The organism is Kitasatospora sp. NPDC086009, from assembly GCF_044540385.1.
In the GTDB taxonomy this organism is placed as follows: Bacteria; Actinomycetota; Actinomycetes; order Streptomycetales; family Streptomycetaceae; genus Kitasatospora.
In genome coordinates this window covers 1-43,598 of the sequence record NZ_JBITSA010000035.1, presented here as the reverse complement: position 1 = coordinate 43,598, position 43,598 = coordinate 1, and the positions used below count along the sequence as shown (strand labels likewise).

Here is a 43,598-nt window from a genome sequence, read left to right as displayed (position 1 = left end):
TGCCTCGAGAACGGCCTCACCGTCGAAGGCATCAACTCCTTCTGGCAGAACGTCGCCCAAGGAGCCCTCCTCGTCGCCGCCGTCGTCATCCAGCAGCGCCGCAACGGCGAACGCGCCATCGGCCTCCCCGCCTGAGGCCTGCCACCCTCCAACCCCCTGATCCTCCGTCCCCTCGCGGAGCCGGACAGCGGCCGCCCCATGGCTGTGGCGTCCGCGGCTTCCCGGGAGGGCGGACCGGCGGCGCGCCGCTGAGGGTCGGCCGCGCCGCCACCGGCTGCCGGTTCCCCCGCCTCCTTACGGGCGGGCGGGGCCGGCAGCCTCCTTTTCTCAGCGCATTCCCAGGACCTGGGCCGGTGGCCCCGGGCGGCGCACCGTCTACGATGTTCACGCAGACACGAGAGAACGGACCGGTATGGACCACAGCGTGACGCCCGGCAGCACCACCCGCGGCAAGCCGCGCCCGCCGTCCCAGGCGGACGTCGCCGCGCTCGCGGGCGTCTCCTCCCAAACGGTCTCCCGCGTGGCCAACCACCGCCCCAACGTGGAGCCCGAGACGCGTGACCGGGTCCTGTCCGCCATGCGGATGCTGGGTTACCAGCGCAACAGTGCCGCCCGGGCCCTCACCCTCGGGCGCTTCCACGCCCTCGGTGTGGTCACCTTCGACATCGCCGCCCAGGGCAACGCCCGCACCCTGGCCGCCATCTCCCGCGCCGCCCAGGCGGCCGGGTACTCGGTGAACGTGGTCTGCGCCGAGGCCCAGACCGAGGACGCCGTGCAGCAGGCCGTCCGCCAGCTCACCGACCAGGCCGTGGACGGCCTGATCGTCATCGAGGCGCAGATCCTCGACCGGCGTGGCTTCGACATCTCCTCCGGCGTCCCGGTGGTCGTCGCCGACGGCGACCCCGAACGCCGCTTCCCCTCGGTGGACACCGACCAGGCCGCCGGCGCGATCGCGGCCACCCGCCACCTCCTCGACCTCGGCCACCGCACCGTCTGGCACATCGGCGGCCCGCAGGACTCCTACGCGGCGCGCCGGCGCGCCGCCGCCTGGCACAGCACGCTCAAGGAGGCCGGCGCCCCCGTCCCGCCCCTCGCCCTGGGCGACTGGACCGCCGCCTCCGGGTACGAGCTCGGCCGGGAGCTGGCCGCCCGCCCCGAGGTCACCGCCGTCTTCGCCGCCAACGACCACATGGCCCTGGGCCTGTCGCTGGCCCTGCGCGAGGCGGGCCGCCGGGTCCCGGAGGACGTCAGCGTGGTGGGATTCGACGACGTCCCGGAATCGGCGTACTTCGCGCCCCCGCTGACCACCGTCCGCCAGGACTTCGAGGAGGTCGGCCGCCAGTGCGTCGCCCTCCTCCTTGACCGGATCGACCCGCCGGGCGGACAGCGCGCCGGGACGGAGCCCGTCTCCGTCACACCTCACCTGCTCGTCCGGTCCAGCTCGACCCGCCCCCCGGCCACCGGCCGGGCCTGAGCACCGCAGGCCTCCCGGGCGCACCACGGGTGCCGGGCCGCGGACGGTGATCACCGTCCGCGGCCCGGCACCCGGCCGTCAGCTCAGCTTGATCTGCTGACTGCGGCCGCCGCCGCAGGTGTTCTGCACCAGCGGGGCGCCGTCGGCGGTCGAGGCCCCCGAGATGTCCAGGCACTTCCCGCTGTGCCGCGCCAGCAGGGTGAGGTAGCCGCTGCCCGTGCTGCGCACCGACCACTCCTGGTTGGCGCCGCCGTTGCAGGTGTACCGCACCAGCGGGGCGCCGTCGGCGGTCGAGGCCTCGGTGACGTCCAGGCACTGCCCGCTGCCCCGCGCGACCACGTTCACGTAGCCGGGGCTGCTCGCCCGCAGCGACCACTGCTGGCCGGAGGCGCCGTTGCAGGTGGACTGCACGGCGGGCGCGCCGGCCGTACCGGGGGCGCCGGGGACGTCGGCGCACTTGCCGCTGCTCCGCAGCTGGAGCGCCTTCCAGCTGTCGGGGGCCGCGCTGCGCAGGTTCCAGGACTGGTTGCTCCCGGTCGTGGGCCGGTAGACCCCCACCGGAGCCCCGTCACCCGTGGACGCGCCCGTGACGTCGAGCAGGTCGCCCGTCGCCTTGTTGACCAGGGTGCCGTGGCCGTCGCCGTTGGTGGAGAGCATCCACAGCTGCTGCGCGGACGAGTTGGCCGCCGCGAAGCCGAGCGTGCCCGGGGTGGCCGTGGCGGTCAGGGCCTTGCCGTTCGCCGTGTTGGTCAGGCGGTAGGCGGCCGTGTTGTCGGAGCCGCCGGAGACCTTGGTGAACTTCCACTGCTGCGCCGGGTCGGCCGGGTCGGCGGGGTGCTGGACGGGGCCGCCCTGTGCGCTCGCGGCCGCCGACAGCGCCAGGCCGCTGTTGTCGTTGACGAGCTGCCGCACCTGCCCGGTGGGGGCGGCGGCGGTCACCGCGGCGTCGGTGCCGGTGGCGCCGGGGATGACGAAGGTGGTCACCGAGCCCGGGCCCACCGTGGTGGTGAGCGTCTTGGCGGCGGTGGCCCGCAGGTCGCCGTCGCGCTCCAGATTCTTTCCGGCGTCGGTGGTGTAGCGCTCGACGGGGGTGGTGGTGCTGACGCTCTGGAAGGCCGCCAGGTCGAGGGTGACGCTCTGCGGCGCGCCGGTGGGGTTGGTGTAGACCGCCACCGTGCCCGTGCCGCCGGGGCGCAGGGCGGCGAGGGCGTTCGCGGAGTCGGTGGTGATCACCCGGGCCCCGGGCCGGATGAAGCGGCTGTAGTTGGCCATGGCCCAGTACTTCTTGTTCTTGCGGATCGGCTCGGCGCCCGGGTTCGTGGAGGTGAAGTCCACCTGGACGAGGCCCCAGTTGGCGTTCTCGTGGGCGGGCGTCATATTGGCGTAGTCCTCGACGGCCTGCCACATCACCCAGGCGCTCGGCTCCAGCTCCCGGATGTCGTCGGTGACGTGCTGGGCGAAGTCGAGGGCGGGCGACATGTCGGTGAAGCTCTGCGGGACGGTGCCCCCGAGGTCGACCTCGGACATCCAGAGCGGCTTGCCGGCGCCCTTGGCGATGTCGCGCGCCCCGGTGCGGCCGCCGGTCTCGTACGTGTGGGTGTTGAGCTTGCCCACGGTCGAGCGCACCGCCGGTGCGTAGGAGTCCCAGTCGGAGCGGAACAGGTCGGGCCTGGTCTCGTCCATCGCCGAGACCGGGGTGCTCACGCCGGCCGCGTCCAGTGCGCCGCGCAGCGCGGTGACCATGTGGGCCTGCGAGGCGACGTCCCAGTGGGAGCCCTCCTGCCTGCCGCCGGCGCCCCAGTAGGAGGTGCTCGGCTCGTTCATCGGGGAGAGGGCGCCGAAGGTCACGCCGGTGGCGGTCTGGGCCCGCTGCAGGGACCCGGCCAGGTAGGCGGCGAAGCGGTCGTACTGGTCGGGGCGGAGGTTGTCCTCCCAGCTGTTGGCCGCGCCGGAGACCAGCCCGCTCCTGGTCATGAAGTAGGGCGCGGAGTTGGAGAAGGCCTCGAAGGTGTCCGCGCCGCGGGTCTTCGCGGCCTTGAGCCACCACTGCTGGTTGGCGTCGGCGGCGGCGTTCCAGTGGGTGGGGTCGGCGGGGTTCCACCAGTCGGCGGGCTCGGTCCAGCCGGCGGTGCCGGAGGCCGGCGGGCCGAACGCCGCGGGGCGGTTCCAGTACCCCGGCACGGCGGCGCCCGGGCGCAGGTAGGGCGTCGTCTCGGGGCTGTCGCCGCCGCCGATGTTGTAGCGGGCGACGGTGAAGCCGAGGCCGTACGGGCCGAAGAGGTCGTCGGCGAGCTGGGAGCGTTCGGCCTCCGGCCACCCGCCGGTGACGTTGGCGAACCAGGCGAGGGAGGTTCCCCAGCCCTGGAACGGCTGCTGCTGGTAGCCGGGGTCGAGCCGGACGGTGACGTGCGCGGCGGCGGCGTCGGCGAAGGCCGGCGGGGCGCTCAGCGTGCCGGCGGCCAGGGCCGCGGCGGCGGTGACGACGGCGCCGAGGCCGGTGCGTGACCGGCGGGTGCGGGCTCTGCCGGCGCGGTCGGTGGGTTGCTTGCGCAGGGACACGGGTCCTCCTGGGCTGATGGTGGTCGGGCAGGGCGAAGCCCCTCCGCCGGACACGGTTGTGGTGGAGGGGCTTCGTCGGGGGGCTCCGGTCAGACGGTGGTGCGCTTCCACTGCTGGTTGGTACCGGTACCGCAGGTCCACTGCTCCAGCGCGGTGCCGTCGGCGGTGGACTGGTTGGTCACGTCCAGGCACTTGCCGCTGTGCCGGGCGATCAGGCGGACGTAGCCCGTGGCACCGGTGACCTTCTGGACCTGCCACTGCTGGGACGGCCGGCCGTCGCAGGGGTTCTGGACGGCGAGCGCGCCGTCGGCGGTCGACGCGTCGGCGATGTCGAGGCACTGTCCGCTGTGTCGGGCCATGATCTGGGCGTAGCCGGTGCCGAGGTTCTTGATCCAGAAGTTCTGGTTGGCGCCGTTGCCGCAACCCCACTGGATGAGCTGGCCCGCCCGGGCGAAGGAGTAGTCCCGCACGTCGACGCACTTGCCGCTCTGGCGGCCCGTCAGGCTCTCCCAGGTGGCCTTCATGCCGGCGACGACGCCGGTGGCGGCGTTCACGGTGATCTGCGGGGAGTAGCCCATGGTCATGGTGGTGGCGGTCGGGAACGTCAGCGGCAGCCAGACGTACTGGGAGTCGTTGACCGTCCCGCCGCTGGCGTTGCCCCAGCGGTCGCCCATGTACAGGTAGCCGGTGCCGCCGCTGCCCTGGACGGGCAGCACGAAGGCGGTCTGGCTGGAGTAGGTGACGGAGTCGCCGATGTCCTGGAGGTCGCTCCAGGAGCCGGTGACGCTGGTGGCGGTGCCGTACTTCTGCTGGTTGGGCGCCCAGCCGGTGGCGTGGGAGGAGAGCAGGAAGTAGACGCCGTCGCGCTTGAACATCGCCGGCGCCTCGCGGGACTGGCCGTTCCACAGGCTCTGCACCTGGGCGTCGATGCCGGTGTAGTCGGCGGTGAGCCGGTAGACGTGCAGGTCCCGGTTCTCGTTGGCGGCGGAGATCATGTACCCCGTGCCGTCGTCGTCCACGAAGGTGGTGATGTCACGGGACATCTCACCCAGCGGCCGGAAGCTGCCGCGCCAGGTGTAGCTGCCGTCGACCGTGGAGGAGACGGCCACCGCGGCCCGGGCCTCGCCGTAGTCCGCGCCGTTCTCCTTGTGCATCCACATGACGAACTGGCCGGTGGCGGCGTTGTACATCACCTTGGGCCGCTCGATCACGGCGTACTGCAGCTCCGGGTCGGTGGCCTGGCTCAGCACGTGGCCGCGGAACTCCCAGGTCCGGAGGTCGCTGGAGCGGTAGCTGGAGACATAGCGGAAGGTGTTGTCGGTGTTGCGGTCCTCGCCGAACCAGTAGTAGTACGTGCCGACCTTGATGACGCCGCCGCCGTGGGCGTGCACCGGGTTCCCGGCGGTGTCGGCGAACTGGGTGCCGTTGGTGATCGTCACCGTGGCCGCCTGGGCGGTGCCGACGCCCTGGAAGAGGGGGAGGAGCAGCGCCAGCAGGGCGCCGAACAGGATTGTTCTCAATCGCGGCATGACTTCATACCTCTGGGTCTCGCAGATGCGCGCGTGACGGCCGCGTCCGGTCCTGGTGGCGCGGAACTGCCAGGGTCGACGTGCTGTCAGGCACCCTGTTCCAGGGCATGCCTGACGTCGAGTTCCCGCGCACGGCGAATGCGGTGGGGGCGGGACTGTCGTGCGGGCATCTTGGGTGGGGGTGGAATTTCGTCGTGCGGGGTCGAGGACGGCGGGCCGGTGGAGCGGCGCGGCGCAGGGGCACTCATTCCCGGTGAAGGAGCTTGCGCGCCGGATCGACAGGCCGGGGGCGGCCTTGTGGGCAGTCCCGTCGTCCCGTCCGCGGCGTCCGGAGGATGACCGGGGAGTAACCGTCTGTCGGCGCCCCCAGCGCGTCCGTCGCGGGGATGTTGGCGCAAACAAGCGGTCGACGGAGAGTCTCGGAGTGCTGTCCGGCGGTGTCAAGGGTTTCGTCCAAGTTACGCCCGGACGGCACCAATCGGCCCGTCCGGTAAACTCCGCGTCACTGGTCCATCACTTCTCCGTGACGGAATCGGCAGTGCCGCCCGCGGAAGCGACAGGGTCCCCCGGGTGCGCCGGGGGATCCTGGTGTGCGTTGTGGTCCGAACGTGTGGGTTTCCGGGGGATCCCTTCGGGGGCCGGCGGTCCGCGGCCCGCCGGCGGGCTCAGCGGCCGTCGAACAGGTGGGCCAGCCGGGTGGGCGTCAGGCGGATGTCGTCGAAGTCGACGCGGCAGCCCTCGCCGACCGGCGACTGGACTTCGATGCCGACCCGGGCGGGAGCCGGCCCGTCCAGGGCGAACTGCCTGATCAGGCGCCAGGTACGGCCGTCGGAGGAGACGTGGAAGGCGAACGCCGGCGCGATCCGGCTGATCCGCAGCCACAGTGCGTCGCCCTCGACCGGTCCCGCGACCGCGTCGTCCGAGCGCCCGCGGGTGACCACCGAGTAGACGCTCGGCGCTCCGTCCGGTGACTGCTCGAAGTTGAGCTTCGCCCAGTGGTCGGCGTCCGACCGGACGATGAGGGCGCCCGCGTCCCACGGGGCCCGGAATCCGACCCGGAGCCGGGCCGAGAACTGCCAGTCCCCGTCCGGCGGGTCGACCAGCGCCGTCGCGGCGTTGCGCCTGGCCTCGCCGGTGAGCGGGTCGGTGAAGACGTCGGTGCGGGGGGCGGCGGTGACGGACAGGACGTGGCCGGCCAGGGAGCAGGCGGCCGGGGCGGGCGCCCAGCGGAGGGGGGAGGCGAATGCGTCGTCGAGGCTCATGGCGTCATTGTTGACACTGGGCGAGGGAGATCCACCAAAGTGCCACGGAATCAGCCAGATCCGATCGTTCAGCCGTGATCCGACGAGTCGCCCGATGAAAGGTTGTTGCATTGTGGTGACTTCGGTTTAATGCTGTGCGTTAATGGAGAGGAGATTCCTGTGGGAGGCGCATCATGAGCAAGTGCACCGGCGACGCCGGCCGCCCGGGCGGCGCGGTCGGGGCCCACCTGCCGTCGGCCGCCCACCGTCCCACCGCGCCGCGCGTCCCGACAGAACCGTCCGCGAGGGGTGCCGGCGTGCACGGGACGGTCACCAAGCTCGCGGACCGCCGCGAGCTCATCCACTACGACGTCGAGGCCGGGACCGGCCGCGACACCGCCGACAGCCGCCCGCTCGAACCCACCCCGGGCCACTCCGAAACCAGACTCGACCCGGTGGCCGGCGGCTGGGTCACCATCGCCGCACAGCGCCAGGGCCGCACCCACCACCCACCCGACCACGACACCTCCTTCGCCGAGCTCCCCGAGGAGCGGGCCCGCCTCGTCCTGGACGCCTGGAGCGACCGAACCGCCGCACTGTCCGCCCTGCCGGACGCCGTCGAAGGCGTCGACACCCGCCGCCTGGTCGTCAACGGCGAACTCGGGAGCGCCTTCGTCCCGTTCGCCGCCCGCCGGCCCTACGAAGTCCATCTCCACCCCAAGCGCCGGGTGCCCGGCCTCACCTGCCTCGACGCGCACGAACGGGCCGAACTCCCCACCTTCTAGCTGGACTTGCTGCGCCGCTCCGCCCGCCTCTGCCACGGCGGAGCGGGCCGGCCGGCCCCACTCCCCACGTCGCCGCCTGGCACCAGGCCCCCAAGCGGGGCGGGGCGGAGCCGGCCCCGCCCCTCGAACTGTTCACCGTCCGCCGGACGGCGGACCGGCTCACGTACCCGGCCGGCGTGGAGCCCGGGGCCGACGCCTTCGTCAACGACGTGTGCCCCGAGGACGCCGCCCGCCGGCTTCGCGAACTCCCGCGTAGACGCAGGTGGCGGCCGGGTCGGGGGTCTGGCGGCCGGCCCGGCGGCCCGCCGCCGCAGGGCGCCCCGAGCCCTCCCGAGCCCCCTGCCCCCGGCCCCGGGAGGCCGGGGGCGGCCCCCGGGGGCCCGGCTGTCGGTTTCTGATCGTTCCGGCGGTAGCCTGCCCTCTGGACGTAGCGGGACATCGATGCCCGCCCAGGTCGTCAGGGGAGCTCGTGACCGATCAAGGGATGCTGGCACCACAGCGTCAGGCACTGATCCTGGAGGCCGTGCGCCGTCGTGGCGCGATGCGGGTCGCCGAGCTGGTCGAACAGCTCGGGGTGTCGGACATGACCATCCGCCGCGACCTGGACACCCTGGCCCGCCGGGGAACGGTGCAGAAGGTGCACGGCGGCGCCGTGGCGATCGGCGCCTCCAGCACCGACGAGCCGGGCTTCGAGGCGAAGTCCTCGCTGGAGGAGGCCGCCAAGGCCGCCATCGCGGACGCCGCCGCCGCACGGGTGGAGCCCGGCAACGTCGTCGCGCTCTCCGCCGGCACCACGACCTTCGCGGTGGCGTCCAGGCTGCTCAAGGTGCCGCAGCTGACCATCGTCACCAACTCGCTCGCGATCGCCGACCTGGTGTGGGCAGCCGGCCGCGACGCCGGGGCGAGCACCCCCTCGCTGCTGCTGACCGGTGGATCGCCCACCCGCTCGGCCGCCCTGGTCGGCGCCCTGGCCGAGCAGACGATCCGCTCCCTCCACGTGGACCTGCTGATCCTGGGCGCGCACGGCGTCTCGGAACGGGCGGGCCTGACGACGCCCAACCTGGCCGAGGCGCAGGCCAACCGCGCCATGATCGGCTCCGCCCGCCGGACCGTGGTGGTCGCGGACCACACCAAGTGGGGGGTGATCGGTCTGAGCAGCTTCGCGGAACTCGCCGAGATCGACTGCTTCATCACCGACGACCCGCTGCCGGCGCAGGCCCGCGGCACGCTCGAAGAGGCGGTCGGCGAGCTCGTGGTGGTCTCCACCGCCACCGGCTGACCGCGCGGGCGGGCGCGGGCGGGTGCGAGCGGGCGCGGGCGGGTGCCGAATGCCCCCGCCCGCGCGGCCGGTCTCAGGCCGCCCGCGCCCCAGACCCCCACCCCGACCGGGGGCGGGGTATCGACACGAAGCGGTCCGGCAGTTTGACCGTGCGACAGTTCGCACCCGCGAACGCGGACGTGATCAGCCGCGCCAGTCGCTCGTCGGTGGAGAACACCCACGTGCCCGGCACGAGCACGATCCGGTGCTGCCCGTCGAGGACGGACCTGGTCAGCAGCTCCAACTGCGGGCGCACGCCCGCGGACAGGGCGCCGTTGTCGAAGTAGAGGATGGGGGCGAGCAGGCCGAGGCGGTTGGCGAAGCGCCGCAGGGCCTCGCGGTGGGCGGCCATGCCCCGGGGGTCGAAGGGGAAGCAGCGCAGATAGGCCGCGGGGGCCAGACGGGCGGTCGGAGCGGTCACGGAAAGCCTCCTCTTCGCAAGCCCCCCAGAATCTCGCCGGAACACCGGCGCCCCACCCTCCGTACGGACGGCCGGGGTGGCGCCGGGCGGACTCTCCCACCCGCCGGTAGCGCCCGGACCGCGTCCTCGGGTTGCATCATCGGCTCCGCCGCCTGCCGAGTCAATGCCCAACCGCATCCCGGGAGGCTCGGGCGTGCGGTCGGCGGCAGCGCGCTCCGCGCGCCGACGCGGCCGCGGCCGTGGGGCAGGGGAGCTGGTGCCGGCCCGGTCGCGGACGGGCGTCGGCGGTGTGATCCACCCCGGGACGGAGCGGTCCTCCGGACGGATAGCCTGAGGGCGTCGCTCGCGTCCGGAGCGTCACGATGTGAGGAGTCCCGACATGGCCGACGCCAAGAACGCTGTGATCCACACCAGCCACGGTGCCATCACCGTGGAGCTGTTCCCGAACCAGGCGCCGAAGACGGTGCGCAACTTCGTGGAACTCGCCGAAGGCACCCGGGAGGGGGCGACCGACCCGCGTACCGACGAGCCGATCAGCGGCCCGTACTACGACGGCACCCCCGTCCACCGGATCATCGACGGGTTCATGATCCAGGCGGGCGACCCGACCGGAACGGGTCGCGGCGGCCCCGGGTACACCTTCGGCGACGAGCGCTACCCGGACCTCGTCTTCGACAAGCCCTACCTGCTCGCCATGGCCAACTCCGGCCCCGGCACCAACGGCTCCCAGTTCTTCATCACCCTGGGACCGGCCGCCTGGCTGAACTTCAAGCACACGATCTTCGGCAAGGTCGCGGACGCCGCCTCCGAGAAGGTCGTGGCCGAACTCGGCTCGGTGGCCACCGACGCGAACGACCGGCCGCTTGAGGCGGTCACCATCGACCGGATCGAGATCAAGCGCTGAGACCCCTCGGTGAGCACGAACCGGCCGCCGCCCCGTCACCGTGACGGGGCGGCGGCCGGTTCGCCTCGTTCCGGCCGGACCACCGGCCCCGGGGCGATTGGCTCAGGGGGACGGGACCGGCGCCGGTGCGGGTCGGCCGTCGCCGTACACGCTCGCCATCGAGGAGGTGCCGGTGGTGAGGAAGTCCCGGATGGCCGCCAGGTAGGTGTCGCGGTCGACGGTGCCGCCGCCGTCGGGGTCGAGGGCGTCGAAGGCCGCGTCGACGTCGCCCTCCGCGTTCCCGGTCGCGGTGCGCAGCCGGCTGAACTCCTCGCGGGTGAGGCGGCCGTCGGCGTCGGCGTCGGCGAGGTCGAACAGCGAGCCGAGGGCGGGCCGGCAGGTCGCCTCGAACGCGTCGTGTCCCGCCCAGGAGCGGTACTCCTCGAAGGTGACGCGGGAATCGTGGTCGGCGTCCATCTGGCGCCAGACCTCCTCGTGGGCGGTCCGGGCCGCGACGACGAGCGGGTCCCGGGCGTCGCGCCCCACGGCCGCGGCCGCCCGGTCGACCCGGGCGACGTACTCCGCCCGCGAGATGACGCCGTCGCCGTCCGTGTCCAGCATGGAGAAGATGCGGCGCTTCGCCGGATCTGACATTGCGTGTCCTCCTGGTGGCTGTCCGTGGTTCTCGCCGGTCACGCTATCCAGTGGGACCGCCCTGGCGGCGCAGGCGCGTCGACGCCCGTCCCGGCCCCGGCGCCGGGTTCACAGCCAGCCGCGCTCCTTGGCGCGCAGGGCGGCCTGGAAGCGGGTGGTGGCGCCGAGGCGGGTCATCAGGCCGGCGACGTGGGTGCGGTACTTGCGCAGGGAGATGTTCAGCTCGCGGGCCGCGTTCTCGTCCTTGCTGTGCTCGCTCAGGGTGCGCAGGACCTGGGCCTCGACGGTGGTGAGGTCGAGGTGGCCGAGGTCGGTGGCGCGGGTCCAGAGCCCTTCGAACAGGTCGACCAGCGCGGCGACGATCCCGGGTTGGCCGATCTGCAGGGTGTCCGACTCCGGCCGGGCGGGGTCGAGGCGGACGAAGGCGACCCGCCGGTCGACGATGAGCAGCCGGCGGAACGGTTCGGGCGTCACGCGGTGGACGTCGCCCAGGTCGTGCCAGTGCCGGGCGTAGGCCATCTGCTCGGGCCGGTCGAGAGCCGCCGTGCTGACGAGGGTGCGGCAGGCCATCCCGTCGGCGAGCGCCCGCCGGAACCGGAGGGCCGTTTCGTCGCGGAGCGGAACCCCGCTGCGGGGCAGCGGTTTGGCGTTCAGCGTCTCGACGCGTCCCGGCATCGTGCGGATCCGGTGGGTGACCTGCGCGGTGTCCCTGATGCGCTCGACGAGCTCGACGCGGCGACCGTGGCGGGCCTCCTCGGCGAGCTCCCACACCACGTCGAACGCGGAGTCGAGCCGGGCCAGTTCACGGGAGGTGTGCTCCACGCGGCGGCGGACGAGCAGGTCGACGGCGGCCGCGGGCGGCAGCGGGGCCAGCGTCGCGTCGAGCAGCCCCAGGTCCCGCAACTCCCCGAGGACCGCCCGCACATCGGGCAGGCCCAGGTCCGCGCCCGCGGTGTCGGGATCGCCCGGCCGGGTACGCAGCACGTAGCGGTAGACGCGCTCCTGGTCGTCCGTCAGACCCAAGCTCTGCAAACTCATGGCCGCCCCCGGGTCCGTGCAGTTTCCTGCATCAAGTCTTGCATTCTCTGCCCGTTCCGCCGAGAGCGGGTGCTTGACAGGCTGAGGGATTGCCGGGCGGAGCGACCGCCCGCGGCGCCGATCGACACCGGATCGCACGATCGACACCGGACCGCACGCTCGACACCGCATCGCACGTTCAACAGGGGAGACATCGTCATGGGCCACCTCCGCAGTTTTGCCCCGTGGATCGCCGTCGCGGTCCTCACCGGCACCGTCGACCTCCGCTGGGCCGCGCTCACCGGCCTCCTGCTGGCCCTCGCGCTCGTGGTGACCCAGCGCCGCGCCGGCCGGGGCTGGGACGCCCTGGTGATCGAGGCCAGTGCCGTCGTCTTCCTGGCCGGCTACACCTGCGCCGCCTTCGCCGCGCCCGACTCCACCGCCGTCGCCCACTACGGCCCGCCGCTGTCCTCGCTCTGGCTGGCGGCCACCGCCTGGGGCTCGCTCGCGCTCGGCCGGCCCTTCACCCTCGGCATCGCCCGCACCCAGACCCCCGAGCACGTCTGGAAGAGTCCGCTGTTCCTCCGGGTCAACCGCGTCATCACCGCGGTGTGGGCGGCCGCGTTCACCCTCGCCGGCCTCGGTGGCGCGCTGCTGCGCCACTACCGGCCGGACGCGGGCGACGCCCGCACCCTGCTCACCGTCGCCACGTTCGTCCTGCCGCTCCTGTTCACGGTCCGCTATCCGACGCTCGCCCGTGCCCGGCACGCGGCTGCGGCGGGCCCGGCCGCCCGGTGAGCACCCCTGACCCCGGTCGCCCGGTCCGTGCGTCGTCCGCGGCGACGGGCCGGGCGGTGTCGTCGTAAGTCGGTTGCCCCGTCCGCCGGGCGGGCGTCACAGTGGGCGCATCGCGCCGAACCACCAGGAAGGAGCGCGACCGTGCACGCCTTCACCCGCTCCCCGTGTCAGCGCTTCCCGTATCAGCGCTCCCGGTACTCCCGGATCCGGGGGACGTCCTCGTAGTGCGCCCGTCGGCCGCCGGCCGGGCCGCCTCGGGGGACGGTCCCCGAGGCGGCCCTTTTCGGTGCGGCGCCTCCGCCGAGGGCGAGCTGGGCACGGGAGAGCCCAGGGGTCTGTAACACCCCCGCTTCGGCTGTGACGGTTCGACTCCGTCCTCGCCCACCCACGCCGGCTCCGCACGGCAGCCGGCTTGCCGCACTGGTGATCTGACGCCGTTTCAGTGTCAGACCCTCCGAGCATAATGAAGTATCGCCGCAGACGGGGGCCGTCCTGGCGCGGCCGGATCCGCATTCCGAGCGACCCGCGCGAGCGGGGCGGAATCCGCGCGCCGCAGGTCGTGAGGCACCTCGTCCGGCGCCAACTGGGGGAGTGGATAGATGATCATCATCGGTATCGTCATTCTGGCCGGACTCGTCCTGTTCGGCATCATCGCCGGCTCGATGACGGACGGCGGGGACCGGAAGAGGAAGTCCCGTTACCGCGGCGGCGATTCCGGCGGCGACTCCGGCGGCAGCGGCGGCGGTTGCGGCGGGGGAGGCTGTGGCGGAGGGGGTTGCGGCGGCGGCTGCGGCGGCAGCTGAGCGCCCGGCCGCCGGGAACGGAGCAGGCGTGCTCTCACGAACGTACTCCCGTCGCGTCGACCGCGTGCAGGCGGCCGTCGACGCGCTCGAACTGCCCCCCGCCGTCTACCGGACGTGCCCGTTCGAACCGCGCGAGCTGGTCGAGACCGGGCTGCGCCAGTGGCTGCGTTGCTGCGGGGCGGCGATGCTGGACCGGCAGGTCATCGGCATGCCGTCGTTCGCCGTGGACGAGGCGTGGCACGGGCTGATCCTCTGCACCGAGCGCTACGCGGCCTTCTGCCGGACGGCCTACGGGCGGTTCCTCCACCACCATCCGCAGGGCGGAGAACTCGCCGGCAGCGCGCGGCGCGCCGGATCGATGGCGGAACAGCTGCGCCGCACCGCCGTGGCCTGGTCGTTCGTGGCCCGGCCCGGTGAGGAGTGCGTCCTGTGGGACCTCGACGTGCGGGTGGGCGTGCCCGAACCGTGGGGTGCGGGCACCCGGCCGTAGTGGCGACGGTGCCCGCGGCCGACATGGTTCGGGGCGGGTCGGCCGGGATTCCGGCCGACCCGCCCCGGGATCGTGTTACTTGGTGAAGCCGATGTTCTCGTACAGGTAGTCCGAGAGGCCCGGGGCACCGAGGTTGGCGACCGACTTCTTCACACCGAAGATGGCGGGGCGCTGGTACAGGGTGACCAGGGCGGCGACCTTCCAGGCCTCGGCGTCGGCCTTGTTGATGGCCGCGAACTCGGTCTCGGGGGTCTGGGCGGCGGCGGCGTCGGCCATCGCCTGGTCCAGCTCGGGGCTGCCGACCTGGCTGTAGTTGGCGCCGCCGTCGGTCTTGAAGTTCGCGGTCGCGGAGCTGGCCGGGAACGGCGTGCCGATCAGCGAGAACGCCGTCATGTCGAAGTCGTACTTGTAGATGTACTTGTCGAAGAACTCGTTCGACGGGGCGGTGAAGATGTTCACCTTGACGCCGACCTGCTGCAGCATCTGGGTGAGCATCGAGCCCTCGTTGGTGGCGATGGTGACGCCGGCCGGGATGACGAACTTGAGGTTGAGCTCCTTGCCGTCCTTCTTGCGGACGTCGCCGTCCAGCTTCCAGCCCGCCTCGTCGAGCATCTTCTTGGCGGCCTCGGGGTCGAACTTGCTCAGGCCGTCCGAGTTGTCCTTGTAGCCGTTCTGGTTCGGCACCAGGAAGTGGTTGTTCATCGCGGCGGCCGGCCAGCCCAGGCCGGTGAGGTCCGACTTGGCGATGGTCTCGCGGTCGATGGCCTTGAAGAGTGCCTGGCGGACCTTGGGGTCGGTCAGCATCGGGCTCTTGCCGTTGAACATGAAGTGGCGGAAGTTCGGGCCGCCGGCCTCGCGGACCTCGCCGTCGGCGGTGGACTGGATCTGCTTGAAGCCGGACGCGTCCGGGCCGTTGTCGTAGAAGTCGATCTCGCCGTTCTGGAACGCCTGCGGCATGGTGTTGGTGTCCATGGCCTTGTAGACGATCTTGTCGAGCAGCGGCTTCTGGCCCCACCAGGCGGGGTCGGCGACGACGGTGACGGTCTTGGCGGTCTGGTCGATCTTGTCGAGCTTGAACGGGCCCGCCGAGGTCGGGATCTTGTCGACGTACGCGGTGTTGAAGACGTCCGGGGTGGCGACGTACTTGGCCGGGAACAGCGGCGCGTTGGCGGCGTTGTTGAACAGCGCCTGCCACTCGGAGAACGGCGACTTGAAGGTCATGATCGCCTGGTAGTCGTCGGCACCCTTGACGACGCTCTCGACCTGGTCGAAGCCGGTCGTCGAGGTGGCCTTGAACTCCGGGTTGGTGCCGTTCTGGGCCTTCCAGTTGGCTTCCAGGTCCTGCCAGGTGATCGGCGTGCCGTCGTTCCACTTGGCCTTCGGGTTGAGGGTCCAGGTGACGACCTGCTTGCCGTCCTTGGTCTCGGACTTGGCGTCGAGCAGGTAGTCCTTGTTCGGGGTCTGGGTGCCACCGGCGTCCGAGTGCCAGAAGGTCGGCATGAGCGCCTTCATGACGTCGGTCGTGGAGACCTCGTTGCCGTCCGCCTCCAGCGGGCTCCACTGGCTGGAGAGCTGGTCGATCGCCCAGTTGAGCGTGCCGCCCTGCTTCAGGTCGGCACGGTCCTTCTCGTTCATGGCCCGCTGGGTCATCTTCGGGGCCTCGGACTTGGCGGGAGCGGCGTCCCCTCCGGAGGAGCTGCTGGAGCAGGCGCTGAGGCAGAGCGAGGCGGTGGCGACGGTGGCGACCAGCGCGACCGGGATCCGGGTGTGCTTCAAGGGATTCCCCAGGGAGTGTGCGGAAGGGTGGATGGACCCAGCGGGCCGCCGGAGCGGAAGGTGCTGGAGGGTTGGCACTGCGGACTTGCGAGTGGGGCCGGACCGGGTTGTTCCGCCGGGCCCGGCCCCCTTTCGTGGGGGTCGGATCGTGGGGTCAGATCACTTCGAGGGCGGCGGCGAAGTGGCAGGCGGCGACGTGGTCGTCGGAGAGCCTGCTGTTGCCGGGGTCCTCGTCGCGGCAGCGCTGCTGCTCGGCCTCGCTCAGCGCCGGGTGCTTCGGGCAGCGGTTGCGGAACCGGCACCCGGTCGGCACGTTGGCCGGGCTGGGCAGGTCGCCGCTGAGCAGGATCCGGGTCCGCTCGCGTTCCCGGCGCGGGTCCGGGAGCGGGACGGCGGAGAGCAGCGCCTGCGTGTACGGGTGGGAGGGCGCGTCGAAGATGGACCGGGAGTCGCCCAGCTCGACGATCCGGCCCAGGTACATCACGGCGATCCGGTCGGCGATGTGCCGGACCACCGAGAGGTCGTGGGCGACGAACAGGTAGCTCAGACCGAGCTTCACCTTGAGCTCGTCCAGCAGGTTGAGCACGCCCGCCTGGATCGAGACGTCGAGGGCGGAGACCGGCTCGTCCAGGATGACGAGGCGGGGCTCCAGGGCGAGCGCGCGGGCGATCGAGATGCGCTGGCGCTGGCCGCCGGAGAACTCCTGCGGGTAGCGGTCGGCGTGGTCGGGGTTGAGGCCGACCATCTCCAGCAGCTCGGGGACGCGGGCGGCGATCCGCTCCTTGTCCCAGCGGTGCGTGCGCAGCGGCTCGGCCAGGATGTCACCGATTGGCATCCGGGCGTCCAGGGCCGCCATCGGGTCCTGGAACACGATCTGCATGTCCCGGCGCAGCGCCTTGCGGTCGGCCCGGCCGAGGCCGCGGACGTCCTTGCCGAACACGGTGACGGTGCCGGCCTGGCCGCTGGGCAGGTCCAGGATCTCCAGCAGGGTGGTGGTCTTGCCGCAGCCGGACTCGCCGACCAGGCCGAGCGTCTCGCCCTCGCGGATGTCCAGCGTGATGCCGTCCACCGCCTTGACCACGCCCACCTTGCGCTTGATCACGGCGCCCTGGGTGAGCTGGAAGTGCTTGGTCAGCCCGTCGATCTCCAGCACCTTGGGGCGCTGCTCGCGCGGCACGCTCTCCAGCGTGACGGCGGCCGGGAGTTCGGGCACGGGGTAGATGGTGGCGGGGTCCAGCGCGCCGGCCAGTTCGTGGCTGCGGTGGCAGGCGGTCGGGTGGGTGTTGCCCTCCTTGACCGACAGCGCCGGCTCCACCTCGCGGCAGCGCTCGACGGCGATCGGGCAGCGGGCCGCGAACGGGCAGCCCTCGGGAAGCTCGACCATCGACGGCGGGGTGCCCTCGATCGGGGTCAGCGCCCGGCGCCCGGTGTTGTCCAGCCGGGGGATCGACCCCAGCAGGCCGATGGTGTACGGCATCCGCGGGCGGTAGTACACCTCGTCGACACCGCCGGACTCGACGGCCCGGCCCGCGTACATCACCTGGACGCGGTCGGCGAAGCCGGCGATCACGCCGAGGTCGTGGGTGATCATCACGATCGCCGCGCCGGTGACGTCCTGGGCCTTCTTCAGGACCTCCAGGACCTGCGCCTGGATGGTCACGTCGAGGGCGGTGGTGGGCTCGTCGGCGATGATCACCTTGGGGTCGTTGGCGATCGCCATGGCGATCATCGCGCGCTGGCGCATGCCGCCGGAGAACTCGTGCGGGAAGTTGTCCACCCGGCGCTTCGGGTCCGGAATGCCCACCACGTCCAGGAGTTCGACGGCCCGGGTGCGGGCCTGCTCCTTGGTCATGTCCTGGTGGATCCGCAGCGCCTCGACGATCTGGGTGCCGACCGAGTAGACCGGGGTGAGCGCGGACAGCGGGTCCTGGAAGACCATGCCGATGTCCTTGCCGCGGATCTTCGAGAGCTCGTTGTCGGACAGGCCGAGCAGCTCACGGCCGCCGAGCCGGACCGAACCGGAGACCTCCGCGGCTTCGGGCAGCAGCCCGAGCACGGCCATCGAGGAGACGGACTTGCCGGAGCCGGACTCGCCGACGATGCCGAGCACCTCGCCCGGGCGGACGGCGTAGGAGACGCCGCGGACGGCGCGGACCTCGCCGGCCTCGCTGGGGAAGGAGACCTGAAGGTCTGTCACTTCGAGTACGGGCTGCGGCTTGTCCAGCCGGGTGTCGGTCACCGGTCGGAGTCCTTCCTTGGTACCGGGGGTGCTGGTGTCGGGCTGCGGGGGCTGGAGCGCGTCCGTCATGACGAACTCACGACGTCCCGGGTGCCGCCGGGGAGCGTGGCGCCCCGGCGGGCGGCGTTGCGCTCGGCGAGGGCCCTGCGGCGGCGCCCCTTCGACTTCGCCCCGCCGGAGGTCGGGTCGAAGGCGTCGCGCAGACCGTCGCCGACGAACGCGACCGCGATGCCGATCAGCACCAGGCAGGTGGCCGGGAAGTAGAACAGCCACTGGAAGGTCGGCGCGTTGGTGGTGTTGTCGGCGATGATCGTGCCGAGCGAGACGTCCGGTGCCTGCACGCCGAAGCCGAAGAACGACAGGCCGCTCTCGCCGATGACCGCGGCACCGACCTGGATCACCGTGTCGATGATCAGTAGCGAGGCCATGTTCGGCAGGATGTGCCGGATGATGATGACCGGGCCGGGGACGCCCATGTACTTGGCGGCCTTCACGAACTCCCGGTCCTTCAGCGTCAGCGTCATGCTGCGGACCACCCGTGCGGTGATCATCCAGCTGAACGCCGCGAGCAGGACCACGAAGATCAGCCAGCTGGAGTTGCGGAAGATCGGCGACAGCACGGCGATGATCAGGAAGCTCGGCAGGACCAGCAGCAGGTCGACGAACCAGGTCAGGCCCTTGTCGATCCAGCGGCCGTAGTAGCCGGCGAAGGCGCCGACGAAGCCCGCGACCACGGTGCTGATGCCGCCCACCAGCAGACCGATCACCAGCGACTTCTGCAGTCCGCGCATGGTCAGCGCGAAGAGGTCCTGGCCGCCCTGGTTGGTCCCCCACCAGTGGTTCCCGCCGGGCGGCGCGTTGAAGGCCATGTAGTCGTGGAAGCGGTAGTCGTACGTGCTGAACGACGGGCCGGCGTACGCGGCCACGAACAGCACGACCAGGATGCCCAGGCCGACGAGGGCGAGCCTGTTGCGGGCGAAGCGGCGGGCGGTGAGCCGGCCCCGGCCGGTCCGCTTGCGGGCGGCGGCGGAGGACTTCGGGGCGCTGGCGGCCGGGGTCTGCGGGACACCGGCCGTGGCGGCGGCCAGGGCGGAGACCGCCTCGCCGCCGGCGGCGGAGGTGTTCGAGGGGGCGGGTTGGTCGGCGCTCATGTTCTCTCTCCTCTACGGGTGTTGGGGTGCTCGGCGGGGCGGGGTGCGTCAGCGCACCCGGACCCGGGGATCGAGCGCCGCGTAGAGCAGGTCGGACAGCAGGCCGGCGATCAGCACCAGGCCGGCGGTGAACAGGGCCACCGCCGACGTGGTGTTGACGTCGTTGCGGGTGATGGAGTTGATCAGCAACTCGCCCATGCCGTGCCAGCCGAAGGTCTTCTCGGTGAAGGTCGCACCGACGAACAGCAGCACGATGTTGAACACCAGCAGCGGCACCACCGGGAGGATCGCCGTGCGCAGGCCGTGCTTGACCAGGGCGGTGCGCCGGCGCAGGCCCTTGGCCCGGGCGGTGCGCAGGAAGTCGCTGCCGAGGACGTCGAGCATGGTGCTGCGCTGGTAGCGGCTGTACAGGGCGATCTGGATGAGGATCAGCGTCAGGCCGGGGAGCAGCATGTGCTCGGCCCGGTTGCCCAGGGCGGCGAAGTCCCAGCGGCCGGCGAACTCGGCGTCCGTCTCACCGGTGAAGTGGATGGTGCCGGCGCCCAGGAACTTGATCGTCAGCAGCTTCAGGAAGAGGCCGAGCACGAAGACGGGCATCGCGAGGACGAAGAACGAGGCCAGGGTCGTGAACCGGTCGAAGAACTTGTACTGCTTGATCGCGCCGATGGTGCCGAGCGCGACGCCGCCGACCGAGCCGACCAGGGTCGCCAGCAGCAGCAGCCGGGTGGAGACGCCGATCCGGCGGCCCACCTCGCTGTTGACCGGCGAGCCGTCGATCGACTTGCCCAGGTCCCCGTGGATCACACCGTTCGCCCAGGTGCCGAAGCGGCTGACGATCGGGGTGTCGGGGTTCATGTTGACGTCGTCGAGCGTCTTGCTGATGGTCGCCTTGGCCAACGGGGGGTTGCGGCCCTCGTAGTTCGCCTGCGGGTGCAGGCTGAGCCCCGCGACGAAGTACGAGAGAGAAGCCGCAAGTATGACGAGTATCAAATAGTTGGCCAACTTGCGGAGCATGTAGCGGCCCAAGGCGGTTCTCTCCCTCGTGCGGACCCGCGCCCACCGACGGAACAGGACTCCGGGGTCCGTGAGGACGGAGGACCGTGCGCGGACTGCCGTGGAGCGTCTTTGATGTCGGACGGATGGTCGGAAAGGTCGGCCGCCACTGTCAGGCGGCTCGGATGCACATCTTGCTGACCGGGCGGAGGGCTGTCGACTGACGCTTTGTCAAAGGTTAGGTAAAGAAGGGTTCAGTCCTTTGGGTGGCAGCCCTCTTTGACCATGGCTTCCTCGGTCCGAGTCGCAGGCCACGAGGTGTTTTGCAGGCTCGGGGGCTCCCGGAACGCATGGTTCCACCGGTCGAAGCTTTTGTCCGGTTATGTTCGTGCATGTCCCGCCAGTGGCGAGGATTCGCCAACAAACGGACGCCGTGAGCTGCCTGATCGAGCAGTCATTTCACCGCCTCCCAGCTGTCACTCCGGCCCCACGGGACGGTGTCGCGGGAGCGTCGGGACGGTTGCGGCAGGGGGTCTCCCGTCGACCTTAGTTGACGTGTGCGCGTCGGAGACGATCATTTTCGGTCGACCGGGACGGGTGCCCTGGCGCGCGGTGCATCGGTGCCCCGGAGGCAGGGCCGTGCGGGTGGGTGTGCGCCGGAGGTTCGGGGCCCGGAACGGGGCCGGTGCGGGTGACCGAGGGGGCTCGGTCACCCGCACCGGGGGTGGGGTGTCGCCGGGGGTGTCGTGCTGCTTCACCCCGTGGTCAGGCTCAGTTGTCGCCCATGCTCCAGTTGCCGCACTGGAAGATGCTGAACGGGAAACAGATGTAGCCGCTGCCGGTCTGCTCCTCGCTGTCGAGCAGCTGCAGGGCGTTGACGTCCTCGGTCATGGTGTTCTCCTTCTGTGGAGGGGGAGTGGTCACATGTCGTTGATGCTCCAGTTGCCGCACTGGAAGATGCTGAACGGGAAGCACATGTAGCCGGTGGTGGTCTGCTCCTCGCTGTCGAGCAGCTGCAGGGCGTTGACGTCCTCGGTCATGGTGGTCACCTCCTTTCGGCCGGGTCGGGGGCGGGGAGCCAGAGGCGCGGTCCGCCGTGGTGGAGCCGTACCAGCAGGCCGAGGGGCCCGCCGAGTCCGGTGTTGTAGCCGACGCCCACCCTGGTCAGGGTGTCGTCGGGGATCAGGAGCAGCCCGTCGTGGACGACGTGGCGTGCGTGGGCGCAGGCGAGGAGTTCCTCGGCGCGGCGCCGGTGGAGGGGGTCGTCGAGGGCGTCGGCGAGGTCGAGGAGGAACTCGGCGTTGCCCGCGAGGCCGTGGCAGGCGGCCGGTGAGCTCTGCCACCGCCAGCGGTACACCTCGGCCGCGGCCTGTTCGGCCGTCTCGCGGTAGCGCGGGTCCCCGGTGGCCTGCCAGAGGCGGATCAGGAAGGTGCCGATGCCGGAGGCGCCGCTGCACCAGTGGGGCGCGTGGGCGGGGGCGTCGGCGCCGCGGTCCTCGACCGGCCAGGCGGCGGCGCCGTCACGGACCCGTGCGGTGGCGAGCAGCGTCTCGGCGGCGACCCGGGCGGCGTGGACGAAGTCCTCCCGTTCGGCGGCGAGTCCGGCGAGGAGCAGGAAGGTCGCGACGCCGGCGACGCCGTGGGCGAAGCCGAGGTGGGTGATGCCCGCGAGTTCGGAGTCGAAGTCGGCCGGGACGGGCCACACCACACCGGAGCGGCCCTGCGCGGCGGTGGTCAGCAGGTGTTCGGCGGCGGCCACCGCGCGTCGGCGGAACTCCTTGTCGCCGGTGGTCCGCCAGAAGTGGAGCTGGGCCAGGCCGGCGCCGGCCACGCCGTGGCAGACGTCGGGGTTGGGCCACCGCAGCGGGACGGCGCGGGCCAGCTGGGCGGCGTGTGCGGCGAGGCCGTCGTCGCCGAGCAGCCGGGCCGCGTCCAGCAGCGCCCAGGCGGTGCCGGAGCGGCCGAAGTGCAGTCCGGGCAGCAGCTGTCCGCCGGTCCCGGCCCGGGCGGCGATCCACTGCGCTGCCTCGGCGACGCTGGCCCGCAGCCGCGGGTCGGCGCGGTGGGCGGCGGCCGCGGTGAGGACGGACAGGACGCCGGCGGCACCGTGCTGCACGTTCAGCGGATCGGTCCCCTCGCCGGAGGGGCCGGCGGGCCAGAGCCGTACCGGGTCCTGCGGGGTCATGGTGTCCATCAGATGGGTCAGCCCGTCGGCGAGCAGCCGTCGCGCGGTCCGGTCGTCCAGGACGGCGCCGCTCCCCGTCCCCGTGGCGGCCGCGGTGGCGGCGGGCAGCGCGGAGAGCGCCGCGCGGGCCTTCGCCAGGCTCCACCGCTCGTTCCGGTCCTCGGCCATGAGCCCGAGGACGAGCGGGCGGAGGTCGGTGAGGTCCGGGCGGTCGGCGAGCGCGGTGGCGAGCAGGGCGGCGGTCCGTTCGTCCCGGCCGCGGGCCGCCCCGCGGTCCGGGGCGAGCGCCGGGTCGGTACCGGTGAGCAGGTGGAACAGCACGGCGCCGAGGCTGTAGAGGTCGGACTCCGGCGCGGGGGCGGGGCCGCTCGGTGCGCCGTCGACGACCTCGGGCGCGCCGAAGCCCGGGGTGTGCAGGCGCAGGACGTGCTCCCCGGGGCGGGCGAGGGACTCCAGGTCGATCAGGCGGACCTCGCCGTCCGGGGTGACCATCAGGTTGTTGGGGTTGAAGTCGCGCAGGACCAGGCCGAGTTCGTGGACGGCCGCGACGACGTCCAGCAGTTGCCCGGCCAGGTCGAGCACCTGGGCCCGGTCGGGGCGCAGCCGCTCGGACACCCAGGCGCGCAGGGTGCGCCCGGCGACGAGCTCCTCCACGAGGTACCGGTTGCCGCCCTGGCCGAAGACCTCCACGACCTGCGGACATCGGCCGAGCGGTGCGAGCAGGGCGTGCATGGCGGCCTCGTGGTCGAGCAGGTCGCCGGCGTCGGTGCCTTCGAGGACGGCCCCGACGTGCCGGCGGGCCTCCTTGACGACGACCTCCAGGCCGGTCCGCCGGTCGGTGGCGAGGAAGACGCCGCCCTTGTAGGCGTGCCGGATCGCCTTGTGCACGACGTAGCGGTTGTTCAGCAGCACGCTCGTCCCGGGTGCGGCCGGGGGAGTGTCGGGGAGCGGGAGCGGCGAGGCGGCCCAGGCGGGCGGGGTGAACCCGGCCGTGCGCCGGTCCCGGACGAAGGTCCCGTCCGGCGCCTGCAGCATGGGTTCGACCGAACCGTCGTTGGTGAGCCGGGGGGAGCCACGGAAGGCCCCGTAGCGGTAGTGGACCGGGCTGTCCGGCCGGTACCGGCGGTCGGAGAGGATGCCGGGCCCCGGCAGGTGCGCGGTGGCCCGGTGCAGTTCCTCGGCGAGCCGGCGGAAGTGGTCGTCGTCGTCCGGGTAGACGGTGATGAACTTGCCGCCGCCGCCCCGGTCGTAGCGGGCGGAGACGAGTTCCGTCAGCCGGCCGGGTGTACCGGCGCACTTGAACGGGGCCCGGGCGGCGACGAGCACTTCGGCGGCCCGGGTCAGCACCGTCGGGGCGGAGAGCGGGGTGGCGGACACGTGCAGCTTCCAGCCCTGCCGGCGGCCGAGGCCGGCGTCGTCCGGCCGGACGTGGCACCAGAAGTCCCCGGGAGTGACGGTCCAGCCCCGCGCGCCCTGACGGCGCAGCACCGCCCCGATCAGGTCGGGGTAGAACGTGGCGTACGGATCCGCCGAGCCCTGACCCGCCGTCTGCCCCTCTGCCATCGTTCTTCCTTCGTCCGTGGAGCCCTGCCGGAGCCGGTCGGCCTCCGAGCGCATCGCTGATCCTGGCGGCGCGGGGACATCCGGTTCATGGGGGACGACCACGTATCTTCCGACCGTGAACCCCCATGGGGCCGGTCGACGGCTCGCCGAACGGTCCCGACCCCGGGCCGGGTCCGGTGGGTCCGCCCGGGCGCGTGGTGCCGTAACGGCTCCGTCGGCCGCCACGGCCGGCGGGCGGGGGCGGGTTGACGTGCCCGTTCCCGGGGCGGAGTGGGAATCGCGCGCAGGTTCGGAAACTGTCGGCCGGCGAGGCGAGGAGTGGGTTGTTGCCGTACCGGGGGGCCGGTTCCGGTCCTGCCCCGGCCCGATCGGGCTCTGAGCCGTACCCGGGGGCGGCCGAGACGCCGGCCGGGGAGCCCGGACGGGCCGGGAGATGCCCGGCCCGGCGCGGTGCGCCGTCGGGCCTGTTGACGCTCCCGGCGCCCCGTCCGCGCGGTGAACCGCCCGTTCGGCCCGTCCGCGCGGTGCGGGGGGCCTGGTAGCTCCGGGGGAGGAGTCCCCCGGCCCCCGGGTGGCGGAGCCGTCCTCGGCACCCACGAGGGGCACCGATCCTCGTGAACATGTCCAGTAGCGTCGGCTCGCTCACCCTGCAGACCGCCCGGCATCGACATGGGCCCGGTCCCCGCCGCGTACTTGGCGTCCAAGGCCTTCCTCAATGCCGTCACCGTCCAGTACGCCAGGGAACTGAGCGGCACCGGCATCCTGATCAACTCGGGCTGTCCCGGCTTCACCGCCACCGACCTCAACGGCTTCCGGGGCGTCCGCACGCCCCAGCAGGGCGCGGCGATCGCGATCCACCTCGCGACCCTGCCCGACGACGGGCCGACCGGCGGATTCTTCGACGACGGTGGAACAGTGCCCTGGTAGCAGGCGCTCCGGCCCCAGGGCCTGGGTGACGCGGTGATCGGTCCGCCGGGTTCTGCCCCTGTATCCGGGGCAGCACCCGAAGGCCTGTCGGATGTGACGGGCAGCCAACTCACCGAACCGCAGCGGGGTCTGATCGAGCCCTGCGCGCAGCCCTCCTCGACGTGCGCGAGCGCCTGCCCGATGGCCGCCGACCCACCGGTGCGGCCGGCCCCGATCGTCGGCTGTCGGCGCACTCGAATCGGCCAACGTCGGGGGAGATCCGGCTGAGGTCCCGCCGCCGGCCGCACCGATTGCCGTACCGTGACCGGCAGCGAAGTGGAGGACCCTTTGAGCGCCCAGCCCGACCACCTTCCCGCCGCGCCGGCGGCTCCGGCGCCGCGTGCCGCCGCCCGACTGCTCGCCCGTATCCACGCCGAGCCGCCCGAGCGGGCAGCCAGGTGGCTGCCGGCGTTCGAACGGGACTGGGCCAAGGCGCTCGACGACTCGCGTCAGACCTACGACCTCTCCCCGCTGCACCACGTGGTCCGGACCTGGCGGGTCCGTCTGGACAGCGCACCGGTGGTCGACGCGTTCGTCGCCACCGGCCCGGACGACGAGGACGGGATCGACCTCGCCGAACTCACCTGGACGGACCGGTGAGCGACCGCGTCTGGCCGGCCCGACTGTCCCCGCAGGCGGCCAAGACCTTCGTCGACCTCCCCCCACACGCCCAGCGGACGGTCCGCGACCTGCTGGACATCGCCTCCCGAACCCCCTGGGGGTGGCCGCAGTGGGACGCCACCGACCTCGAAGGCGAAGACGTCCGCTGCGCCTCCGTCGGCCAGCTCAGCCTCGTCTACCTGGTGAACCGCCTGGCCGGGCGCCTGCACGTCATCGACTTCGTCTGGCTCGGCTGACCTCCGCGGATCCGGCCGACCTTCACGGCGGGGGTCGACCCTCACGGCGACGGCGGCCCGAACGGGCCGCGCCCGACGGTCGCTCTGAACGACGGTCGGCGACGCTCCGGTCCTCCGGACGGCGACCGGCCGTGGCCCCGTGGACGGTCTGGCAGCCCAGGCCGACGGAGCAGAACGACGGCATCCATCGAACCGAAGTGGCGGAACCCCTCGTTCCAAGTGCTGTAGAGGGAACGGCCGTGGAGCACCGTTCTCGACGTTCCGTCCCCCGAAGGAGCCCGCCGCCATGGGAAATCACCGCAAACCCAGCCGTCCGAGCCGGGCCCGCCTCGCTGTCCTCACCACGGCCGTGGCCGGCGGCGCGGTGCTCGCCGCCGGGACGGCGCACGCCGAGCCGGCGCCCACCCTGGCCTCCGTCAAGGAGCAGGTGGACAGGCTCAACGGGGAGGCCGAGCAGGCCATCGAGCGTTACAACGGGTTCCAGGAGAAGCGGCAGTCGCTCCAGGCCGACGCCAACCGCATCCAGGACAAGGTCGCCCGCGGCCAGGACTCGCTCAACGAACTGCGCACCTCGCTCGGCGCGGTGGCCGGTGAGCAGTACCGCAGCAACGGCATCGGCCCGGGCGTCCAGCTGATGCTCGACTCCGACCCGGCCGGCTACCTGGAGCGCGCGGCCGTGCAGAACCAGGTCGCCGACAGCCAGGCCGCGTTGCTGAAGCAGGCCCGCGACGCGCAGCGCAAGCTCGACCAGGACCGCGCCGAGGCCACCGCGATGCTCGCCCAACTCGACGCCGCGGGCGCGTCGCTGGGCGAGGAGAAGAAGCAGATCCAGGCCAAGCTCGCCGAGGCCGAGGCCCTGCTCAACAAGCTCAGCGCCGAGGACCGGGCCAGGATCAACGCCCAGGAGAGCGCCGAGAAGGCCAGGGCCGCCGCCCAGCAGGCCGCTGCGGCCGACCGCGCCGCGCGCGCTGCCGAGCGGCCCGCTCAGGGCTCCGCCACGGCACCCGCGACGCGCCCGGCCGCCGGAGCCACCCCGGCGGGAGCCGCCCCTGCCGGAGCCGCTGCCGAAGCCCCTGCCGGAGCCGCCGGACCCGCTCCGGCGAGCGCGGGCGGCCGGGCCGCCGACGTCGTCAAGTTCGCCACCGCCCAGCTCGGCAAGCCCTACGAGTGGAGCTCCACGGGACCGAACTCCTTCGACTGCTCAGGCCTCACCGGCGCCGCCTACCGCGCGGCCGGCGTCAAGCTCCCCCGGATATCCCAGGACCAGTGGAAGTCCGGCCCGCACGTCGCCCGGGGCGACCTCCAGCCCGGTGACCTCGTCTTCTTCTACGACGACATCCACCACGTGGGCCTCTACATCGGCGACGGCAAGATGATCCACGCTCCGCGCAAGGGGAAGAACGTCGAGGTCCTCCCGATCAGCGTGATGCCGTACATGGGCGCGGTCCGCCCGGCCTGAACCGCGGTGGCCGGGGCGGCCGTGCCTCGGTACCGCCCCTGGCGCCACGGGCCGGCCGCCCGCGGGCAACGCCGTAGCGAGGCGCTGCCCCGGCGGGGCGCCGTCGGCGTGCTCCTCGGGGAGGGGCAGCGGGGCCACGGCGAAGCCGTGTCCGCACCGACGGGCACGACCGCCGGGGGAGCGGGCCCGTCCCGCGGCAACCGACAGCCCCGTGTGGTGATCACCCGAGGAGGGCGACGCCGGCCCGGCCGTGCTTTGCGCCCGGTGGCCCGGCGACGGCGTGCCGCCGGGCCCCGTCCGGTCGAAACCCCGGCGCGCCGGGCTCGTCCACAGCCGGTCCGTCCGGGCCGGAAGCTAGGTTCGGCTCCGTGACGGGCAACGACGCGGTCCTGGCCCTGGTGGTCACCACCGCGCTGGGTTTCGACTTCACCAACGGATTCCACGACACCGGCAACGCCATGGCGACCTCGATCGTCACCGGCGCCCTACGCCCGCGCGTGGCGGTCGCCCTCTCGGCGGCGCTGAACCTGGTCGGCGCGTTCCTGTCGACCGCCGTCGCGGCGACCATCGCGAGCGGTCTGGTCGACAGCGCCGACGTGACCCTGGTGGTGGTCTTCGCGGGACTGGCCGGCAGCATCCTGTGGAACCTGACCACCTGGTACCTCGGCATCCCCTCCAGCTCCTCGCACGCGCTCATCGGCGGCGTGGTCGGGGCGACGATGGCGGCGGCCGGGGTCTCGGCCGTCAAGTGGCAGGGGTTGGTCTCCAAGGTGATCGTGCCCGCCACCCTGTCGCCGTTCATCGCCGGGACGGTCGCGGTGGTCGGCACCCACCTCGTCTACCGGCTCACCCGCGACGTCTCCCACGGCCCGCGCGACCACGGCTTCCGGATCGGCCAGATCGGTTCGGCCTCGATGGTCTCGCTCGCCCACGGCACCAACGACGCGCAGAAGACCATGGGCGTCATCACCCTGGCCCTGATCGCCAACGGCACCCTCCAGGCCGGCGCCACCTCCCCGACCTGGGTGATCACCTCCTGCGCGATGGCCATCGCCCTGGGCACCTACCTCGGCGGCTGGCGGGTCATCCGGATGCTCGGCAAGGGACTCATCGAGATCGAGTCGCCGCAGGGCATGGCCGCCGAGTCGGCCTCGGCGGCGGTGATCCTCTCCTCCACCGACTTCGGCTACTCGCTGTCCACCACCCACGTGGCCACCGGGTCGATCCTGGGCGTCGGGGTCGGCCGCAAGGGCGCCGTGGTGCGCTGGAACACCGCCCGCCGCATGGCGGTGGCCTGGCTGCTCACCCTGCCGGCCTCCGCGACGGTCGGCGCCGCGACCTACTGGGCCGCCCACGGGATCGGCGGGACCATCGGCGTCGTAGTGATCTTCATCGTGCTGGTCCTGGCCTCGATCGCCTTCTTCGCGGCCTCCCGCCGGCCGGCCGTGGCGGTGACGCCGGAGAACGTCAACGAGGCCTGGACCGGTTCGCTGGTCCCGGCCCCGGACGCCGGCGAGGCGGCCTCGTGAACTCCTGGATCAACCTCGACGCCCTGTGGGGGATCGTCGTGGTGGGCCTCGTCGCCGGAGCCGGCCTGCCGGCCCTGTTCGCCCTCGGCCTGCGCGCCCTCAACCCGTCGACCCGCCCCGCCGGGCGGTCTGCCGTGACCGGGCCCCCGGCCGCCGTCGGACCGGTCGGCTACGCCGTGGCCGTACTCTGCTTCGCCACCGTGCTCGCCGCGATCGCCTGGGGCATCTTCGTCATCGTCAACCACAGCTGAACGGCCGTGCCGCGGGCGAGGGAGCGTCACCCCGCCGCCGGGGCCGGGGGCCGTCGCGCCTGCGGTGTTGTCGGTGTGCCGGGTTAGGTTGACGATCATCAGCCGGACCGGATGGGGGACGTCGTGACCGACCGTACGAGCGAGTCGATCAGCTGGGAGGAGACGCGCGCGCTCATCGCCGCGCGGATCCCGCAGGGGGTGATCGACCGGCTCCGGCCGGTGCCCGCCGGTGAGCTGCGCCATCTGCGGACCCCGTTGCGCAAGCTCCGCACCGAGCTGGTGCGCGAACTCTCCTCGGGCGACCGGGGCCGGTACTCCACCGCGTACGACCAGCTCGCCGCACTGCAGTTGGCCGGGATCCTCGCTGCCGCCACCCCGGCCGAGGCGTTGGAGTGGCTCACCTCCCGCCGCCTCCTCGACGTCACCTGGCCGCGGCCGGGCGGCGGCTCCAGCAGCCCCGACCACCACACCGTCCTGCTGACCCTGCTCGCGCCGCACCGGGACGCGGCGTTCCACCGCGAACTCGCGGGCCGGCTCGCCGCATGGCTGCCCGCACGGGGCGACGCCGCCCGGTGGCGGATCACCCAGGGCCTCGCCCTCCGGTCCGGCGCCGAACCCCCCACCACCGACGGCTACGTGATCGGGTGGCTCCGCGAGGGCCGCCGGATTGGCTCCCACCACCGGGAGATCGGCGAGTGGCTCGCCGACCAGGGCCTGCGCGAACCGGTGCCGCACCACCACTCGCTGCTCTCCTGGCTGCGGGCGCAGCCCCGGCTCGCCGAGTTCACCCGTCGGGTGTTCGAAGTCCCGGACGCCGGGGCCGAGTTCACCGAGGCGCTGTCGACCTGCGGCTGGGCCGAGTCGCTCGCCGTCGTGGCGGCCGAGGGACTGCTCGACCGCGCCGAACTGATCGACCTCTGCCTGGGCCGACTGCTGCGCGGCGACCGGCCCGGCAACCTGCGCGGATTCCTGCGGCTGTACGCGGTGCTGGCCCTCGACGCCGACGAGGTCCTCGCCCGGGCCGGGGACCACGTCCGGCTGGCCGCCGACGGTGCGCCGGGCGCCGCCAAGGCCGCCCAGGCGGCGCTGGTCTCCGTGGCGGAGCGGCTGCCGGCCGAGCTGTTCGTCGAACTCACGGGCGCCGTCCTGGCCCGCCCGGAGAAGGGCCTCGCCACCGTCCAGCTGGGCCGGGTCGACGCCGCGCTGCGCCGCGACCCGGCCGGGGCCGACGGCCTGCTGCCCGCCGTCGCCGTGGCTTTCACCCATCCGCTCGCCGCGGTCCAGGAGCAGGCGCTGCGTCTCGTCGCCCGTCACCTGTCGCACGCCGCACCCGCCGTCGCCGGGGCCGTTCGCGCCGCGGCCGCCGATCTCGGACCCGCCCTGCGGCCCGACGCCCACCGCCTGCTGGAGATCCCCGCCCCGCCCGCGGAGCCGCAGTCGGGCGCGCCGGTCGCGGCGGTACGCGTGGCGTGCGCCGAACTGCCCGCCGCACCCGCGGGGCCGCTCGACACCGCCGAGCGGCTGAGCGCCCTGATGGCCGACCGGGTGCCCGACCCGGGTGAGTTCGAGGTGGTGCTCGCCGCCCTGGTGGCGGAGCACCACCGTGACGCCGCCGCGCTCCGGGCCGCGCTGGCCCCGCTCGCCGCACGGCGCGCGGCGAACCCGGGCCGGTTCCCGTTCATCCGTGAAGTCGGCGGAGCGCTCGGCGTCCTGCTCGACGTCCTGACCGGTCGGCCGCAGGCGCCCCGGGCGAGCCTGGCCGTGCTGCTGGGCATGCCCGCCTTCATGCGCACCCTCGGTGTGGTCACCGCGGTGCGCGTGCACGAAGCGGCGTGCTCGGCCGTGGAGGCGCCGGTGCCGCTGCTGCTCGCCACGCCCACGGCCGGCGACGGCACGATCGACCCGGCCGTGCTGCTCGACCGGCTCGCCGCGTACCGGGCCGCCGGTGCCCGCCCCTCACCCGCCGACCTGGCCCAGGCGTTGCTCCGGGTGGCCCCGCCCGCGCTGCCGGCCGTCCGCGCCGCGGCCGCCGGGCTCGGCTGTGAACTGCCGCCGGACGTCGCGCCGCCCGCACCCCGGCGGTTCCACACCCAGACCGCGAACATGCCCGAGCGGCTCGACGGCGTCGGCCGGGCCCCTGCTCCGGTCGTGCGCATCGCCCCGTGTGCCCCCGAGGCCGCGCCGGCACCCGAAGGCGTCACCGGCCTCCTCCACGCCGTCCCCGACCCCACCGAGTACGCCCGGTTCGTGGACGTGCCGTCGACGCCTGCCATCGAGCTCGTCCAGTTCGCCTGGGTGGCGCCGTGGCACCCGGAGACCGTCGCGGCACACGGCGTCCCGGGCGCGGTGTTCCGGGTGGACGCGCCCGGTCCCCGGGAGCCGAACCCCCTGCTGCCCCGGCTCGCGGAGGTGCCGGGCGAGTTCGGACCGGTGTGCCACCTCCTGCTCGCCTACGGGCTGACCGCGTCCCGGGCGGACAACCGCACCGCCGCGCTGGACTTCCTGCTGGCGGCGGGCGCCCAGGGCCGGCTCCGGCCGGATCTGCTGGGCGGATGGATCGCGGCACTCTGGAGGCTGTCCGCGGCCAAGCCGAACCGGGTCCTGCCCGTCCTGGCCGAGGCCGCCCGCACCGGTGCGGGCCGGACGACCTGGGCCGTGCTCGCGGCCGTGATCACCGAGTTCGCCACCGAGCCCGGCCGGCGAGGACTGGCCGACGCGCTGGTACTCGCCGCCGAGTGCGCGGTGGCCGAGGGCATCCGTGAGGCGCTCCCGGCCCTCGACGCCCTGAGCGCCGCGGGGGCGCCGGCTCGCGTCCGGGCGGAATCGGCCCGACTGGCCGCAATCCTGACGGGGTGACGGCCGCGCGGGCTGTCGACGGCCCGGCCCGGGCGCCGGCGCGCGCCGCCGTCGTCGTCCACCGCACCGCTTCGCGGTCCGCGCCGCCTCGCGGTCCGCGCCGCCCGGGTCCACCGGTGCGACCGTCATCACCGGCTGGAAGTACGCCGGCTCCGCCGGTTCGCCCACCGGGACGCCGTCGGCCTCGATCCAGGCGAATTGACGGCCCGTCCGGTCGTCACCTCGCAGCCCGGCGTACGCCGGTCCGTCCCGGGCCGGCCCGGCGTACGCCGCCGGGCGGCCGAGGGCGACCGACCCGGCAGCTGGAGGCCGGTCTGGACGTCTGAGCACCCGGGCCGCCCTTCGGCCTCCGGTGGCGCAGGCGGTGGCGGGAGGCCCCGCCGTCACCGGATCGGGTGAAGATCGCCCGATCGCCGGACAGTACGGCCCGGGCCCCGGCACGCTCATGACGGCCTCGCGGAGATCGCGGGCCGGTGGCGAGCGGAGGGGCGGCAGTGGTGGTGGAGCAGGTCTTCGGAGCTCTCGCGCCGCCCGGGGGAGCGGCCGTGCCCCGGCCGGCCGCAGGGGAGCGCTCGGCCCCGGTGCCACGTCATGTCGCGTGTGTGATGGACGGGAACGGCCGCTGGGCGGCGCGGCGCGATCTGCCCCGCACCTCCGGTCACCGCGCGGCCGAGGCGACGGTGATCGACGTCATCGAGGCGGCCCGGGCGTCCGGCGTCCGGTGGCTCAGCCTGTACGCGTTCTCCACCGAGAACTGGAGCCGCCCCGGCGAGGAGGTCGACTACCTCCTGCACCTGGTGCGCCGGGTCGTGCGCAAGCACGCTCCGCTGTTGCACGCGCGCGGGATCCGCTGCCGCTTCCTCGGCGGCGCGGATCCTCGGATCCCGGCCGCACTGGCCCGCGACTTCGCGGACCTGACGACGCTCACCAGCCGCAACCGGGGCATGACACTGACCGTGGCGTTCGACCACGGCGGGCGCCGGGACATCGTCGAGGCCGCGCGCTCGCTGATCCGCAGCGGTGCGGCGGCCGAGACCCTCGACGAGGAGGGCTTCGCGGCCCACCTGCCGTTCCCCGACACCCCCGACGTGGACCTGGTCATCCGGACCTCCGGGGAGCAGCGCATCTCGAACTTCATGCTCTGGCAGGTCGCCTACGCCGAGTGGATCTTCCCGCCGGTGCTCTGGCCCGACTTCCGGGCGACGCACTTCCTGGAGTGCCTGAACACCTATCAGCGACGCCACCGCCGCTTCGGCGGGGTGGCGGCCGACACGAATGGAGAGGCCGGATCGTGACCCGGACGACCGACGACCACCCGGAGGGCGAGCACACCGCCCCCGGAAGCGGAGCCACCCCCACAGCCGGGGCCACTCCCGCACCCGGAGCCACTCCCGGAGCCGGGTCCACCGCGCGGCCCGGACCGCTGTTCGGCCCGGGCACGCGGTTCCACCGCCTCTTCGACGACCCGTGCTGGGCCGTGGCCATGATCCGGGCGACGGTCCTGGAAGCCGCCCACCCGCAGATCGGTGCGGCCCTGGTCGACAGCTCCACCTTCCTCACCCACCCCTGGCGCCGGATGACCAACACCTTGCGCAGCCTGCAGCGCGTGACCGGTGCGGACGAGGCGGCCCGGGACCGGGAGGTGGCCCGGCTCAACCGGATGCACGCGCGGATGAGCGGCACCGACGCGGCGAACCGGCCCTACGACGCGATGGACCCGGCGGCCCGCGCGTGGGTGGTCGCCACGATGTTCGAGAGCGCCGTCACCATGTTCCGCTGGAGCGGGCGGCCGCTCGACCAGGCCGCGATGGAGGAGCTGTACGCGCAGTTCCTGGCCTTCCAGGCGCTGCTGGGTGACTCCTCCGGCCAACTCCCCGCTTCGCTGCGGGACTTCTGGCCGTACTACGACCGGGTGGTCGAGGAGGAGCTGGAGAACACCGAGGCGCTGCGCACCATCCTGTACCACCTCTTCGACCACCTTCCGGCGCCTCCCCTGCTGGAGGGCGTGCCGACGCTGTGGGCGGCCGGCCGGGCCCTCGCCGGGCCGGCGATCGGGGTGGTCACGGTGGCCTCCCTGCCGGAGACGTTCCGCAGGCGGGCCGGACTGACCGAGGTCCCCGGCGCCCAGGCCCTGAGCCAGGCCGCCTACCTGGCCCTCGGTTCGGCGCGCCTGTTGCCGGAGGGCTGGGTCACCGCCGACAACCTTCTCGACCTGATCTCGCTGTCACCCGACAGCGACGACCCCCGGGCCAGGGCGCTGGCCGCCGTGGGCGACGGGATGAAGCGGTTCGGTGCCCTGCTGCGACTGGTCACCCCGCTCCCGGACGAGCCCGAGCGGCCCGGCGCCGGGAGGCCGTCGGGGCCGTCGGCACGGGCGGGTGCCGGGCGGCGCGGCGCGGAGGAGTTCTTCGACACCGTGCTGGACCAGACCGGGAACGGCTACCTGGACTGGCCCGACCTGGCGGCCATGGCACGGGAGCTGTCCGGCCGCCTCGACCTGGACGAGCCGGAGGAGACCAGGCTCTACGACGCCTATGCCGCCTGGTGGCGTGAGCTCCAGTCGACGCTCGACACGGACGGCGACGGCCGGGTCAGCCGGCAGGAGTACGCGGAGGCGGTTCCCTCCCTCGCCGGCCCCGCCCTGATCCGGGTCGCCGAGGTGCTGTTCGACGTGACCGATGCCGACGGCAACCAGAGCATCGACGCGGACGAGTACCGCGCGCTCTTCCGCACCGGCTTCCACCGCGAACTGCTCGACTCGAACGGGACGTACTCGCGGGCCGCGTTCATCAAGGACTTCCTCGCCTTCATGGCGGGCCGTCAGCGCTCCACGGCCTACGACCCGCTGCTCGCCCAGGCGTGATCCGGCCGGGGCGGTGAGGTGGGGGACGTCGGCGGGCACGGCGGCGGCGCTCGGGGCGACCCGGTCACGCCGCCGTCACGGGAAATTCACAGCACGGGGTCTACTCGCATAGAGGGCGCCGGGGCCATCCTGGCCCGGTCCGAGGTTCAGCGCCCTCACCGGGAGACGCAGATGAAGCCCCGCACCGCAGCCACCGTCATCGCCCTGGCCCTGGCCGGGCTCGCCGTCACGGCGCCCACGGCCGGCGCCAGTGGCACCAAGGTCTCGCAGTCGACCGCCGCCGGTCAGTTCAGGAACGCCGGCATCACGTGGAGTTCCAGTGGCGGCTGTACCACCCGGTCCAACTCCACCTGCACGTCGTTCGAGCAGATCAACTCCGGCACGGTGAGCACGGTCATCACCCTGAAGCAGTCCAGCGGCTGCGCCATCAACATCACGGGTGGCACCGAGGTGGGCCACGCCTCCGGAACGTACAGCCACTACAACGGCTACAAGGTCGACATCTCCCGCAACTCCTGCATCGACGCCTACGTCCAGAACTCCTTCACCTACATCGGCTACCGGGGTGACGGCTACCCGCAGTGGAAGGCCGCGTCGGGCAACCTCTACTGCAACGAGGGCAACCACTGGGACATCCTGGTCTACTGACCCCGGCCTCCGGTGGGGGCGCGCCCGGCCTGCCCCCGCCGACCGGCCGGACCGCGGTGCGGTGGGAGCCCGACGAACGCGCGTCGCCGGGGTCGGGGCGACCGGCGGCGACGGAACTCCGCTGCGGCGCAGCCCACTTCCGCCGGCCGCGCCTCCTCCTCCCGGCCCGCTCCCTGCTCCCCACCCCTGCTCCTCACCCGTGCCCCGCGCCGGGAACCGGCCCGGCATCGGCCCGGCGGCGAACCCTGGCCCGGTCGCCGGCCGTTCAAGGGAAGAGGAGTACGGAACAGTCGAACCAGCCCGCGGGAGTGACAGATGCCGAAGTACCGAGGCGCCCACCGGATCACGGTGACCGGCGTGCAGGCCGACCGGCCGCAACGGGCCGTGGCGACCGTCCGGGGCGGCGGCACCGTCGTGGTGCCGGGCGTCGTCGGTGCCAGCGAGCTGATCGATGCCGCGGACTGGGAGCTCTCCGTCGAGCACGAGCACGACGGCGTCTGGGGGCCCAGCATCCGCGCCGTCGTGGGCCGCTGGGAGGAGCGTGGCGGCACCCACAGCCAGGTGGTCCGGTGCACCGACCGCGACCGGAGCGGCTACCCCGGCGGCCGCAGCCTCGTCCTGCGGATCGACCGGGAGGACCCGCGCCCCCCGGCGGCCCCCGCGTCCGCCCCCGCGCCCCGGTGGGCCGGTACCGAGTCGGCCGACCGCCAGGAGGCCCCGGGCCGGGGCGGTGCCCGGATCAGCACCTCCGGCTCCGACCTCCCGTCGACCCGCACCGCCGACACGGCCACCACCTCCGGCGGCTTCCACACCACCTCCGGCGGCTGGTAGTCCGCGGTCTCGTCGGCCGTCAGGGGCGGCGTCCACGACGTGGGCACCGCCCCGGCGGCCGCTCGCGCACCCGCCCGGGCCGTGCCCGGTACCGCTCCCATGACAGTGAGGTCGCAGACCGGGCGCGCGGGACCCGGAGAGCGTCGGCGACCCATGGCGGATCAGCGCAGGTCGTGGCGGGTGCCGTCGCCGACGGCGCGGAGCTTGTCCGGGTTGGCCACGTTGTGGATCGTCGAGATCCGCCCTTCGGGGTCGAACTCGAAGGTCAGCGTGGCGACCACGCGGTCCGGGCCGCGGAAGACCAGGCCCGGGCCGCCGTTGATCGAGGTGAGCTCCGCCCGCATCTGCCCGGGCTCGATGCCCTGGTAGGTCACGCTGCCGAGCGCGGCGAACCAGCGGGCCACCGTCTCCAGGCCGACGACCGGCTTGAGGGCCTGGCGGACCTTGCCGCCGCCGTCGGTCCACAGCGTCACGTCCGGGGAGAGCAGCTCCATGAGTGTGTTGATGTCGCCGCCCGACGTCGCCGCGAAGAACCGCTCGGTGACGTCCCGTCGGCGGGCGGCGTCCGCGGTGAAGCGGGGCCGGCGGGCCTGGACGTGCTCGCGGGCGCGGTGCCCGGCCTGGCGCACGGCCGGCTCCGAGCGCTCAACCGCCTCGGCGATTTCCGCGTAGCTGAAGGCGAAGACCTCCTTCAGGACGAACACCGCGCGCTCCAGCGGGCTCAGCGTCTCCAGGACGACCAGCAGGGCCATCGAGACCGAGTCGGCCGCGGCGATGTCCTCGGCGGTGTCCGGGAGGGTGAGGATCGGCTCGGGGAGCCACGGTCCGACGTAGGTCTCGCGCTGGTGGCGGGTCGACCGGAGCCGCTCCATCGCCAGGTTGGAGACGATCCGGGCCAGGTAGGCCTTGGGGTCGGCGACCTGGGAGCGGTCGGCCGCCGACCACTTGAGCCAGGCGTCCTGGACCACGTCCTCGGCATCGGCGGCGGTGCCGAGGAGGCGGTAGGCGACGGAGAAGAGCAGGGTGCGGTACTGCTGGAAGACGAGCTGGTCGGCGTCGTCCTGTCGCGGCTGGGTCACTTGGCGCTCCGGATCCTGGTGTAGCGGCCGCCGTGCGGCCAGAACGCGCCCGAGGCGGGCATCTTCTTCATGCGGGCGAAGGTCGGCCACGGCGCGGCGCTGACCGTCTCCTTGTACTTCGCGGCCCGCTTGCCGGTCAGCACGAGCCGGCGCGGGGTGTCGTCGGGGTGGGTGAACTGGACGACGGCGTCGTGCCGGCCCAGGCTGACGGGTGTGTGGTAGTAGCCGAAGCGGAAGGGCTTGGGCTCCTTGCCGGCCAGGACCCGCAGGATCGAGAGGGCCGCGTGCACGCCGGTGGGCATGCCGCTCTGGCAGGTCCCGTGCATCACGCCGTAGCCCTGGCGGACCGCCGCCGCGTCGCCCACGGCGTAGACGTCCGGGTGGGAGACCGAGCGCAGGGCAGGGTCGGTGACCACGCGGCCGCGCTCGTCGACGGTCAGGCCGGCGGCGGCGGCCAGCGGGGAGACGCGGGTGCCGCTGGTCCACAGCACCGCGTCCGCGGGGAGGACGGTGCCGTCCGCGAGTTCGACGCCGTCCGGCAGGACCTTGACCACCTCGACGCCGCCGCGCACCCGCACACCGAGCCGGGCGAGCGCAGCGTCCAGGTGGGCCTTGGCCTTCGGGTGCATGGTCGCGCCCGGCTCCTGACGGCCCAGCAGCTCCACCCGGAGCTCCGGGTACCGCTCGGCGATCTCCGCCGCGGCCTCCACGCCGGTGAGTCCGCTGCCGCCGACCACGACGGTCCCGCCGCCGAGCCGGGCCAGCCGGTCGGCGAGGAGCGCGGCGTCCTGCGGGCTGTTGAGGGTGTGGGCGTGGTCGTCCACGCCGGGGACGGCGTCGGTGTCGGCGACGCTGCCCAGGCCGTAGACCAGGGTGTCGTAGCGCAGGACCCGGTCGTCGTCGATCCGGACGGTCTTCGCCCCGGCGTCCACGGCGGTGACCCAGCCGCGGGCGAAGGTCGCACCGGTGCCGTCCAGCAGCTCCGGGATGCTCATCGCGGCCGTCTGCTGGCCGGTGGCGGTCATGTGCAGCCGGAGCCGCTCGGTGAAGTGCTCGTCGGGGTTGACCAGCGTCACCCGCAGATCCGCGCGCTTGCGGGTGCGGGCCGCGAGCTGGATCGCCGCGGAGAGTCCGGCGTAGCCGGCGCCCAGGACCAGGACCTCGTGCTGCCGTGTTGCTGTCGTGTTCGTCATCGTCATCGTCGCCTTCGTGTCGGTCGTTCCCGCCGTGCGGACAACCACCAGACGCGAGCTGCCCTCCCGTTCGTGACACGGGGCCGAAGTGACCCGCGTCACATCGCCGAGAGGAGTGCGCGGGCGCGCGGCACAAGCCCCCCGAGTGCCGCGACGCAGAGCATTCAACCATGATCGACTCGGCGTCGCGGGGGAACCGGGGAACGGCGGGACCCGCAGGTCGGCGGCGGCTCCGGTCCCTCCGCACGCCGCCCGGCGGCGGCTCGCCGCCTGGCCGGCGCCGGCCTTCGGAGGAGCTCCGGAGGCGTCCACGTAACTTCCCTACCCCGGACGCGACCGCCATGCGCGCCACCCTGGACACGGCCTTCACTCGCGGCGCCGGCTACGTCTACGCCACCGACGACGAGCTGGACATCCCGTGGGACGCCGCCCCGGCTCGGGGTTTCGCCACTGAGACCGCCTATGCGGCCACCAAGGGCTGACGGGGGGTCTGCCCGTCGCCGGGGTCCGGGTGCCCCGGCCACGACGGCGGCGGGCGTCACCCCGGTGGGGTGTCCTCGCCGCCGCCTTGCGAAGGGCCGGCGCTGAACCGGAGTGCGGCTCCGTTTCGTTCCTCCTGGTGTCCTCGGGCGCTCTGCGGACTCGTGCCGGAGCACCCGGACCGTCGGTGCGCACCCGAACGCCCCGTCGGCGTGCGGTGCTCCGGGGTCCGTCGCCGCGGCGGGTTGCTCTTCTGGACATTATATGTCGGTAGCCTATATATGTAGCTGCATGACACAACGCTCCACGCAGCCGCAGACCCTGCCGCGGCCCGCCGTCCCCGACGAGGGCCGGGCCGGTGCCACGGAGACCGCCGGGCCCGCCCGTCCCGCCGACGGCCTGTCAGGCCTGTTGGGCCTGGTGGCGCTGCGGTTCGAGGTGGCCCGCGGCCGGCGCTGGTTCTGGCCGGTGGTCCTGGTGGCCGGTTACGCGGTCGAGGTCCTCTTCCGCCTGGTGCTCGTCCGGCACCTGAGCTACCCCTCGGTGCACCCTGACGAGGACTCCTACCTGGTCCTCGCCCGCGTGCTGGCCGGCCGGCCGACCACCGAGATGCCGGTCGGCGTGGTGATCCCGGGCGGCTACCCGCTGCTGATCTCCCCGGCGTTCCGGATCGCCGACGACCCGGTCACCGCCTATCACCTGATCATGGGGATCAACGCGCTGCTGAACGCGCTGGTCTTCCCGCTGGCCTACCTGGCGCTGCGCCGGCTGGGCCTGCGCCGGCTGCTGGCGTACGTCTTCGCCGGGGCCACCGCGCTGCTGCCGCCGGTGATCTTCTACTCCGAGTTCGTCATGTCGGACACCGTGCTGCCGGTGCTGATCCTGGCCTGGCTGCTCTGCATGCACGGATGGCTGAGCGAGGGCCCGGTCAAGCACCGCTCCTGGTACGCGGCCGGCACCGGCGCGGCCGCCGCGTACACGATGGCCACGCACGACCGCGGCGGCGTGGTGGTGGCGCTCACCGGGGTGGTCCTCGTCGGGGTCCTGGCGCTGCGCTGGGCCCCGTGGCGCACCACGCTGGTCGGCCTCGGCTCCCTGGGCGTCGGCGTGGCGGGGGTCGAGGCGCTGTCCTGGTGGCTCGACCGCCAGTTCACCGTCGAGCCGAGCGACGTCGGCGGCTACCTCTGGAAGGGCCTCACCGACCCCGACAAGACCGGGATGACGCTGACCCGGGTGGCCGGGCAGATCTGGTACTTCATCGTCTCCACCTGGGGCATCGGCGGCCTGGCGGTCGTGGTCTGCCTGTTCGCGCTCTTCAGCGGCCGCTTCCCGCGGCCGGACCGGATCGTCGGCGGGGTGCTGGCGGCCCTGCTGGTCGGCACCGCGCTCGCCTCCGCCGCCGCCCTGCCGGACGACGGGCGGGTCGACGACTGGGTCTACGCACGCTACCTCTCGTTCCTGGTCCCGGCGGCGTTCGTCGTCGGCGCCGCCGTGCTCTCCCGGCTCGGCCGCCGCCGGCTCGCCGTCACGGCGGCCGTCACGGTCGGCCTCACGGTGCTCCTCGGCAAGCTGGTCGTCTGGTCCGCGGGCTCGGCGCTGACCACCAAGCTGTTCATCGGCTGGGCCCTGCCGGACGTCACCTTCCTGGCCACCGACTGGATGCGGCTGAACGTCATGCGCTCGTCCGTCGCCGCCTTCGTCGTCCTGGGCGCGGTGGTCCTGTTCCTGGCCGCGGGCGGGCGCCGGGTGCTCTGGGCGATCGGACTCTCCCTCGCGCTGTTCGCCGGCTTCGCCACTGCCACCATCACCGAACAGGTCAGCTACCCGCACGCGAACTACCGCAAGCCGCTGGCGACCGGCTTCACCAAGGCCTCCGGGATCAAGTCCACGGACAACGTGGTCCTGGCCTGGGACCTCGACGGAGGTCTGCGCAACGCCCAGGCCTTCGAGGTCTACCGGGGTCGGGTCTGGTACCGCGACCCGCGCTGGCAGCCCGTCCCCGCGGAGGCGACCGTCCTGGTCACCCCGGCGGCCCCGGAGGGCAAGGCCACCGACGGGTACTGGCCGGAGCACCCCGCCGAGTGGTACGTCGCGAAGGAGAACCGGTCGCAGGGCTGGGCGCTCTGGCGCAAGTCCTGACCGCGGGCGCCCGTCGGCCGTTGGCCGGCGCCCATGCCCGTCGCCCGCCGGGCCGACCGCGTGACCGGGTCGGCCGGGCGGGCCGGCGGGGTCCGCCGAGCGGACGGCGCGGTCCGGCCGAGCGGACGCCCCGTGTGGCCCCGGTCACCTGTGCCGCACCTCACAGGTGTTCCCGCAGGCGGCCCTCACACCCGCTCTGACCTGCTGGTTCGCCCGTGGGCAGGCCGTCGCCCCAGGTGCCTGCGCGGGGTGGGCCCGGGCTCCGCGGCTTGCGAAGGACGCGTCCGTTCGCACAAGCTCCACCCTCGACGGGCTCTCCTCCGCTCCTGCCGCGGACGGGGCCCGCGGCTCTCCAGGGGGGCAGGAAAGGTACTGCCACAGCATGAGAACCCTGCGAAACAACGCCCGACACCGCCGGGGCGCGCCGACGGCCTGGAAGCGGCTGACCGTCGCCGGACTCGCGGCCGCGGCCGTGACCGCCGGCACCGCGACCTGGGCGGTGCAGTCCGAGGCGGCCACCAGCCCGGTCACCGTCGACTCGCTCGGCATCACGCCGACCTCGCCCGCGCCGGACTCGGCCGTGACCGCCACCGCCAAGGTGCACGCGAACAAGCGGCTCAAACTGCAGAGCCTGACCATCGCGGTGCGCTCGGCGAGCGGCGCCAACTACGACTTCCCCGGGGCCGTCGCCACCACGCTGGGCACCCGGCAGACCACCGTCACGCCGAAGAGCCGGACCTTCCCCAGCGGCTCGTACACCTATTTCGTCGCCTACCAGGCCTCGGACGGCTGGCACAACCTGACGCCGGTCCACAGCTTCACGTCGAGCGGCGGCACCGTGACGCCGACGCCGACGCCCACGCCCACCCCGACGCCGACCCCCACGCCGACGCCCACCCCGGTCCCGACGCCGACCCCCACCGGCTCCACCGGCGGTCCGCTGGGCATCGCGGGAAGCTGGCGCCCGGTGTTCGCGGACGAGTTCAACGGCAGCACCGTCGACAGCGCCAAGTGGACGCCCAACTGGTTCGGCTGCCAGACCTGCACCACGCAGCCGGTCAACCCCGACATCGAGCTGGCGGCCTACGCCCCGTCGCAGTCCACCGTCAGTGGCGGCTCGCTGCACCTGAACATCGCCCAGCAGCCGACCGTGGTGAACGGCAAGACCTACCCGTACCGCTCCGGCATGCTCTCCTCCAACGGCAAGGCGGAGTTCACCTACGGCGCCTTCGAGGCACGGATCTACCTGCCCGCCGACGGCTCGCAGATCGCCAACTGGCCGGCGTTCTGGACGGACGGTCACAACTGGCCGGCCGACGGCGAGATGGACGTCATGGAGGGCCTGGGCGGCCAGGCCTGCTACCACTACCACTCGCCGTCCGGCGGTCCCGGCGGCTGCGCCACGGGCAACTACAGCGGCTGGCACACCTACGGCGCCGAGTGGAAGCCGGGTTCGGTGACCTACTTCTACGACGGCAAGCAGGTCGGACAGATCACCACCGGCATCAGCTCGTCGCCGCAGTACCTGATCCTGAACAACGCCGTCTGGTCCGGCGGCGGTCCGTCGGCGACCCCGGCCGACATGCAGGTCGACTACGTACGGGTCTGGCAGCACTGACCGGCCGTCCAGCAGCACAGTACGGCGGTGGGGCGGCCCCCCCGGGGGGGGGGCAGGGCCCGCCGCCGGCGACCGCCGGGTCATGATCGACCTGCCCGGCGCGACCGACACGTCCGTACGGGAGACCGTGGGGGTGGTGCGGGAGTGCGGGGCGCAGGAGCGCGCGTACTACTGCGCGGACACCCACGCGATGCTGAAGGTGCGCGCGGCCGATCCGTCCGCCGAGATCGCGCTGACCTGGACCACCCTCGCCCCTCCGCGCGCCGTCCTGCTCGATGCGGTGCGTCCGCGCTGGCTGAACTACCGCTTCGGGCTGCTCAGCCGCGACTTGGCCGACCGGGTCCACTCCGACGGGCTGCTGGTCTCCACCTGGACGGCGGACACCCGGCGCACCATGCGACGGCTGATCGCGCACGGCGCCGACTCGATCACCACCAACCGGATCGACGCGCTCCGGGTCCAGCTGGCGAACTCCCCTTCCTCCGGGGCCTCTTGATCGGTCCGGCATCATGGGCGGTCCGTACCGTCCGTGATCCCTGGAGCAGACGTGACCGAACCCGGCCCCCGCACCGTGCCCTCCCGTGTCCGTGCCGACATCGCCCACAACGCCCGGGTGTGGAACTACTGGCTCGGCGGCCGCGACAACTACTCCGTGGACCGTGTGGTGGGCGACCGGGTGACCGGCCTGTATCCGAGCATCGGAGAGGTGGCCCGCGCCGACCGGGCGTTCCTCGGGCGGGTGGTGCGGCATCTGGCCGGTGACGCGGGGGTCGGCCAGTTCCTGGACATAGGCACCGGACTGCCGACCGTGGACAACACCCACGAGGTGGCCCAGCACACCGCGCCCGACGCACGCGTCGTCTATGTCGACAACGACCCGATCGTCCTGGCGCACGCGCGCTCCCTGCTCAGCAGCTCGCCCGAGGGCGCCACCGAGTACATCGACGCGG

At 73.2% G+C, this 43,598-nt stretch carries 35 protein-coding genes, 1 tRNA gene and 3 pseudogenes; 24 read left to right on the top strand and 15 right to left on the bottom strand.

Features of this window, described 5'->3' with window-relative positions; translation table 11 throughout:
- Positions 1-412 precede the first annotated feature (412 nt).
- Complete coding sequence (locus tag ACIF6L_RS37890; protein ID WP_396491351.1) at positions 413-1,474, top strand: LacI family DNA-binding transcriptional regulator; 1,062 nt, start codon at positions 413-415, stop codon at positions 1,472-1,474.
- Between the two features lie 78 nt (positions 1,475-1,552).
- On the opposite strand, the gene ACIF6L_RS37885 is transcribed toward ACIF6L_RS37890, so the two are convergent.
- The 3 genes from ACIF6L_RS37885 to ACIF6L_RS37875 all read right to left on the bottom strand — a co-directional run bounded on the left by ACIF6L_RS37885 (position 1,553) and on the right by ACIF6L_RS37875 (position 6,824).
- Entirely contained in the window at positions 1,553-4,033 is a 2,481-nt protein-coding gene (locus ACIF6L_RS37885; RefSeq protein WP_396491352.1) for an RICIN domain-containing protein, read from the bottom strand.
- 89 nt (positions 4,034-4,122) lie between these two features.
- A complete protein-coding gene (locus tag ACIF6L_RS37880) occupies positions 4,123-5,562 on the bottom strand; it encodes an RICIN domain-containing protein (protein WP_396491353.1) in 1,440 nt (479 codons plus the stop codon).
- Between the two features lie 665 nt (positions 5,563-6,227).
- On the bottom strand, positions 6,228-6,824 hold the full coding sequence (locus tag ACIF6L_RS37875; protein ID WP_396491354.1) for a DUF1349 domain-containing protein: 597 nt from the start codon (positions 6,822-6,824) through the stop codon (positions 6,228-6,230).
- A 296-nt stretch (positions 6,825-7,120) separates the two neighbouring features.
- On the opposite strand from ACIF6L_RS37875, the pseudogene ACIF6L_RS37870 reads away from it, so the two are divergent.
- Positions 7,121-7,836, top strand: a pseudogene (locus tag ACIF6L_RS37870) (hypothetical protein); the annotation flags it as partial.
- A 221-nt stretch (positions 7,837-8,057) separates the two neighbouring features.
- Positions 8,058-8,867 carry a DeoR/GlpR family DNA-binding transcription regulator gene (locus ACIF6L_RS37865; RefSeq protein WP_359809773.1) on the top strand — a complete coding sequence of 270 codons (810 nt, stop codon included), beginning with the start codon at positions 8,058-8,060 and terminating at the stop codon, positions 8,865-8,867.
- A 73-nt stretch (positions 8,868-8,940) separates the two neighbouring features.
- Here the strand turns inward: ACIF6L_RS37865 and ACIF6L_RS37860 are convergent, their stop codons facing one another.
- A complete protein-coding gene (locus ACIF6L_RS37860) occupies positions 8,941-9,327 on the bottom strand; it encodes a hypothetical protein (protein WP_396491355.1) in 387 nt (128 codons plus the stop codon).
- Between the two features lie 379 nt (positions 9,328-9,706).
- Between ACIF6L_RS37860 and ACIF6L_RS37855 the strand changes: the two genes are divergently transcribed.
- The gene (locus tag ACIF6L_RS37855; RefSeq protein WP_329491613.1) at positions 9,707-10,231 is read left to right on the top strand and encodes a peptidylprolyl isomerase; all 525 of its coding nucleotides are present in this window, start codon (positions 9,707-9,709) and stop codon (positions 10,229-10,231) included.
- 102 nt (positions 10,232-10,333) lie between these two features.
- Here ACIF6L_RS37855 and ACIF6L_RS37850 read toward each other — a convergent pair whose 3' ends face one another.
- Together ACIF6L_RS37850 and ACIF6L_RS37845 are read right to left on the bottom strand one after the other, a co-directional pair.
- Entirely contained in the window at positions 10,334-10,864 is a 531-nt protein-coding gene (locus tag ACIF6L_RS37850; protein ID WP_380394187.1) for an EF-hand domain-containing protein, read from the bottom strand.
- A gap of 108 nt (positions 10,865-10,972) precedes the next feature.
- Positions 10,973-11,902 (bottom strand): hypothetical protein, encoded by a 930-nt coding sequence (locus ACIF6L_RS37845; RefSeq protein ID WP_396491356.1) that lies wholly within the window; start codon positions 11,900-11,902, stop codon positions 10,973-10,975.
- Positions 11,903-12,100: 198 nt separating this feature from the next.
- On the opposite strand from ACIF6L_RS37845, the gene ACIF6L_RS37840 reads away from it, so the two are divergent.
- From ACIF6L_RS37840 to ACIF6L_RS37825, 4 genes are all read left to right on the top strand, one after another.
- Positions 12,101-12,679 (top strand): hypothetical protein, encoded by a 579-nt coding sequence (locus ACIF6L_RS37840; protein WP_329491616.1) that lies wholly within the window; start codon positions 12,101-12,103, stop codon positions 12,677-12,679.
- Between the two features lie 304 nt (positions 12,680-12,983).
- Positions 12,984-13,063, top strand: a tRNA-Tyr gene (locus ACIF6L_RS37835).
- A 215-nt stretch (positions 13,064-13,278) separates the two neighbouring features.
- The gene (locus tag ACIF6L_RS37830; RefSeq protein ID WP_396491357.1) at positions 13,279-13,482 is read left to right on the top strand and encodes a hypothetical protein; all 204 of its coding nucleotides are present in this window, start codon (positions 13,279-13,281) and stop codon (positions 13,480-13,482) included.
- Between the two features lie 28 nt (positions 13,483-13,510).
- Positions 13,511-13,972, top strand: a complete 462-nt coding sequence (locus ACIF6L_RS37825; protein ID WP_352297089.1) for a hypothetical protein — start codon at positions 13,511-13,513, stop codon at positions 13,970-13,972.
- Between the two features lie 75 nt (positions 13,973-14,047).
- Here the strand turns inward: ACIF6L_RS37825 and ACIF6L_RS37820 are convergent, their stop codons facing one another.
- From ACIF6L_RS37820 to lanL, 7 genes are all read right to left on the bottom strand, one after another.
- The gene (locus ACIF6L_RS37820; RefSeq protein WP_396491358.1) at positions 14,048-15,748 is read right to left on the bottom strand and encodes an ABC transporter family substrate-binding protein; all 1,701 of its coding nucleotides are present in this window, start codon (positions 15,746-15,748) and stop codon (positions 14,048-14,050) included.
- Positions 15,749-15,902: 154 nt separating this feature from the next.
- Positions 15,903-18,056, bottom strand: a complete 2,154-nt coding sequence (locus ACIF6L_RS37815) for an ABC transporter ATP-binding protein (protein ID WP_352297084.1) — start codon at positions 18,054-18,056, stop codon at positions 15,903-15,905.
- Entirely contained in the window at positions 18,053-19,138 is a 1,086-nt protein-coding gene (locus ACIF6L_RS37810; RefSeq protein WP_396491359.1) for an ABC transporter permease, read from the bottom strand. Before ACIF6L_RS37810 ends, ACIF6L_RS37815 begins: the two co-directional genes overlap by 4 nt.
- A 48-nt stretch (positions 19,139-19,186) precedes the next feature.
- Positions 19,187-20,140 carry an ABC transporter permease gene (locus tag ACIF6L_RS37805; protein ID WP_352297078.1) on the bottom strand — a complete coding sequence of 318 codons (954 nt, stop codon included), beginning with the start codon at positions 20,138-20,140 and terminating at the stop codon, positions 19,187-19,189.
- Positions 20,141-20,902: 762 nt separating this feature from the next.
- On the bottom strand, positions 20,903-21,022 hold the full coding sequence (locus ACIF6L_RS37800; RefSeq protein WP_352297073.1) for an ALQxL family class IV lanthipeptide: 120 nt from the start codon (positions 21,020-21,022) through the stop codon (positions 20,903-20,905).
- A gap of 29 nt (positions 21,023-21,051) precedes the next feature.
- A complete protein-coding gene (locus ACIF6L_RS37795; RefSeq protein ID WP_329491624.1) occupies positions 21,052-21,171 on the bottom strand; it encodes an ALQxL family class IV lanthipeptide in 120 nt (39 codons plus the stop codon).
- Between the two features lie 5 nt (positions 21,172-21,176).
- Positions 21,177-23,879: a class IV lanthionine synthetase LanL gene (gene lanL / locus ACIF6L_RS37790; RefSeq protein WP_396491360.1), complete on the bottom strand. Its 2,703-nt coding sequence runs from the start codon at positions 23,877-23,879 to the stop codon at positions 21,177-21,179.
- Positions 23,880-24,481: 602 nt separating this feature from the next.
- Here lanL and ACIF6L_RS37785 point away from each other — a divergent pair.
- The 11 genes and pseudogenes from ACIF6L_RS37785 to ACIF6L_RS37735 form a co-directional block, all read left to right on the top strand.
- A pseudogene (locus tag ACIF6L_RS37785) lies at positions 24,482-24,806 on the top strand (SDR family NAD(P)-dependent oxidoreductase); the annotation flags it as partial.
- 327 nt (positions 24,807-25,133) lie between these two features.
- Positions 25,134-25,445 carry a DUF6247 family protein gene (locus ACIF6L_RS37780; RefSeq protein WP_396491361.1) on the top strand — a complete coding sequence of 104 codons (312 nt, stop codon included), beginning with the start codon at positions 25,134-25,136 and terminating at the stop codon, positions 25,443-25,445.
- Positions 25,442-25,702 (top strand): hypothetical protein, encoded by a 261-nt coding sequence (locus ACIF6L_RS37775; protein WP_396491362.1) that lies wholly within the window; start codon positions 25,442-25,444, stop codon positions 25,700-25,702. Before ACIF6L_RS37780 ends, ACIF6L_RS37775 begins: the two co-directional genes overlap by 4 nt.
- A 286-nt stretch (positions 25,703-25,988) precedes the next feature.
- A complete protein-coding gene (locus ACIF6L_RS37770) occupies positions 25,989-27,161 on the top strand; it encodes an NlpC/P60 family protein (protein ID WP_396491363.1) in 1,173 nt (390 codons plus the stop codon).
- 368 nt (positions 27,162-27,529) lie between these two features.
- Positions 27,530-28,690 carry an anion permease gene (locus ACIF6L_RS37765; protein ID WP_396491364.1) on the top strand — a complete coding sequence of 387 codons (1,161 nt, stop codon included), beginning with the start codon at positions 27,530-27,532 and terminating at the stop codon, positions 28,688-28,690.
- Positions 28,687-28,941 (top strand): hypothetical protein, encoded by a 255-nt coding sequence (locus tag ACIF6L_RS37760; protein ID WP_396491365.1) that lies wholly within the window; start codon positions 28,687-28,689, stop codon positions 28,939-28,941. Before ACIF6L_RS37765 ends, ACIF6L_RS37760 begins: the two co-directional genes overlap by 4 nt.
- A gap of 123 nt (positions 28,942-29,064) precedes the next feature.
- A complete protein-coding gene (locus ACIF6L_RS37755; protein WP_396491366.1) occupies positions 29,065-31,797 on the top strand; it encodes a hypothetical protein in 2,733 nt (910 codons plus the stop codon).
- Between the two features lie 581 nt (positions 31,798-32,378).
- On the top strand, positions 32,379-33,092 hold the full coding sequence (uppS, locus tag ACIF6L_RS37750; protein WP_380388558.1) for a polyprenyl diphosphate synthase: 714 nt from the start codon (positions 32,379-32,381) through the stop codon (positions 33,090-33,092).
- 128 nt (positions 33,093-33,220) lie between these two features.
- Positions 33,221-34,660, top strand: a complete 1,440-nt coding sequence (locus tag ACIF6L_RS37745; protein WP_396491418.1) for an oxygenase MpaB family protein — start codon at positions 33,221-33,223, stop codon at positions 34,658-34,660.
- A 171-nt stretch (positions 34,661-34,831) separates the two neighbouring features.
- Positions 34,832-35,308, top strand: coding sequence for a hypothetical protein (locus tag ACIF6L_RS37740; RefSeq protein WP_396491367.1), 477 nt, complete (start codon positions 34,832-34,834; stop codon positions 35,306-35,308).
- Between the two features lie 315 nt (positions 35,309-35,623).
- Positions 35,624-36,139, top strand: a complete 516-nt coding sequence (locus ACIF6L_RS37735; protein WP_396491368.1) for a hypothetical protein — start codon at positions 35,624-35,626, stop codon at positions 36,137-36,139.
- A 161-nt stretch (positions 36,140-36,300) separates the two neighbouring features.
- Here ACIF6L_RS37735 and ACIF6L_RS37730 read toward each other — a convergent pair whose 3' ends face one another.
- Together ACIF6L_RS37730 and ACIF6L_RS37725 are read right to left on the bottom strand one after the other, a co-directional pair.
- Entirely contained in the window at positions 36,301-37,218 is a 918-nt protein-coding gene (locus tag ACIF6L_RS37730; protein WP_380388564.1) for an RNA polymerase sigma-70 factor, read from the bottom strand.
- Positions 37,215-38,417, bottom strand: coding sequence for an NAD(P)/FAD-dependent oxidoreductase (locus ACIF6L_RS37725; protein ID WP_396491369.1), 1,203 nt, complete (start codon positions 38,415-38,417; stop codon positions 37,215-37,217). The genes ACIF6L_RS37730 and ACIF6L_RS37725 overlap by 4 nt, the downstream gene beginning before the upstream one ends.
- Before the next feature lie 335 nt (positions 38,418-38,752).
- On the opposite strand from ACIF6L_RS37725, the gene ACIF6L_RS37720 reads away from it, so the two are divergent.
- The 5 genes and pseudogenes from ACIF6L_RS37720 to ACIF6L_RS37700 all read left to right on the top strand — a co-directional run.
- Entirely contained in the window at positions 38,753-38,893 is a 141-nt protein-coding gene (locus tag ACIF6L_RS37720; RefSeq protein WP_396491370.1) for a hypothetical protein, read from the top strand.
- Positions 38,894-39,182: 289 nt separating this feature from the next.
- Positions 39,183-41,030 (top strand): phospholipid carrier-dependent glycosyltransferase, encoded by a 1,848-nt coding sequence (locus ACIF6L_RS37715; RefSeq protein ID WP_396491371.1) that lies wholly within the window; start codon positions 39,183-39,185, stop codon positions 41,028-41,030.
- Between the two features lie 382 nt (positions 41,031-41,412).
- Positions 41,413-42,648 carry a family 16 glycosylhydrolase gene (locus ACIF6L_RS37710; protein WP_396491372.1) on the top strand — a complete coding sequence of 412 codons (1,236 nt, stop codon included), beginning with the start codon at positions 41,413-41,415 and terminating at the stop codon, positions 42,646-42,648.
- A gap of 61 nt (positions 42,649-42,709) precedes the next feature.
- A pseudogene (locus tag ACIF6L_RS37705) lies at positions 42,710-43,144 on the top strand (glycerophosphodiester phosphodiesterase); the annotation flags it as partial.
- Positions 43,145-43,195: 51 nt separating this feature from the next.
- Positions 43,196-43,598 (top strand): SAM-dependent methyltransferase (locus ACIF6L_RS37700; protein ID WP_396492660.1); only part of this gene is annotated, 403 nt, incomplete at its 3' end.

Coding starts and splice junctions, on each gene's coding strand:
- ACIF6L_RS37710 (WP_396491372.1), top strand. CDS start 41,413: ATGAGAACCCTGCGAAACAACGCCCGACACCGCCGGGGCGCGCCGACG.
- ACIF6L_RS37845 (WP_396491356.1), bottom strand. CDS start 11,902: ATGAGTTTGCAGAGCTTGGGTCTGACGGACGACCAGGAGCGCGTCTAC.
- ACIF6L_RS37735 (WP_396491368.1), top strand. CDS start 35,624: ATGCCGAAGTACCGAGGCGCCCACCGGATCACGGTGACCGGCGTGCAG.
- ACIF6L_RS37770 (WP_396491363.1), top strand. CDS start 25,989: ATGGGAAATCACCGCAAACCCAGCCGTCCGAGCCGGGCCCGCCTCGCT.
- ACIF6L_RS37815 (WP_352297084.1), bottom strand. CDS start 18,056: ATGACGGACGCGCTCCAGCCCCCGCAGCCCGACACCAGCACCCCCGGT.
- ACIF6L_RS37855 (WP_329491613.1), top strand. CDS start 9,707: ATGGCCGACGCCAAGAACGCTGTGATCCACACCAGCCACGGTGCCATC.
- ACIF6L_RS37795 (WP_329491624.1), bottom strand. CDS start 21,171: ATGACCGAGGACGTCAACGCCCTGCAGCTGCTCGACAGCGAGGAGCAG.
- ACIF6L_RS37890 (WP_396491351.1), top strand. CDS start 413: ATGGACCACAGCGTGACGCCCGGCAGCACCACCCGCGGCAAGCCGCGC.
- ACIF6L_RS37715 (WP_396491371.1), top strand. CDS start 39,183: ATGACACAACGCTCCACGCAGCCGCAGACCCTGCCGCGGCCCGCCGTC.
- ACIF6L_RS37875 (WP_396491354.1), bottom strand. CDS start 6,824: ATGAGCCTCGACGACGCATTCGCCTCCCCCCTCCGCTGGGCGCCCGCC.
- ACIF6L_RS37725 (WP_396491369.1), bottom strand. CDS start 38,417: ATGACGATGACGAACACGACAGCAACACGGCAGCACGAGGTCCTGGTC.
- ACIF6L_RS37840 (WP_329491616.1), top strand. CDS start 12,101: ATGGGCCACCTCCGCAGTTTTGCCCCGTGGATCGCCGTCGCGGTCCTC.
- lanL (WP_396491360.1), bottom strand. CDS start 23,879: ATGGCAGAGGGGCAGACGGCGGGTCAGGGCTCGGCGGATCCGTACGCC.
- ACIF6L_RS37830 (WP_396491357.1), top strand. CDS start 13,279: ATGATCATCATCGGTATCGTCATTCTGGCCGGACTCGTCCTGTTCGGC.
- ACIF6L_RS37800 (WP_352297073.1), bottom strand. CDS start 21,022: ATGACCGAGGACGTCAACGCCCTGCAGCTGCTCGACAGCGAGGAGCAG.
- ACIF6L_RS37810 (WP_396491359.1), bottom strand. CDS start 19,138: ATGAGCGCCGACCAACCCGCCCCCTCGAACACCTCCGCCGCCGGCGGC.
- ACIF6L_RS37740 (WP_396491367.1), top strand. CDS start 34,832: ATGAAGCCCCGCACCGCAGCCACCGTCATCGCCCTGGCCCTGGCCGGG.
- ACIF6L_RS37850 (WP_380394187.1), bottom strand. CDS start 10,864: ATGTCAGATCCGGCGAAGCGCCGCATCTTCTCCATGCTGGACACGGAC.
- ACIF6L_RS37720 (WP_396491370.1), top strand. CDS start 38,753: ATGCGCGCCACCCTGGACACGGCCTTCACTCGCGGCGCCGGCTACGTC.
- ACIF6L_RS37880 (WP_396491353.1), bottom strand. CDS start 5,562: ATGCCGCGATTGAGAACAATCCTGTTCGGCGCCCTGCTGGCGCTGCTC.